This window comes from Mycolicibacter engbaekii (assembly GCF_002101585.1).
Lineage (GTDB): Bacteria > Actinomycetota > Actinomycetes > Mycobacteriales > Mycobacteriaceae > Mycobacterium > Mycobacterium engbaekii.
Map to the genome: position 1 here is coordinate 56856 of NZ_LQOT01000021.1, position 57194 is coordinate 114049.

A 57194-nucleotide genomic window follows, 5' to 3' on the forward strand; every position below is an offset into this window, starting at 1 on the left:
CAACCTGTGGGGGGACCCCGGCCGGTGCCTCCACGGCGACACCGCCGACGATCTGCGCGGCGGTCGGCGCCGCGGGTGCCTGGTGCCGGGTGGTCGGGGTGGTCAGAAGCCGGCGGACCTCTTCGTCGGTGACCTGGGTGAAGTCCCAGAACGATTCGCCGACGGCGAAGAAGGGGGTGGGCATCGTGGCGCAGACCACCTCGTCGACGAGGCCGGCGAACTCCCGGCAGGTCGATTCGGGGGCTGCCGGAACGGCGACGACCAGACGGGCCGGTTCGGCGTCCCGCAGCGCCTGCACCGCGGCGAACATGCTCGCGCCGGTGGCCAGCCCGTCGTCGACCAGGATGACGGTCCGGCCGGCCACGTCGCGGGGCGGGCGATCACCGCGATAGGCGGCCTCCCGGCGGGACAGCTCCCGGCCTTCCCGGTCGGCGATGTCGCGTAGCTGTTGCGGCGTGATCTTCAGGGCGCGCACCATGTCGTCGTTGACCACCACGCGGCCCCCGCTGGCCAGCGCGCCCACCGCGAATTCCTCGTGGCCGGGCGCTCCGAGTTTGCGCACGATGAACGCGTCCAGAGGGGCCCGGAGCGCCGCCGCGACTTCCCACGCGACCGGGATTCCGCCGCGCGCCAGGCCGAGGACGATCACGTCGTCACGGTCTCGGTAGGCCTCGAGCAGATCGGCCAGCACCTGGCCGGCTTCGGTGCGGTCACGGAATATGCGCCGCGGTTGCCGCCTTCGGACTTCGGCTGCGCTCGTCATCGCAGTTCACCGGTCATGGCGCCATCTCCGATTGGTCTAGGACTGACAACACTGATCTGACCCAGTGGGGGCCGGGTCGGGGAAGGGCATGAGGTCCCGATTCCAGGGGCCGTTGGTCGAAGGATCTCGGAACCGTTCTGGCCCGGTGGTGACGACCATGAATTTTGTCGCCGGCGCAGGACGCCGGATTCGTCTGGATGACGACGAATACCCCTACGGCGTGGGGACTTCCGGCCCTGCCCGCCGGAGCCACATGCGAGTCGAATCAAGAGATCGACCAGACCACAAAGATCCGAGGACCATCATGAAAAACCTCCCCGCCGCCAACGCTTCGCGCCGTTCCCTGCTTCCGGGACTCGTCGAGCTGTTCAGCGGATTTCCGTCCTGGGCCGGTCAATGGCCCGCGCCGGAAGAACACCTCATCCGCCTCGAAGACCAGGTGGAAGACGGGCACTACGTCGTTCGGGCCGAACTACCGGGTATGGATCCCGCCAAGGACATCGACATCACCGTTCGCGACGGCCGCCTGACCATCAAGGCCGAGCGCACCGAGAAGAACCAGGGCGAAGGGCGTTCGGAGTTCTCCTACGGCTCCTTCACCCGATCCGTCTCGCTGCCCCCCGGCGCCAACGAGGAAGACATCAGCGCCTCCTACGACAAGGGGATTCTGACGGTCTCGGTGGCGGTTCCCAAGCCGGCCGCACCAGCCGAGAAGCACATCAAGGTCAAAGCCGCCAGCTGACCCCGGCACGCAGCGCTGGACAGTGGCGCGGCGTGGCGTCCGCCCCGCGGACCGCCGCGCCACTGCGCAGTGCTTCCCGAAGCCACCCCAAGTCAGATCAAGCCCCGCGTCCTGCTGCCGCGTCGCCGAGCCGGCCATAGTTGTAGTAGGCCGCGCATGCCCCCTCCGGGGACACCATGCACGTCCCGATCGGGGTTTCGGGGGTACACGCCGTGCCGAATACCTTGCACTCCCATGGTTTGAGCACCCCCTTGAGCACCTCACCACACTGACATGCCTTCGGATCGGCGACGCGGACAGCGGGCATCGAGAACTGCTCTTCGGCGTCGAACTCAGCGAAATCGGGGCGTAGACGCAGGGCGCTTTGGGAGATGAAGCCCAATCCACGCCATTCGAAATACGAGCGAAGCGCGAACACCTGAGCCATCAACGCCAGCGCGGCCGGATTGCCGCCGCTGCGAACCACCCGGCAATACTGGTTCTCGATCTCGCAGCGGCCCTCCCGAAGCTGGGTGAGCAGCATGGCCACGGCCGCCAGGATGTCCAGCGGTTCGAAACCACTGATCACCAATGGCTTTCGATAGACCTCCGCGACGAACCGGTAGGGCTTGTCCCCCACCACGGTCGAAACGTGACCCGGTCCGATGAAGCCGGAAAGCCGAAGGTCGGCCGACTGCAGAATCGCCTTGATCGGGGGAATGATCAGTACGTGGTTGCAGAACACGGTGAAATTGGTCAGGCCCAGTTCACGGGCGCGAAGCAGCGTCACCGCTGTTGACGGCGCCGTGGTCTCGAAGCCGACCGCGAAAAACACCACCCGTTTGCCCGGGTGTCGCGCGGCGATCTCGAGTGAATCCAGGGGCGAGTAGACGAACCGGACATCGGCGCCTCGGGCCTTTGCGTCCAGCAGGCTTCCGTGCGATCCGGGCACCCGCATCATGTCGCCGAAGCAGGTGAAGATGACGTCGGGCTGCCCGGCCAGCCAGATGGCGTCGTCGATACGGCCCCACGACCCGGCTCCGGACCCGGTAGGGCACCGGGGCCATCGGCGATCGCGGCGGGATCTGCGGTTCACCACGGTCCCCGCTGTCAAGCATCGCCGTTCGCCCGGGCCATCTTGTTCATCTCTTCGGTGATGTCGATGCCGGTGGGACACCAGGCAATGCAGCGTCCGCAACCGACACAACCCGACATCCCGAACTGGTCGTGCCAGGTGCCCAGCTTGTGGGTCAGCCACTGCCGGTAGCGCGAAGCGCCGGATTGCCGGACGCTTCCGCCGTGCAGGTAGGAGAAGTCCATCTCGAAACACGATGCCCAGGTCTGCCACCGCTCGGCATGATCGCCACGCACGTCACTGACGTCTTCGGTACTCGTGCAGAAACACGTGGGACACACCATCGTGCAGTTTCCGCACGTCAAGCAGCGGCTTGCCACCTCCTCCCACTGCGGTGACTCGCGCGATCGGCCCAGCAGACTCCTCAGATCTGCCTCGGGCATGGATCGACCCATCTGATCCGCGGCGGCTTCGACGTGAGCGTGCGCCGTGTCGATCTCGGCGACGGTGGCTTCGCGGTGCGGCACCGCCGCCAAGACCTCGGCGCCTTCCGGGCTGCCGCTGTAGGCAACGTACGTCGCGGAGTCTCCCTCGCACAGTTCGCTGAGCACCAGGTCATATCCCGGCCCGACCGACGGTCCGGTGCCCATCGAGGCGCAGAAGCAAAGCCCGCCCGGCTCGGTGCAGTTCACCCCGACCACAAAGATCCGGCGGCGGCGTTGGGCATATGCGGTGTTGGGGTAGGCCGAACCACCGAGTACGCGGTCCAAAGTGGCGATCGCCGCCATGTCACAGCCCCGCACCCCGAGGAATGCGTACCGGGCAGGTGGCTCCTCGGGTGCACTGACCGCGGTGCCGTCCCGGCCGGCCGACCACAGCAGCTGCCTCGGCGGATGCAGGAACTGCTTCCACGACTGCGCTCCGGTGCAATGGCCGAAGGCGGCCTGGTCCGCACGGCGCCGTATCCGATAGCGGCCGGGAGCGACGTCGACGCCCCAGCCGCGGGGCAGATCGTCGGCCGAACCCAACTCGGCAAGCACGATGGCGCTGTCCCGCAGTGTCGGACCCACCACGCGGTAACCGCGCTCGATCAGCACATCGACGAGGTGGTGAAGTCCGGCCGTGTCGACCAACGCGGCGGGGTTGCTACCCCGGGAGTCCACCGGCTCATCATCCTCCGCCGCGGCACCGACGACAAGATCCCTCGACTTGTCCGCCATGGCCACGTCATCGCCCGTCATGGGGCCGAGGGCGGGCCGATCGGCGCTGCGCTGAGGACCAACGGCCCTAACACCGGCTCCGGGCGCCGCAGAACTATTGAGTCCAGGTGCAGATCGGAGGTCGAGATGCTCACCGTGCGGGTGGAAACCGAGGCCGTCAAGGATGCCGTGCGCGCGGCATGCCGCGCCCCGTCGCTGCACAACATCCAGCCGTGGCAGTGGGTCCTGGAAGCCGACCGCCTGCAACTGTTCCTCGACGAGAGCCGGGTCCTGCCGTCCGATCACGCCGGCCGGGAAGCGACGATCGGTTGCGGCGCGGCGCTGGATCATCTCCGGGTGGCGATGGCCGCAACCGGCCTGCATGCCAACGTCGATCGCTTTCCCAATCCCAACAATCCCAACCATCTCGCATCGATCCAGTTCGACAAGATGAGCTATGTCACCGAAGGGCATCGATGCCGGGCAGCGGCGATCTGGGTACGGCGCAGCGACAGGCTGCCGTTGTCGCCACCGCCCAACTGGGCGGCCTTCGAGCCGCTCCTACGGTCGCGCCTTGAGGAATACGCGGTCGACCTCGACGTCCTGCCCGAGAATTCCCGCCCCCGACTGGCCTACGCGTCGCAGTTCGCCGAATCGCTGCGGCTCTACGACGCGACCTACCACGCGGAGTTACACCGGTGGACAACGCCATTCGAAGCCTCCACCGGCGTCCCGTACAGCTCCCTGCCCTCGGACGCAGAAGGCGGCCGGGTCGATGTCGGTCGCGCCTTTCCCGGACTGCACCATGGTGATCGACGGGCGCAGATCCAGCGTGATCAGGCGACCATCGTGGTGCTGTCCACGCGCTCCGACCTGCGCGCCGACGCGTTGATCGTCGGCGAGGCCCTCTCGGCCGTCCTGCTGGAGTGCACCATGTCGGGCCTGGCCACCTGTCCGCTGACGCATCTCACCGAAGTTCAGGTGACCAGGGACATTGTCGAGACATTGGTGGGCCGCAACGCCTTTCCTCAGATCCTGGTCCGGATCGGACAGGCACCCGGCACCGAGGAACCCCTGCCCCGCACGCGGCGCCGGCCGCTGTCCGACGTGCTTTCCATCCACAGCGGGTAGCGCGGGCTTATGTTCGCGTCATCGACAGCCCCCCGCGTAGTCGTCGGTGTGGACGGATCACGCGCCGCTCTCAAAGCCGCCTACTGGGCTGTCGACGAAGCCCTCGACCGCGAACTTCCGCTGGGACTGCTGTGCGCAGTCGACTCCGGCTCCCCCGGCGCGAACGCGGCGGCTGCGGCCGAGACAGCGGTGCGCAGCGCCATGGCAGCGATCGAGGCACTCGACCGGCCGCCCAAGCTGGAAGCCGAGATCGTGCACCGGCGGCCGGTGACCGCGCTGCTGGAAGCCTCGCGATCCGCGGCGGTGATCTGCCTCGGCTCGATCGGGTTCCACCACGAGCCGGGCAGCCGGGTCGGGTCCACTGCCACCGCCGTGGCGACGTCGGCGCATTGCCCGGTCGCCATCGTGCCACGCACCTTCACCGCCCGGACGGGCCACGCCGGACTGGTCCTGGCGGTGGTGGACGGTTCCTCGGCCGGCGACGGCGTGTTGGAGCTCGGCGCTGCCGAGGCACGACTGCGCGGCCTGCCGCTGCGCGTGTTCGCACTGCCGCAGCACCGCCCGGCAGCACCGGGCGAGTCAGACGTGCCGTCCGACCCGCCGCTGCCGACCGCCGTCGACCGCTGGCTATCCCGCTGCCGGCAAGAGCACCCGGACCTCGACGTAGATTCGGTCGGCTATCACGAGGGGCTGCTGAATTGCTTTGAGCGCCTGCAACGCAGCGGCTCGGCGATCCAGCTGGCGGTGGTGGCACCGCGCCGGCCCGGCCCGTTGGACGTTCTGCTGGCTCCGGCGGGCCGGGCGGTCGTGGAATCCGCCGGCAGCGCCGTGCTGGTCTGCGATCGGACGTGGTGGTTGTGACCGCCGGCGACGGTGCTGCCGCTACCGGGGCAGACCAGCTGAAAGTCTTCCTGGTCGACGATCACGAGGTGGTCCGGCGCGGGCTGATCTCGCTGCTGAGCTCGGACCCCGACCTGACCGTGGTCGGCGAAGCCGAAACCGTACGGGAAGCCCTGGCCCGCATTCCCGCACTGCTGCCCGACGTCGCCGTGCTCGACGTGCGGCTGCCCGACGGCAACGGCATCGAACTGTGCCGTGAACTGCTCTCGCGGGTGCCCGCTCTGCGGTGTCTGATGCTGACCTCGGACAGCTCCGAGGAAGCAGCGTTGAACGCGATTCTGGCCGGCGCCAGCGGTTACGTCGTCAAGGACATCCGGGGCATGCAGCTGGCACAGTCGATCAAGGATGTCGGCGCCGGCTGCTCGCTGCTGGACAACCACGCGGCGGCGGCGCTGATGGTCCGGCTCCGCATGGGTGCCCAGGCGCCCGACCCCCTGGCCAAGCTCACCGAGCAGGAACGGGCCCTGCTGGCGCTGCTGGCCGAGGGGCTGACGAACAAACAGATCGCCGAGCGCATGTTCCTGGCCGAGAAGACCGTCAAGAACTACGTCTCGCGTCTGTTGGCCAAGCTGGATATGCAGCGGCGCACCCAGGCGGCCGTTTTCGGCTCGCGCCTGTCCGGCGGCTGACGCTGCTACCCGACGTGCAGCGGATCGATCTGGACTCGCACCGGGTGGCGCGACCCCCGCGCACTGAGCACGCCGACGCCGTGGCGCAGCGCTGCGGCCAGCGCCAAGCCGTGGTCGCGGCCCACCCGCACCAGCATGCGGATGATGCTCAGCTCCTCGGGGACACCGGCCGGCCGGCGCACGCCCGGCGGTAGCGGCACGGGCCCGAGCAGGTCGGCGCCGTCGGGCAGGCGGGTCTGCTCCAACAGCGCCGTCACCGAGGCCGGATCGCCGTCGAGTGCCGCGAGGTGCACGGCGGGCGGCAGGCCCACCTCGGCCCGGGTGGCCAGTTCGGCGTCGGCGTGGCCGACCGGGTCCCACCGGATGAGGGCCTGCACGGTCGGGATCGCGGAGTCGGCGACCACCGTCACCTGCCCGCCCGAAGCCTGGTCGCGCACCAGGGCAGACGCAGCCATCCAGCGCCGCAGCGTGTCTTCGGCGGCACGCAGATCCTGACGGCCCAGCAATGCCCAGCAGTCCAGCAGCAAGGCCGCCCCGTAGCCGCGCGGGGCGCGGGGTTCGGCGCCGGGTGTGGCGATCACCAGGGCTGCGCCGTCCTCGATGGCGTCGACGATGGTGTCACCGGCGGAGGTGACGACCGGGGTGCCCGGGAAGGCTCGGCCGAGTTCTTCGGCGGTTCGCCGGGCACCGATGACGACCGCCCGCACGGCATCCGACCCGCAGCGTGCACAGCGCAGCGCCGGGTCCTGGCGACCACACCAGCGGCAGACGGCCGCACCACCACGCTCCGGCAGCGACAACGGTCCGGTGCAGTGCCGGCAGCGGGCGATCGTGCGGCAGCGGGCACAGGCCAACGACGGCAGGTAGCCGCGGCGCGGCACCTGCACCAGCACCGGTGCCCCGGCGGCCAGGGCGCTGCGCGCGCTCGTCATCCCCACCGCCGGAAGCCGCGCGCTGCGAGCCGCCGGGTCGCGCTGCTCGGCGTAGCCGGTGTCATCCAGAGCCACCACCCGCGGCCGCGCTGCCCGCAGCGCCGCTCGCGGCGCCACCACGTCGTGCGCCCAGCCACTGGTCACCAGCGCGTGCGCCTCTGCGGTACGGGCGAATCCACCGATCAGGGCGGCACAGCCCGCCAGATGGGCCCGCAGCATCGCGACCTCGCGCGCATGCGGATAGGGCGCCCGCGGCTCGGCCAGGGAATCGTCGCCGTCATCCCAGACCATCACCAGGCCCAGATCGGCCAGCGGCGCGAACACCGAACTGCGCGTGCCGATCACCAGCCGTGCATGGCCCCGCAGCACCGACAGCCACCGGCGGTAGCGGGTGGCCGGGCCCAGGCCCGAGGACAGCGCCGCGACCGCCGACTCCTCGATTCGTGCGGTCACGGCCCGGTGCAGCGCATCGACATCGCGCTGATCGGGCACGATCGCCAGCGCGGTGCGCCCGGCCCGCATGGTCTGGGCGGCGGCGTCGACGAAGCGCTCGGTCCACGATTCGCCCGGCAGCGCCTGCCACACCGCGCGCGCGGCCCGGCCCTCCCCCAGCGCGGCCAGCCAGGACGCGCCCGCTCCGTAGCGTTGCCAGCCGGCCGGGTCGACCGGGGCGAGCACGGGCGGCTCGGGCGGCGTCGTCGCTTCGCGTTCCACCCGGGCGTGTCGCGGCGGTACCGCCAGGCGCAGCACGTCGGCCCGGCTGCCGGCATAGCGCGCGGCGACGGCCTCCACCAGTCGACGGACTTCGCCGGTGAGCACCGGCTCGGCCGAGACCACCCGCTCCAGCCGGCCCAGCCGGCCCACGTGGTCGGTGTCGGCGCGGCGTTCCCAGATGAAGCCGTCGACCAACCTGCCATGAAAGCGAACCCGCACCCGCGCCCCGGGCCGGGCCTCCGCGGACTGCTCGGGCGTGACCAGATAGTCGAACTCGCGGTCCAGATGCGGAACCGAAAGCATCGGCAGCACCCGCGCCACCGGCTCGCCGGTGGCGCCGGTTTCGCGGCCTTCGCTGTCGACGCTCACCACGCAGGTCTAGCAGACGCCGCCGACCCCGGCCGCCGGTGGATCGCCGGTGGAACGGGTTGTGCATCGGCGTACACAGCACCGGCGGCGCCCCATTACTTTGCTGCGGTATGCCCGACCAGTGTGGCGCCCATACCCGCGCCGCGCGCGGCGCAGAATCCGGCCTCGCCGCGCGGTTGCGCATCGCCGCGGTGGCCGATCAGTTGCTGGTCGCGACGGTGGCCGACGCCGCCGGGCGCGCCCACAGCGGGCTGGGGCACCTCGATGCCATCGGCGCGCAGATCCGCGCCGCGCTGGCCGACCCCCCGGGGCCGGCCTGGGACTGCCCGGCCGGCCGCCGCGAGTTCCAGCTCGTGCTGGCCGCCAAGGCCCGCGACATCGGCCGGGTGATCGCCGACGCCGCGACGCACAACCGGCTGCAGGCGGCCCTGATTCGCCCGGCCGGTGCCGGCTACGGGATACCGGCCCGCGTGCGTGACCGGAGCAACCGGCAGGCACTGGCCGAGGACATCCGGCGCGCGGACGGCGAGCCGCGCCCGGTCGGCGCTCGGTACGAGAACGCGCTGCGGGTCCGTGAGGCCCTCGCGGCCAACGGCGACGCCGGCGCCGAATCGGTGCTGCTGCTCACCTATGAACCGGCGGCGTTCGACGGCCGGGGACGGGCCGTGATCGCGATCGGCGATCCCGACACCGCCGACAACACCACCGTGTTGATCCCCGGGGCACAAAGCAGCGTCCGGACCGGCTACCTGTCGCGCCCGGACGGCCGAAACGTCTACCGCGAGGCGACCCGGGCCGATCCCGAGCGCACCAACTCGGTCATCCTGTGGATGGGTTACCGCGCTCCAGACAGTCTGCTGGATCCGGCTGTGGCGCAACCGTTTGCCGCCCGGGCCGGCGGCCGGCTGCTGGCCGCCGACCTCAACGCCCTGGCGGCGTCGCACATCGGCACCGCCCACGTCACGGTGGTGGGACACTCCTACGGCTCCACGACGGTGGCCGATGCCGCAGCCGGCGCGGGGCTGCGCGCCGACGACGTGGTGCTCGTCGGATCGCCGGGAACCGACCTGGCGCGCAGCGCCAACGACTTTCACCTACCGGCATCAGGACATGTGTACGTGGGGGCGGCGTCGTCGGATCCGATCGCCGGACTGGGCGGTCAGCCACAACTGAGCCTGCCGGGCACGTCGGCGACGGTGGGGCTGGGCGCCGACCCGGCGGCCGACGGTTACGGGTCCACCCGCTTCAAGGCCGAAGTCCGCGGTGTCGCGTTACCCGCGACCGGCCACAGCAGCTACTTCGATCCCGACGGCGAGTCGCTGTTCAGTATCGGCGACATCGCCTCCGGGCACGGCGACGCGCTGGCTGGCCACCACATGACCGCGCTGCACCGGCGCCGCCTGCCGGCCTTCGATCCGGAACGGTTTCGACTGGGCACCGGCGGCCACCGGCATTGACCGCCAGCCGATTTCAGCTCGCGGACGACCTTGCGTCACCACCCGACCGGCCGAAGAAGAACCCGGCGGTGATGAGCAGTTGGGCTGCGGCATAGGCCCACCAGATCGGCACCGCCAGCAGTTCATTGCCCAGCACGAACTTACTGGCGCCGATCATGGCGTCCGACGCCGCAAAACACACCGCTCCGATCGCGGTCCAGGGGGTGGGCAGCTTCGCCAGCAGGGCGACGCACACCATGGCGCCGAGCACCCCGACGTAGACCACCACCGGCACGGTCATACCCTCGCGCGCCAACCCCGGCCAGAACCAGACCAGCAGCACCAGGCAGCTCGCAATGACCAGCCCCGGCCCGATCAGCCGTTGCCGCGACACCACCGCCAGCGGCAACAGCGCGCCGAGATAGCACAGGTGCGCCACCAGAAACGCGGTCAGGCCCGCCACGAACGACGGTTCCCACCAAGGGATCGCCAGCAGCCAGTCACCGGTCGCCGAGAAGACGAGCGCCGGAATCAGCCACCGTGCCTCCCGCAGGATCGGGTGAGCCGCCGCGGCGACGGCCAGCAGCACCGCCATGGACGCCTTGAAAGCCGGCTGGCCGATCCATTGCCCGGTCAGCTCCTCACCGGGCCCCGACCGCAACGCCACCACCGTCAGGAAGATGCCGTAACCCACGCCAAGCCATCCGGCCGCGGCCCAGCCGGTGAAGACCCGGCGGGTTGCGTACGGTGTTTCCATGCCAGCAATCGACCCCATAATGCTGAAGGTACTGGACGCCGTCCCTTTCCGACTAACCCTCGACGACGGTGTCGTCGCGGCGCGCCGCGCGATGCGCGACCTGCCGCGCCGCCCGGTGCATCCGGACCTGCCTGCCGAGGACCGGGTGATCGAAGGCCCGGGCGGTGACCTGCCGATCCGCATCTACCGGCCCGCGGGCAGCGAATCCGGAGACGCGCCGGTGGTGGTGTTCTTCCACGGCGGCGGTTTCGTCGCCGGAGACCTCGAGACCCACGACGGCACGGCCCGCATGCATGCCGCCGGCGCCGAGGCGGTGGTGGTGTCGGTGGACTACCGGCTGGCCCCCGAGCACCCGTTTCCGGCCGCGGTGCACGACGCGCTGGCGGCGGTCGAGTGGGTGGCGGCACACGCCGGCGAACTGGGCGTGGATCCGGCCCGGCTGGCGGTGGCCGGCGACTCGGCCGGCGGCAACCTGGCCGCGGTGGTCGCACAACTGGCCCGCGATGCCGGCGGACCGGCGATCGCCTTCCAGCTGCTGTGGTACCCGGCGACCACCTACGACGGCAGCCTGCCGTCGTTCAGCGAGAACGCCCAGGCCCCGATCATCGACAGCAAGGCGATCGCGGCCCTGACGCTGGCCTACGCCGGGCACGTCGATCTGACCGACCCGCCGCCCACCCTGGCTCCGGCGCGCGCCGCGAATCTGGCCGGCCTGCCGCCGGCCTACATCGCGGTGGCCGGCCACGATCCGCTGCGCGACGACGGCATCCGTTACGGCGAGCTGCTGGCCGCCGCCGGGGTCCCGGTGCAGGTACACAACGCCGAGACGATGATTCACGGCTACCTGGGTTACGCCGGGGTCATTCCGGCGGCAACCGAGGCCGCCGATCGCGGGCTGGCCGCGCTGAAGGCGGCCCTGACCGAAACGGCGTGATGGTCCGATGCGGCTGAACCAGGTCACCGTCGGCAGCACCGACCTGGACCGCGCCGAGCGGTTCTACCGGCTCCTGGGTTTGCAGCTGATCGTCAAGACAGCGGACTATCTGCGCTTCGAATGCCCGTCGGGGGACAGCACCTTTTCGGTGGCGCGCGTCGGTGCAGTTCCGGCCGCCGAACAGGTGACGATCTATTTCGAGGTCGACGACGTCGACGAGCAGTACCAGCGGTTGCGCGCATCGATCGAGTTCGCCCAGGAGCCGGCCGACATGCCGTGGCTGTGGCGGGAAGCCCGGTTGCGCGACCCCGACGGCCACCGGCTGTGCCTGTTCCACGGCGGCGCCGCCAGGCGTGATCCGCCGTGGCGCCTGCCACCGGAGGATTTGACCTAACACCGCCCCGGCCCCGCGGCATGCGCGCTACCGTCGACCTCGATCGACATCGGCGATGAGGAGCATCAGGCGTGACCGAGCAGCCCGACCACGAGGTTGTGATCGTCGGCGCCGGATTCTCCGGCATCGGGGCGGCGATCAACCTCGACCGCGCCGGAATGGCGGACTATGCGATTCTCGAGGCCGGCGACGGCGTGGGCGGAACCTGGCACTGGAACACCTATCCCGGTATCGCCGTGGACATCCCGTCGTTTTCCTACCAGTTCTCCTTCGAACAGAGCGCGCACTGGTCGCGCACGTATGCCCCCGGCCGGGAACTGAAGGCCTACGCCGAGCACTGCGTCGACAAATACGGTCTGCGCTCCCGAATCCGATTCGCCACCAACGTGCTGGGGGCGACCTTCGACGAAGACCGCGGCTGCTGGCGGGTCCAGACCGAAGCGCGCGGAGCCCGCGGCGAGGTCAGCGCCCGGTTCCTGATCAACGCCAGCGGAGTGCTGACCACTCCGAAGATGCCCGACATCGCCGGTGTCGACACCTTCGCCGGGGTGCGCATCCACACCGCACGCTGGGACCACTCGCAAGACCTGACCGGCAAGCGCGTGGCGGTGATCGGCACGGGTGCCTCTGCGGTACAGGTGATTCCGGAGATCGCACCGGTCGTCTCCTCGCTCACGGTGTTTCAGCGGACCCCGATCTGGTGTTTTCCGAAGTTCGATATGCCGCTGCCCGGCCCGGCCCGCTGGGCGATGCACCTTCCCGGCGGCAAGGCGCTGCAGCGGCTGGCCAGTCAGGCCTACGTCGAGGCGACCTTCCCCATCGCAGCGCAGTACTTCACGGTGTTTCCCCTGGCCAAGCGGATGGAGGCTGCCGGGCGGGCGTTTCTGCGCCGGCAGGTGCACGATCCGCAGCTGCGTGAGCAGCTCACCCCGCGCTACGCCCCCGGGTGCAAACGGCCCGGCTTCCACAACAGTTACCTGTCGACCTTCAACCGCGACAACGTGACGCTGGTGGTCGACCCCATCGACCGGATCACCCCCACCGGGGTCGTGACCGCAGACGGAACCGCGCACGAAGTCGATGTCCTGATCCTGGCCACCGGGTTCAAGGTGATGGACAGCGACACCGTTTCCACCTTCGCCGTCACCGGGGCGGGCGGGCAGACCTTGAGCCGGTACTTCGAGGAGAATCGGCTGCAGGCCTACGAAGGGGTCAGCATCCCGGGGTTCCCCAACATGTTCAGCGTGTTCGGCCCCTACGGCTACGTCGGCTCATCGTATTTCGCGCTCATCGAGGCCCAGACCCACCACATCGTGCGATGCCTGAAAAGCGCGCGCAGCCGCGGGGCGCGGCGCATCGAGATCTCCGAGGCGGCCAACGCCCGCTACTTCGCCGAGATGATGCGCAAACGGCACCGGCAGATCTTCTGGCAGGACAGCTGCCAGTTGGCCAACAGCTACTACTTCGACAAGAACGGCGACGTTCCGCTGCGTCCCGCCACCACGGTCGAGGCCTACTGGCGCAGTAGGCACTTCGACCTCGACGACTACCGATTCAGCGCCTGACTTTACGGCGAGCAGACGCAAAAGCCCCCAATTTCGGTCCGAAATGGGGGCGTTTGCATCTGCTCGGCGAGGGAACCGGATCAGATGGCGCGCTTGAGGTCGTCGACCTTGTCGAGCTGCTCCCACGGCAGTTCGATGTCGGTGCGGCCGAAGTGGCCGTATGCGGCGGTCGGGGCGTAGATCGGCCGCAGCAGGTCCAGGTCACGCACGATCGCGCCGGGGCGCAGGTCGAAGACCTCGGGCACGATCTTCTCGATCTTGACCGGGTCGACGGTGGCGGTGCCGAAGGTCTCGATGAACAGGCCGACCGGTGCGGCCTTGCCGATGGCGTAGGCGACCTGCACCTCGACGCGCTGCGCCAAGCCCGCGGCGACGATGTTCTTGGCCACCCAGCGCATCGCGTACGCGGCCGAGCGGTCCACCTTCGACGGGTCCTTACCGGAGAAGGCGCCGCCGCCGTGGCGAGCCCAGCCGCCGTAGGTGTCGACAATGATCTTGCGGCCGGTCAGACCGGCGTCACCCATCGGCCCGCCGACGACGAAGTTGCCGGTCGGATTGATCAGCACGCGGGTCGACGAGGAGTCCAGCGTCTCGTGGGCCAACTCGGCAAGCACGGTGGAGATGACGTGCTCCCGCAGGTCGGGGTCCAGGGTCTTGACCAGGTCGATGCCCTCGGCGTGCTGGGTGGAGATCACCACGGTGTCCAGCCGGGTCGGGACGTCATCTTCGTACTCGATGGTGACCTGGGTCTTGCCGTCCGGACGCAGGTAGTCCAGCGTGCCGTTCTTGCGAACCTCGGTCAGCCGCCGCGAGAGTCGGTGGGCCAGCGCGATGGGCAAGGGCATCAGTTCCGGGGTGTCGGCGATCGCGTAGCCGAACATCAGGCCCTGGTCGCCGGCGCCCTGAGAGTCCAGCGGGTCGGCCGCGCCCTCGACGCGGGCTTCGTGCGCGGTGTCGACGCCCTGGGCGATGTCGGGCGACTGTGCGCCGATGCCGATGTTGACGCCGCAGCTCGCGCCGTCGAAGCCCTTCTCCGACGAGTCGTAGCCGATCTCCAGGATGCGCTCACGCACGGTGTTGGTGATGTTGGCAAACGCCTCGCGGGCGTTGGTCGTGACCTCACCGACGACGTGGACCTGGCCGGTGGTGACCAGGGTCTCCACGGCGACACGCGAGCGGGGGTCATCGGCGAGCAGCGCGTCGAGCACCGAATCGCTGATGGCGTCACAGATCTTGTCGGGGTGGCCTTCTGTCACCGACTCGCTGGTGAACAGCCGTCCCTTTTCGCTCACAATGTCGCCTTCCGGGTTATCGATCACACGTTCGCTCGGGCAAATATAGCTATGTGGTCCTCGGGACAGCCTGGCAGCCCGGTGCCTCATCCCCCACGGCGAGAACCTGAACGAATCGCCCCTGCGAGCGCCCACTCTACCGCCCGCCGCGCACGCCGCCACTCGGGGTTGAGCCGCCGGGCACCGGGCCTGGCGCGCCGCCCGATCACGGCGCCGATGTCTCCACCCGCACCGCCCAGCCCACCAGTGACCGCAGATAGCGCAGCACCAGTTCGTCGGGATAGGCCTGCGGGTCGGTCAGATGCAGCAGAGCCAGCTCCTCCAGGGACGACAGCAACAGCCGCGCCGTCGCACCGCCGGCATCGACGGGGCGGCCCACCAGCCGCGACAGCCGTCCGGCGGCGAGGTTGCGGGCATAGCGGCGGCCCAGCTCCGTGCGGGCCTGCAACTGCGGCGGGGCGCCTGCGGGCGGGCTCAGGATGATGCGCCAGCTGGTGGGCGCGGCATGCAGATAGGCCAGGATGCCGCGCCCGAGCGTGTCCGGGTCGTCGGCCAGCGCGCCCTCCACACTTTGCATCCCGGCGAACGCAACCCCGGACTCACGGTCCAGCAGGGCCGACATCAGCCCGGCCAGGTCGCCGAAATTCTGGTACACCACGGTGCGGGTGACCTCGGCGGCACGGGCCACCCGTTCGATGCTCACCGCGGCGAAACCCTCGGCGGCGACGATGTCACGGGCGTGGTCGAGCAGTTGCGATCGCCGGGCCTGCGCCGACATCCGCCGCCGCGGCTGCGGCCGGGCGTTCATCTGGGGTCCGGCAGCTCGAGCAGCAGGTCCACGGCGCGGGCCGCGCTCTGTACGGCGCTCTCCATGGTCGCCGACCAGTCGGCGCGGGTCCAATCCCCGGCGAGCACCAACCCGGGAACCGACGTGCGCTGGTCCGGGCGCAGCCCGTCGGTGCCCACCACCTGCGAGAAGGTGGCTTTGGGCATCTTGACCACCTGCGCGGCAACCACATTCGCCTCCGCGGCGGCGGGATAGTAACGACGCAGCAGGTCCATCTGCTCGGCCACGATCTGCTCGTTGGACCGGTGGATCTGTTCGTAGGCGCCGCTGGTGGTCAGGCAGTACAACCAGGCGCCGTCCGGCTCGCGGCGGTGCATCCGCTGGCGGTCGAACACCTCGTCGATGACACCGGTGCCGCCGATGATCGACTCCATGGCCGCTTCGGTTCCCAGCGGCCGGTCCAGGTAGAGGTTGGTGCTCACGATCGGCGTGTAGTGCAGCTTCTCCGCCGCGGCGTAGATCTCGGCGTGCTCGGGCAGATCGTCGAGCAGCCCGGCGATATTGGAGTTGGGCACCGCGCACACCACCGCATCGGCCGGCACTTCGGTGCCGTCCGCCAGCACGACGGCGCGCACCGCGTTGTCAGCCACCACGATCCGGCGGGCCACGGCCCGATAGCGCACCTCGACGCCGTGCCGGTCGAAAACGTCGAGCGCTCCCGAGATGTAGAGCGTGTCCAGGTCGGTGGTCGGGTAGCCGATGGTCACCGCCCGGCGATGGCGCAGTCCGAGCCGGATGCCGGTGGCGAGCACGTCGGCGAAGACCTTGGCCGAACCCCGATCGACCGGCTCTGCGGCGATCCCCAGCGCCAGCCAGTCCCACACCGCCTCCCGTGCGCGGGCGGGCATCCCGACCCGCCGAAGCCACTTGTCGGTGCTGAGATTGGGCAGGTCTGCGGGCTGAAACAGTGCCTCACCCGCCAGGCGCACGGTCGCCACGGCGGTGCGCAGCCGGTCGACGAGGCTGGCCTCGGGGTGCGGCCCGAACAGCGACCGCACCGCACCGATCCCCCGGGTCACCATGGTGGTGCTGGCCCCGCCGGGCCAGCGCAGCGTGCCGCCGGTCGGAAACTCCACCATCGAGCGGGTGCCGACGCTGGTCAGGTAGCGGAACAGGTGCTCATAGCCGCTGGCGATCACATGCTGACCGTTGTCGGCGGGGTCGACGATTCCCGGCACGCTCATCGCCTGGGTGCGTCCGCCGAGCCGCCCGCGGCGCTCGAGCAGCGTCACCTTCTTGCCCGCCTCGGCCAGCCACACCGCCGAGGCCAGGCCCGCCAGGCCGCCCCCGATCACCACATAGCGTCGATCGTCCACACCCAGCTCCTCTCGAATAACTTACGAATCGAAAGTTAGCCCACCGGGGCTGGGTGATCAATGGTTGTGCGCTGGGCCGGTGGCGCTGCCGCCCCGGGCGTCACTCGCGATGGCCGCCCAGGAACGCCACGACGGCGTCCACGATGCGGCTGGCCATCAGGGTTTTGGACCCCGGCTCCAGCGCGGACTCGGCGCCGTCGGCGGCCAGCAGCCACCCGTCGTTGTGGTCTACCTCGAAGGCGCGGCCGTCCCCGACCGCGTTCACCACCAGCAGGTCGCAGCCCTTGCGGTGCAGCTTGGCGCGGGCGTGGAACAGCACGTCGCCGTTCTCGTCGCCGGTCTCGGCGGCGAACCCGACAATGGCCCGCATGTGGGGCAACTGGCCCTCGGCGCGCGCCCGGACCGCGCCGGCCAGCACGTCGTCGTTGCGCACCAGCTCGATGGTCGGCTCTCCGGCGCTGTCGGGCCCCTTCTTGATCTTGGCCTGGGCCATACGGGCCGGCCGGAAGTCGGCCACCGCCGCCGCCATCACCAGCACGTGCGCCTCGGGGGCGTGCTTAGCCACCGCGTCCTGCAACTGCTGGGCGGAGCTGACGTGTACGACATGAACGCCGGCCGGATCGATCAGCCCGGCGGTGTGCGCGGCGATCAAGGTGACCTCGGCGCCGCGCTGGGCTGCCACCCGGGCCACGGCGTAGCCCTGCTTGCCCGAGCTGCGGTTGCCGATGAACCGGACCGGGTCGATGGGCTCGCGGGTGCCGCCGGCGGTCACCAGCACCCTCTGGCCGGCCAGGTCATAGGGCAGCGCGTCGGCCCGCTCCAGCAGCAACGAGGCCAGCGTCGTGATCTCCTCGGCCTCGGGCAGCCGGCCCGGGCCGGTGTCGGCGCCGGTCAACCGGCCCGACGCGGGCTCAAGGACGACCGCGCCACGCTGCCGCAGCGTCGACACGTTGCTGGCGGTGGCCGGATGCTGCCACATCTCGGTGTGCATGGCCGGGGCGAACAGCACCGGACAACGGGCGGTGAGCAAGGTGGCGGTCAGCAGGTCGTCGGCGCGGCCGGCGACCGCGCGGGCCAGCAGGTCCGCGGTGGCGGGCGCCACCACCACCAGGTCGGCCTGCTGGCCGATGGCGACATGGGGGACGCCGGGGACGTCGTCGAAGACCCCGGTGTGGACCGGCTGGCCCGAGAGCGCCTCGAAGGTGGCCGCCCCGACGAACCGCAGCGCGGACTGCGTCGGTACGACCCGTACGGAGTGGCCCGCCTCGGTCAGCTGCCGGACCACGGTGCACGCCTTGTAGGCGGCGATGCCCCCGGAGACACCGACGACGACCCGCTTCTGGCCCATCGGCACGATCCGCCCTGCCCGGCTCGGACTACTCGCCTTCGGTGTATTCGAGCAGGTCGCTGTGGATCTCGCGCAGCGCGATCGACAGCGGCTTCTCCTGCAGGCCGGGCTCGACCAGCGGCCCGACGTACTCGAGGATGCCCTCGCCGAGCTGGTTGTAGTAGTCGTTGATCTGCCGCGCCCGCTTAGCGGCGTAGATCACCAGGGCGTACTTGCTCGACGCACGCTGGAGCAGCTCGTCGATGGGCGGGTTGGTGATGCCGAGCGGCGTGTCGTAACCGCCGATCAACGCCGGGTCGAACGTGTCGGCGTCAGTCGCCACGGCCGAGTCGGTCTGCGAAGTACTCACGTAAGAAAATCTCCTGAAGCTCGTTGGCGAAGGGGCGGGTCACGCCTGCTGGGTGTCGTCCGGGTAGCTCAAACCGCGCCCGGGGCGGAATCCACCAGCAAGGATACCAATTCTGAGCAGGCGGTTTCCAATCGACTGTTGACAACCACCGTGTCGAAGTCGCCCTGCGCCGCCAACTCGGTGCGTGCGGTGGCCAGCCGGCGTTGCATGACGTCGGCGGACTCGGTGCCGCGGCCCACCAGCCGGGCCTCCAACGTCTGCCAGTCCGGCGGGGCCAAAAACACCGTCACAGCCTCCGGCAGGGCCCTTTTGATGGCCCGGGCCCCAGCCAGGTCGACCTCGATCAGCACGGGCCGGCCACAGCGGGTGGCCTCGGCGACGGGGGCGGCGGGCGTACCCGACCGCTGCAGGCCGCCGTGGATGTCGGCCCATTCCAGCAGCGCGTTTTCCTCGATAAGCCGGTCGAACTGCGCCGGCGTGACAAATCGGTAATCGACGCCGTCCACCTCGCCGGGCCGGGGAGCCCGGGTAGTGGCCGACACACTGAAAAACAGGTCCGGTACCCGCTCGCGCAGGCACCGGACCACGCTCGACTTACCGACCGCGGATGGACCGGACAGCACCACTACGCGTCCCGCGCGCGTGCTGCCCGGCCCTCCACCGGTATTCACTGCCGGGTCAGGAGAAGTCGAACTTCTCCAGCAGCGCCTTGCGCTGCCGGTCGCCCAGGCCGCGCAGCCGGCGGGTGGGGGCGATCTCCAGCTCGGTCATGATCTCCTGCGCCTTGACCTTGCCGACCTTCGGCAATGCCTCCAGCAGCGCAGACACCTTCATCTTGCCCAGGACCTCGTCGGTCTCGGCGTCCTTGAGCACCTGCTTGAGGTTGGTGCCGCCACGCTTGAGCCGGTCCTTGAGCTCCGCTCGGGCCCGACGTGCGGCCGCCGCCTTCTCCAACGCAGCGGCGCGCTGCTCGTCGGTCAACTGGGGAAGGGCCACGATTCCTCCGTCTCGTCATCATCGACACCGTCGATGTTTTCCTTGTCCCGGCCAGGTACTCCGGCCAGAGACGACGACCGTACCCACGCCGTCTGACGAAATCTAACCCCACCCCCCGATTACGGCTACAAATGCGCAGCGTATGGCGGCTGAACCCGACCCTCGTCCCGTCCTCGGCAGCGGCCTCACCGACCGGCCGCCGACTGCTGACGGGCCCCGAAACCGGACCGCAAAAAGGGCCTCTAGCTGGGGTTTCCCATAGGCTCGGGGAGGCCGTCGCGGTGGGCTGCACACACCTGCGCGGGGCGCCGGGCGGACCTGCCGAACCCGGGCGTCATCGAATTGGTGCCGCACGGCGTGTCGCGCGTGTCGCAGCGGGTCCAACTACGCCCCGTAGTTGCCCCCGCGGCGCGGGCGCCACCGGCCCAGGGCCCGCCCCGGCCCGGCCGCCCCGCGGTCGCGTCAGCCGGCCGCCAGGTACGCCACGGCGTCGCGCAGCCGCTCGGCCGCGGCGCGCAGCTGCCCGACGTCGGGCCCGGCGCGCAGCACCTCGCGCGACACCGCCGGCAACAGGGTGCCCGGGGCGGCCCCTCCCAGCCCCGCAAGCGCCTCAGGACGGCCACCCTGGGCCCCGACGCCCGGAACCAGCACCGGCCCGCCCAGGGCACTCAGATCGGGCACCTCGGGCAGCGTGGCGCCCACCACGACCCCGATCGAGCCCAGGGTGGCCGCACCCTGCGCCCTGTTCGCCTCCGCGGCCGCGTCGACGATCGCCTGCGCCACGGTGCGCCCGTCGGCGCCCTGGGCGCGCTGCACACTCGCCCCCTCCGGGTTGGAGGTGGCCGCCAGCACGAATACCCCGCGCCGGTGCTCGGCGGCGGTCTCCAGCAGCGGCCGCAACGAGCCGAAGCCCAGGTACGGCGAGGCCGTCACCGCATCGGCGGCCAACGGCGACTCCCCCGCCCAGGCGGCCGCGTAGGCGGCCATCGTGGTACCGATGTCACCGCGCTTGGCGTCGGCCAGCACCAGCACACCGGCCTCGCGCAGCGCCGCCATGGTGCGTTCGAGCACGGCGAATCCGGCCGAGCCGTACGCCTCGAAGAAGGCCACCTGCGGCTTGACGACGGCAAAACCGGCGAAGGCGCTCACGCAGGTCTGGCTGAACGCCTCCAGGCCCTCCGGCGAGGCGGGCAGGCCCCACGCGGCCAGCAGTTCGGGGTGCGGGTCGATGCCCAGGCACAGCGGTCCGCGTTGCGCCGTCGCCGCGGCCAGCCGCGCCCCGAATCCCCCGGACCCCGCCGCCACTAGTGCCCGCCGAGCGTGCTGTGCAGCTCCTGCAGCGAACGCACCCCGATATCGCCCCGGATGCCGGCCTCGATGCCCTGCACCGCCGCGGCCGCACCCTGCACGGTGGTGATGCACGGGATGTTCACGCTGACCGCCGCCGCGCGGATCTCGTAGCCGTCCACCCGCGGGCCGGAATTTCCGTACGGGGTGTTGATCACCAGGTCCACCTCACCGGCCCGGATGGCGTCCACAGCGGACAGGGCCGGACGCGACGGGCTGGGCTCCTCGAAGTTCTTGCGCACCACATCACAGGGAATACCGTTGCGACGCAGCATTTCCGCGGTCCCCTCGGTAGCCAGGACCCGAAAGCCCAGGTCGGCGAGACGCTTGACCGGAAAGACCAGGGATCGCTTGTCGTGGTTGGCCACCGAGACGAAAACCGTGCCCTGGGCCGGCAACGAACCGTAGGCCGCGGTCTGACTCTTGGCGAACGCGGTGCCGAAGTCGCGGTCGATGCCCATCACCTCGCCGGTGGATTTCATCTCCGGACCGAGCAGGGAGTCGATGCCCGAGCCGTCCGCGCGGCGGAAGCGGTGGAACGGCAGCACGGCCTCCTTGACCGCGATCGGGGCGTCCGGGCCGACGGTGGCCCCGTCCCCGGTCGCCGGCAGCAGTCCTTCGGACCGCAGCCCGGCGATGGTGGCGCCCAGCATCACTCGGGAGCAGGCCTTGGCCAGCGGCACCGCGGTCGCCTTGGACACGAACGGGACGGTGCGACTGGCCCGCGGGTTGGCCTCCAAGACATAGAGCACGTCGTCTTTGAGCGCGAACTGCACGTTGAGCAGCCCCACCACGCCGACGCCGTGCGCAATGGCCTCCGTCGCGCGCCGCACCTTCTCGATGTCGCTGCGCCCCAGTGTCACCGGTGGTAGCGCGCAGGCCGAGTCGCCGGAGTGGATTCCGGCTTCCTCGATGTGTTCCATGATGCCGCCGATGTAGACCTCGGTGCCGTCGCACAGCGCGTCCACGTCGATCTCGATGGCGTCTTCCAAGAAGCGATCGACCAGCACCGGGTGCTCCGGGGACAGCTGGGTGGCGCGGGTGATGTAGCCGCGCAGGGTCTCCTCGTCGTAGACGATCTCCATGCCCCGTCCACCGAGCACATAGGAGGGGCGCACCAGGACGGGATAGCCGATGTCGGCGGCAATCCTGCGGGCCTGCTCGAAGGTGGTCGCGGTGCCGTACCGCGGCGCCGGCAGACCGGCCGACGTCAGCACGTCGCCGAAGGCGCCGCGGTCCTCGGCCAGATCGATGGCCTCCGGGCTGGTTCCGACGATGGGAACCCCGGCGTCGGCCAGCCGCTGGGCCAGCCGCAGCGGGGTCTGCCCGCCCAGCTGCACGATCACGCCGACCACCCCCGGGCCGCCCTGACCGGACAGCTGCTCGGCGTAGTAGACCTCGAGTACGTCCTCGAAGGTCAGCGGCTCGAAGTACAGCCGGTCGGCGGTGTCGTAGTCGGTGGACACCGTCTCGGGGTTGCAGTTGATCATCACGGTCTCGAACCCGGCCTGGCTCAAGGTGATCGCGGCGTGCACGCAGCTGTAGTCGAACTCGATCCCCTGGCCGATCCGGTTGGGACCGGATCCCAGGATCAGCACCTTGGGCCGTTGGTTCTGCGGCGCCACCTCGGTCTCGGCGGCAGGGTCGAGCTCGAAAGTGCTGTAGTGATACGGCGTCTTGGAATCGAACTCCGCGGCGCAGGTGTCGACCGTCTTGAACACCGGGTGGATGCCCAGTCGGGACCGCAGCAGCCGCACCCCGTCCTCGCCGGCCAGTTCCGGGCGCAACACCGCGATCTGGTGATCGGACAGACCGTTGTATTTACAGCGGCGCAGCAGGTCGGCGTCGAGCACCGGGGTGTCGACCACCTCGGCGCGCAGCGCGACCAGACCGTTGATCTGTTCGACGAACCAGGGGTCCACCCCGGAGGCCTCGGCGACCTGTTCCACCGACGCTCCCAGGCGCAGCGCCAGCTCGATGTCGTAGAGCCGGCCCTCGGTGGGGACCCGCAGGCGCGCCAGCGCGTCGTCGGCGCCGCCCTCGGGGTCGGGTTTGGTCCAGAATCCGGCACGGTCGGACTCCAGCGACCGCATCACCTTGCCCAGCGACTCGATGAAGTTGCGTCCCAGCGACATCGCCTCGCCGACCGATTTCATGGTGGTGGTCAGCCGCGGATCGGCGCCCGGGAACTTCTCGAACGCAAACCGCGGCGCCTTGACCACGACATAGTCCAGCGCCGGCTCGAAACAGGCCGGGGTCTCCTTGGTGATGTCGTTGACGATCTCGTCGAGGGTGTAGCCGATCGCGAGCTTGGCGGCGATCTTGGCGATCGGGAAACCGGTCGCCTTCGAGGCCAGCGCGCTCGACCGCGACACCCGTGGGTTCATCTCGATCACGATGAGCCGGCCGTCTTGGGGGTTGACCGCGAACTGGATGTTGCAGCCACCGGTGTCCACGCCGACTTCGCGCAGGATGGCGATGCCCAGATCGCGCATGCGCTGGTATTCGCGGTCGGTCAGGGTCATCGCCGGTGCGACCGTCACCGAGTCTCCGGTGTGCACGCCCATCGGGTCGACGTTCTCGATAGAGCAGACCACGACGACGTTGTCGTTGCCGTCGCGCATCAGCTCGAGCTCGAACTCCTTCCACCCGTAGATGGACTCTTCGATCAGCACGTTGGCCGTCGGGGAGGCGGCCAGGCCGTCGCCGGCCATCCGGGCCACCTCGTCGAGGCTGGCCGCCAGGCCCGATCCCAGACCGCCCATGGTGAAGGAGGGCCGGACGACGACGGGCAGCCCGAGTTCGGCGACGGTCTCCTCGACCTCGGCCATGGTGTAGCAGACCCGGGAACGGGCCGACTCGCCACCGACCTTGGCGACGATGTCCTTGAACTGCTGACGGTCCTCCCCGCGCTGGATCGCCTCGAAGTCGGCGCCGATCAACTCGACGCCGTAGCGCTCCAGCACCCCGTGCTCGTGCAGAGCCACCGCGGTGTTCAGGGCGGTCTGCCCGCCCAGCGTGGCCAGCAGCGCATCGACCTTGTTGCCGCGCTCGGCCTGCTGGGCGAGCACCTTCTCGACGAACTCCCAGGTGATGGGCTCGACGTAGGTGTTGTCGGCGTACTCGGGGTCGGTCATGATGGTGGCCGGATTGGAGTTGACCAGGCTCACCTGCAGGCCCTCGGCCTTGAGCACCCGGCAGGCCTGGGTCCCGGAGTAGTCGAACTCGCAGGCCTGGCCGATCACGATCGGCCCGGAGCCGATCACCAGAACGTGCTGCAGATCGGTACGGCGCGGCATTACTTCTCCCCTGCCATCAGGTCGACGAACTGGTCGAACAGGTACTCCGCGTCGTGCGGTCCGGCGGCGGCCTCGGGGTGGTACTGCACCGAGAAGGCCCGCCCGTCGACGAGCTTGACGCCTTCCACGACGCCGTCGTTGGCGCAGGTGTGGCTGACCACCGCCGGCCCGAACTCGGTGTCGAAGCGCTGGCCCGCTTCGCCCTCCAGGGCGAATCCGTGATTCTGCGCGGTCACCGCCACCCGGCCGGTGGCATGGTCCATCACCGGGATATTGATGCCGCGATGCCCGAACGTCATCTTGTAGGTGTTGAGCCCCAGCGCCCGGCCCAGGATCTGGTTGCCGAAACAGATTCCGAAGAGCGGGATTCCGGCTCCGAGCACCTCACGGGTCAACGCCACCGCTGCCTGCGCGGTGGCCGGATCCCCCGGCCCGTTGGACAGAAAGACGCCGTCGGGCCGCAGCTCGGCGATCTGCGCGAAGTCCACCGACGACGGAAGCACATGGGTGCGGATTCCCCGTCGGGAGAAGTTGCGCGGCGTATTGGTCTTGATGCCCAGATCGATCGCGGCGATGGTGAATCGGCACTCGCCGTCGGGTTGCACCACGTAGGGCGCGTCCGTGCTGACCTGCGCGGCCAGATCGGCGCCCAGCATCGACGGCTGCTCGCGAACCCGGTTCACCAGGTCATCCGGCGATGCCAGCGCGTCGCCGGAGAACACCCCGGCCTTCATGGAGCCGAAATTGCGCAGGTGGCGCACCACGGTGCGGGTGTCCACGCCGGCGATACCGACGATGCCCTGGCGTTCCAGCTCGTCTTCCAGCGTGCCGGTGGCCCGCCAGTTCGACGCCCGCGGCGACGGATCGCGCACCACGTAGCCCGCCACCCAGATCTTGTCGTCGCGGCTCTCGCCGTCCTCGTGGTTCCAGCCGGTGTTGCCGATCTGCGGCGCGGTGGCCACCACGATCTGCCGGTGGTAGCTGGGGTCGGTCAGCGTCTCCTGGTACCCCGACATCCCGGTGGAGAACACCGCCTCGCCCAGGGTCTGTCCGACGGCCCCGAACGGTATGCCGGTGAAGGTCCGTCCGTCCTCGAGAACCAGCACCGCACGCGCGTTAGCCAATTGCGCCACTCCTGTTCATCACTACGTCCCCGTCGCCGGCTCCCAGCCGGGGGTGCCCCCATCTCAGCGGCGCACGCATCACTCGTCTTCTTCTGTCCAGCGGCGGTGTTCGGCGCGGTCGTCCGCGCGGAATCCGGTGTCGATCTCGGTGCCCGACGGCAGCCGCCAGCGGATCGCCAGCACGCCGTCGTCAGGCCGGTGGGGCAACGCCGGTATGGCGCGCCCGGCGATGCCGCGCTCGGTCCGCACCGCGATCACCGCGTCCTGGGGGATCCAGATGGGCCGGGCACCGCTGCGCTGCACCATGATCCCCTCGGGGTAGCGGGTCAGCACCGCCTTGGTGCGGTAGCCGAGGTCGCCGGCCACCACCCGGTCGTTCCACTTCGGGGCCAGGGTGCAGCCCAGGTACTGCCCGCGCGTGGCCTCCACGGTGGGCGAACCCACCGTGTCGGGCACCGACGGCAGCGTGCCGATCAAGGCGTCCTGCAGCTGGCCGCGGTGACGCCAACCGCGCATCATCAGCCGGATCACCACGCCGATCAGCACCACCAGCACAAATGCGAAGACCAGCGAACCGATCAACGTGGGGGTGTTCATGCCGGGCTCTTCCCGTCCCGGGCGGTGATCCGGCCGCGCAGCAAGGTGGCGGTGACGGTCGCGGGCAGGGCCATCTCCTCATAAGGAGTGTTGGCCGAGCGGCTGGCCAGCGCTGCGCCGGCGACCACCCAGGTGCTGTCGGGATCGACCACCGTGAGGTTGGCCGGCTCGCCCACTTCCAGGGGGCGGCCCTGATCGGGCAGACCGACGATCTGCGCCGGCCGCTCGCTCATCACCCGGGCGACGTCGCGCCAGGTCATCAGGCCGGTCTGCACCATCGTGGCCACCACCACCGACAGGGCGGTCTGCAGGCCCAGCATGCCGGGCCGGGCCACCGCGAACTCACAGTTCTTCTCGTGTTCGGCGTGCGGCGCGTGGTCGGTGGCCACGCAGTCGATGACACCGTCGGCCAGCGCCTGCCGCAGCGCGAGAGCATCCGATGCCTCCCGCAGCGGCGGGTTGACCCGGTTGCGGCCGTCGTAGTCGGCCAGCCGGCTGTCGTCAAGCATCAGATGATGGGGGGTGACCTCGGCGGTCACCGAGATGCCCTGCGCCTTAGCCCATTTGAGCAGCTCGACCGTGCCGGCCGTGGAAGCGTGGCAGATGTGCAGGCGGGCACCGGCGTCGCGGGCCAACAAGGCGTCCCGGGCCACGATCGACTCCTCGGCGACACGCGGCCAGCCGGCCAGCCCCAGCCGTGCGGCGTTGGGCCCCTCGTGGGCGACCGAGCCGACGGTCAGCCGCGGCTCCTCGGCGTGCTGGGCGATCAGCACCCCCAGGCCGGTCGCGTACTCCAGCGCGCGGCGCATCACCAACGGGTCGGCTACGCAGAGCCCGTCGTCGGAGAACATCCGCACCCCCGCGACGCCGGCGGCCATCATGCCCATCTCGGTCAGCTGCGTGCCGCCGAGGCCGACGGTGACCGCACCCACCGGATGCACATCGACCAGGCCGACCTGTTGTCCGCGCTGCCAGACGTGGTCGGTGACCACCGGCGAATCGGCGACGGGATCGGTGTTGGCCATCGCGAACACCGCGGTGTAACCACCCAGAGCCGCTGCCGCCGAGCCGGTTTCAATGTCTTCGGCGTACTCGCGGCCCGGTTCGCGCAGGTGGGTGTGCAAGTCGACGAAACCGGGCAGCAACACCTGCCCCGGCGCATCGATGACCTCGCAGTCGTCCGGCGCCGGCAGACCCGCACCGATCGCGGCGATCTGGCCGCCCTGCACCAAGACGTCCACCTGGTCGCCTTCGCCGTAACACCGCACTCCGCGGATCAGCACGCTCACGGCGCCCCCTCCCCTGCCGAGCCGGCTTGCACTGCGGGCCCCACCGTCTCGTTACCCACCAACAGGTGGAACAACACCGCCATCCGCACATGTACCCCGTTGGACACCTGTTGCAGCACCGCCGATTGCGAGGAGTCCGCCACCGAGGAGGAGATCTCCATGCCGCGCAGCATCGGGCCGGGGTGCAGGACCGCGGCGTGGTCGGCGAGCAGCGCGCGGCGCTTCTCGCTCAATCCGTAGCGCACCGAGTACTCCCGAGCCGAGGGGAAGAATCCGCCGGTCATCCGCTCGGCCTGCACCCGCAGCATCAGTACCGCGTCGGCGGCGGGCAGCTCCGCGTCCAGGTCGTGACTGACCGTCACCGGCCAGTCGGCCACCCCCACCGGCAGCAGCGTGGGCGGCGCCACCAACACCACCTCGGCGCCCAGGGTGGACAGCAGGCGCACGTTGGAACGGGCCACCCGGCTGTGCACGATGTCACCGACGATGACGATGCGGCGTCCGTCGATTGTGCCGAGGCGCTGCCGCAGGGTCAGCGCATCCAGCAACGCCTGGGTGGGATGCTCGTGGGTGCCGTCACCGGCGTTGATCACAGCGGGGCCGGTCTCACCGGTGCCCGGGGCGCCGGCGGTCCACTCCGAGAGCAGGTGCGCCGCCCCCGAGGACGGGTGGCGGATGATCAGCGCGTCGGCACCGGCTGCCCGCAACGTCAACGCGGTGTCGCGCAGCGACTCCCCCTTGTTGACCGAGGATCCCGACGCCGAGACGTTGATCACGTCGGCGCTCATCCACTTGCCGGCCACCTCGAAGGAGACCCGGGTCCGGGTGGAGTTCTCGTAGAACATGGTGATCACGGTGCGCCCGCGCAGGGTGGGCAGCTTCTTGACTTCGCGGCCGACAAGCGCCTGGGCGAAGCGGTCCGCGTCGTCGAGGATGGCGGTGGCCTCGTCGCGGCTCAGGTCGGCGGCGGCCAGCAGGTGCCGGGCACTCATCGGCTGATCACCACCTGGTCGCGGCCGTCGTGTTCGGCCAGCAGCACATGCACGCTTTCGCCGCGCGCGGTCGGCACGTTCTTGCCCACGTAGTCGGCGCGCACCGGCAGTTCGCGGTGCCCCCGGTCCACCAGCACGGCCAACTGCACGAGGCGGGGGCGCCCCACGTCGCGCAGCGCGTCCAGCGCGGCCCGCACCGAGCGGCCGGCGAACAGCACGTCATCGACCAGAATCACGCAGGCGTCGTCGATGCCGCCCGCCGGGATCGAGGTGGGCTCCAGTGCCCGCGGGGGCTGTCGCATCAGGTCGTCGCGGTACAAGGTGATGTCCAGCGCGCCGTAGCCGACCTCTACCCCGCAGAACTCGTTGATCTTCCCGGCCAGCCGCTGGGCCAGGATCACGCCACGGGTGGGAATGCCCAACAGCACCACCCGCGGGGCATCGGGCCTGTCGGGGTCGTCGAGAGCGGTCTTCTCGATGATCTGATGTGCGATACGAGAAATGGTGCGACCCACATCCGCCGAGGACATCAATTCCCGGTCGGTGCTGGAATTACCGGCAGCGCCCATGCGAAACCGCAGGACCTCCTTCTCCGCCTCGCAGGACGGATCATTAAAGGGGCTTTGTCGAGACTACGTCTCCGCAATCTCGGGTTCCGAGGGTAACAGCCCGGCCGCTTTGAACGTAACCGCACACCACCGAGGCAGAACACAACCATGATCGAAACAGCACCCGGCCTGAAACTGGTCTGCACCGAGACCGAGAGGACCATCTGATGGTTAGAGCAATCACCGCCCTGGTGCTGACCGCCGGGGGGCTGGCTCTGTCTCCGGCCCCGCAGGCCGAGGCTGTGCCTTGTGTGCACCGAGGCAGGCAGCACGTCGTCCAACACGCCAACGGAAACGTGGACGCCGACTCCCGCTGGCACGTCCTACGGGGCGAGGCTGCGACCTGCGATACCGGCGGAGGCGCCGCGAGCACCGAGGACACCTGGGAGCGTCGCCAGGAGGACATCGACCGGGAGCGCCACGGCTGGTGACGCAAACTGCGGCCGGCTACGCCGCTAACCTGACCGGGTGAATCTCGATCCGAACCAGGCATCCCTGCGCGAAGCGTGCGACACCGGCCTGCTCGCCGGTGTGGTGACCCTCGTCTGGCAGCGCGGCTCGGTGCTGCAGGTCAACGAGATCGGGTATCGCGACGTCCGGGCCGGACTGCCGATGACCCGCGACACCGTCTTCCGGATCGCCTCCATGACCAAGCCGGTCACCGTCGCCGCCGTGATGACCCTGGTGGACGAGGGCCGACTGGCGCTCACCGACCCCATCGCCCACTGGCTGCCGGAGTATTCCGCGCCGCGGGTGCTGACTGACCCTTCCGGTTCGCTCGAGGCGACCACCGCGGCGCGTCGGGCGCTCACCGTCGAAGATCTGATGACGCACCGCTGCGGCATCGGCTACGGCTTCTCGGTGCCCGGACCCATCGCACGGGAGTACCAGCGGTTGCCCTTCGGCCGCGGCCCGGAGGCCTGGCTGGCGGCGCTGGCCGCGCTGCCCCTGGTGGATCAGCCCGGCGAACGGGTGACCTACGGGCACGGCACCGACGTGCTGGGCGTGCTGCTGTCACGCATCGAGGGCAAGCCGCTGCCGCAGGTGCTCGAGGAGCGGATTCTGGGACCGCTGGGCATGACCGACACCGGTTTCTGCGTGACGCCGCAGGCGCGCGGCCGCGGCGCCACCATGTACCGCCTGGACGGCGATGTGCTGCGCGACGACGCGATGGGGCCGATGCCCATCCGCATGCCGGCTTTTCCCAACGCCGGCGGCGGTTTGATGTCCACCGCCGACGACTACCTGGCGTTCGCCCGGATGCTGTTGGCCGACGGCGTGTTCGACGGCACCCGGGTGCTGTCGGCGAAATCGGCGCAGGCGATGCGCGCCGACCGACTCACCCCCGAGCAGAAGCGACACTCGTTTCTGGGTGCGCCGTTCTGGGTCGGCCGCGGGTTCGGGCTGAACCTGTCGGTGGTCTCCGACCCGGCGAAGTCGCAGCCGCTGTTCGGACCCGGCGGCGCGGGGGCGTTCGGCTGGCCGGGCGCCTACGGCACCTGGTGGCAGGCCGATCCGTCCGCCGATCTGATCCTGATCTACCTGATCCAGAACTCGCCGACGTTGGCCCCGGATGCGGCGTCCGCCATCGCCGGCAACACGTCGGTCGCCAAACTGCGGGTTGCGCAGCCGAAATTCGTCCGCAGGACCTACGCGGCGCTGGGCTTGTGAAGCCGGCTCAACCAGCGCCGCCGGCAAGCCCGGCGCCGGCACGGCGGGCCGTTTCCAGGGCGGTTTCGCGCATCTGGGCGCGCTCCTCGGCGGTCCACCGCGTCGTCGGCTCGACCACCAGTGTCTCGACGGTGTAGCCGAGCATGGTGAACACGTACTCCAGGTAGGGCCGCTGAAAGTCCTGCAGGTCGGCCCGGTTGCCGTCGTAGGCGCTGGAGCGGGTCAAGATGAGTTGAACCGGCTTGCCGGCGCCCAGCGTCCCCACGTGCTCGCCGCGCTCGTTGACGGTGAAGCTGGCCATGGGCTGCACGATGATGTCGATCCATGCCTTGAGGGCGTGCGGCACATGCCAATTCCACATCGGCGAGGAGATCACCAGCCGGTCGAACTGGCGAACCCGGTCGATCTCGGCCAGCACCTGCGACCAGATCTGCTTCTGCTCCGGCGTCCGGCGTTCGCCGTAGAGGGGGGCGAACTTGGCGAACGCGGCCTCCCGCCCGAACACCAGCATCTCCTCGCTCCACACCGAGAACCGCTCGACGTCGCCGACCGCGGCGCTGGGTGCGGCCTGCAGGAAGGCCTCGGCCAGCGCCGAGGACAGCGAATGTTCTTCTTTGGGGCTTGCCCGCACCCACAGCGTCTTCATCGTCAGATCATCGAGATCGGCGAGATCTTCACGCCCGCCTCGAGCGCGCCGGCCAGCTCACGCGCCACGTCATAGTCGAACACCACGTGGCCGCAGATGACGTCGACGTCGCGTTTGGCGCGCTGCATCGGGTTGGTCACGAACTGCGCGCTGGCCCCGGAGGCTTCGAGCAGATCGGCGATCACGGCCCGGGATTCGTGGACGATGTGGGCGGCGGCCGCGCGCGCGTCGGCACGCGCGGAGCGGCTGATCCGCTCCCGGGCGTCCACGGCGTCCTGAATCCGGCCGACGGTGTCCTCGAGCAGCCCGCGCAGGGCGCGCAGCCGAACCCGGGCGTCGCCGAGGCGGATCTGGGCGGCCGGCTGGTTCTTCTGCGCGGCACCGGAATAGGCGAGCACGCGTTGTGTCAAACGCTCGGCGAACAGGTCCGTGACCCATTCGGCCGACCCGAGGGCGGGCATCGCCGCGGCCAGCGCCAGCGCCGGCACCATCGGCCATCGATACGCCGACGCGTCGTGCAGGTCGGCGCCCGGGGCGGTGCCGGAGTAGATGTCGACGACCTTGACCAGCCGGTGCGCAGGGACGAACACATCGTCGATCAGCACGTCGTTGGAGCCGGTGGCCCGCATGCCCGCGGTGTGCCAGACGTCCTCGACCCGGATGTCGTTGGCGGGCAACAACACCAGCGCCGGGTAAGGGGCGTCGTCGGGGCCGCAGATCGCCCCCACCATGATCCAGTCGCATTCCATCACCCCGGTGGCCCACGACCACCGCCCGGAAAGCCGGATGCCGTCGCCGTCGGGCACCCCGCGGCCGGTCGGCGCCAGCGGCGCCGGGCACAGCACCGGCCCGCCGGCGAACACCTCGTCCTGGGCCTGCTCGCCGAAGAGCGCCAGCATCCAGTTGTGCAGCATGTAGAACCCGAGCGTCCAGGCGCTCGACGCGCAACCGTGGGCCATGCGCCGAATCGGGTCCAGGATCTCGGGGAACTCGGCCTGCCGGCCGCCGTAGCGCGCCGGCAGGAGCAGACCGGCAAGCCCCGAGTTGCGGAAGTCCTCGACGGTCTCGTCCGGCAACCGGCGCAGTTCTTCGGCTGCCGCGGCGCGCTGCGCCAGGCGCGCGACGAATTCGTCGGTCAACTCGGGTGCGGTCGTGGTCGTCATGCCCGGACCGTACCATACCTTTTGGTATGGTCGTCAGTGCCGCAGCATCACATCCAGGAACTTCTCCCGGCGGCCCGCCGCGCGCGGGCTCGGCGCCGAACCGGACAGGTGCAGAAAGCCGATACCGGCGGCGAAGGTGGCGTTGGCCCGCATATCGGCCTCCTCGGGCGCGAAGCCCTCATCGAGGAACACCTGCCGGACCGCGTGCAGCACCCGACGGTCCGAGGCGGCCACCGCCGAGGCGACGGCCTCCTCCGAACGCGCCCATTCCCGCATCGCGCGTTCGAGGATCCAGTGGCCGGGGCTCACCAGCGCGGTCATCATGTGCGACAGGCGCTCGCGCGGCGGCAGCGACGAGAGCGCATCGAAGTCGCCGCGGTCTTCGTCGCGCACCGCCGCCCAGGTGTCCACCATCGCCTGCCGGTAGGACTTCATGTCGGCGAAGTGCCAGTAAAAGCTGCCCTTGGTGACCCCGAGCCGCCGGCACAGCCGGTCGATGGTCAGCGCCTTGACGCCGTCCTCGGCCAAAATCCGGAACCCGGCCTGCACCCAGTCCTGCGCGGACAGCCGATTGCCGCCGCGCGCACCGTCGGTCGTGGCCATGCCGAGTCAGCGTAGTGACCGCAGGCGCCTCCGGCGCGGCTGCCCGTGCGACGCCGCTGCCCTGCGGCCGGAACGGCCGTACTAAGCACCCGCCTGGACGGCCCGGGTGTAGCGGTCCAAGGCGTCCTGGGTGAACACCGCCAGTCCCAGTTCGGGGTTGTAGCCGTGGATCTCCTTGACGTCGAGCTCGGCCAGGAAGTACAGGATCTCCTTGGAGATCACCTGACCGGGAACCAGCACCGGGAAGCCGGGCGGGTACGGCACGACGAAGGTGGTCGACACCAGCGTCTTGCCGTCCGCGACCCGGCGACCGGCATCCCCGAGCAGCACATGCTCGCGGTCGGCCTCCTCGTAGCCGTCGTAGAACGCCGCGCGCATGTCGCCGATCGGGCTGCTGGTGCCCCCGGGGCGAAAGGCCGGGGCAAACGCGCTGAAGTCCGGCAGCGGCGGCAGGTCCTCGGTGATCTCGGTGACCCGCCGACGCTGCAGGGCACGGTCGTCGGCGCCGGCGGTGGTCCAGGCTCGATCGAGTTCGCCCGCGACCCGCCGCAGCGCGTCGAGCAGATAGTGCACGCTCGACCAGGTGACCCCGATGGTGAAGATCAACAACACCGAGTTGATCGACGTCTTGTTGATCTGAATGCCGAACCGCTGCATCAGGACCTTCTCGCGGAAGTCATAGCCGGTCATCCCGGTCTTGCCGACGTACAGCGTCACCCGCGTCGGGTCGAGGACGAACTCGTCGGACCGCCAGGCCTCGTTCCACGACCCCAGCGCCCCCTGGCGCACCTCCCGGTAGGAGCTGACCGCGGACTCCCGGAATCGATCGGGAACCAGGTCGCTCTCGTCGAGGATGTGGAACCACTTGCCGATCAGCCGGTCCTTGCGGACCCGGTGGCGAAACACCAGCGCCATGTCGTACACCCGCCGCACCATGTCGAAGCCCTCGATATCCACCTGGCGGCGGGCCAGGTCCAGGGATGCGAGCAGTTGCTGGTTGGGCGAGGTCGAGGTGTGGGTCAAAAACGCCTCGGCGAACGATTCCCGGGCCAGTGCGTTGAAGTCCTGGTCGCGGATATGGATCATCGACGCCTGGCGCAGTGCCGACAGCGATTTGTGCGTCGAATGGGTCGCATACACCCGCACCCGCGCCGACGGGTGCGGCAGCAGTCGATGCTCGCTCCACTGGTCGCGGTCGATGCCTTCCATGCGGTCGTGCCACGCCTGATACTCCCGGGCGTAGTGGGCCGAGCCCAGGGTGGCCTCCAGCCCTTCGGCGGCCACCATCGCGGTGCGCTGGCGAGCCCACGGCACCGCGGTGGCGAACGCGTACCACGCCTCGTCCCACAGGAAGCAGATGTCGGGCTTGATCGCCAGGATCTCTTCCATCACCCTGCGCGGGTTGTAGACGACGCCGTCGAAGGTGCAATTGGTCAGCAGCAGCATCCGGACGCGATGCAGCTGGCCGGCGGCCTCCAGGTCGAGCAAGGCGCGTTTGATGGTGCGCAGCGCCACCGCCCCGTAGATCGCGAACGGCGCCAGCGGATAGGCGTCCAGGTACAGCGGGTAGGCGCCGGCCAGCACCAGCCCGTAGTGGTGCGACTTGTGGCAGTTCCGGTCGATCAGGACGATGTCACCGGGCCGGGTCAGCGCCTGCACCACGATCTTGTTGGCCGTCGAGGTCCCGTTGGTGACGAAGTAGGTGTGGTCGGCGTTCCAGGTCTTGGCGGCCTTGTTCATCGCCACCCGGATAGTGCCGTGCGGGTCGAGCAACGAGTCGAGGCCGCCGGAGGTCGAGGAGGTCTCGGCCATAAAGATGTTGCGGCCGTAGAACTCTCCCATGTCCTGCAGCGTGCGCGAGTTGAAGATGCTGGCGCCACGCGCCACCGGAAGCGCGTGGAACTGGCCGACCGGCTCGGCCGCGTAGGCACGTAGGGCATCGAAAAACGGTGTGGCGTAGCGCTTTCGGATACCGGCAAGCACCGTGCTGTGCAGGTCGGTGACATCGTTGAGCCGATAGAAGCTGCGATCGTAGACGTCCGGCTCGTCTTCGGTGTCGGCGGCGATCGACTCGTCGGTCAGCAGGTACAGGTCGATGTGCGGGCGCAGCAGGCGCATCCACTCACCGCATTCGATGGCGTCGCGGCCGCCCCCGGCGCCGACCGCGTCGTCCTGTGCGCCGAGCAGCGTGGTCATCAGCGGCACGCGGTCGCGCGACCGCAACGGCAGGTCGTGGCGCACGATGGCGGCCTGGATCTCGCCGTTGAGCGCTACCGCGGTGACGGCGTCTTCGACGCTGGACACCACCAGCAGTTCGATCTGTACGTCGTCATCGGGGTTGCGCAGCCGGCGCAGGTTGTCGGCCAGGCTCTCCGGCGCATCCGGGGGCGAGTCGTCGGCCAGCAGCACCGTGTAGAACTGCTGCTGGCGGGCTTGGGCCACCAGTTCCTGCTCGGAGAGCGGCAGGCCGAGATCGAACAGCGCCGCCCGGTCGCCGTAGTCCGACAGCAGCCGCACCACCAGCGACACCCGCTCGGTCAGCGACACCGTCGCCAGCGACGCCAAGTGATCGCGGAAGACGGCCAGGTTCGCCGCGCCCGGAAACAGCCAGTACCGCTCGTAGGCGCCGAGCCGGTCGAGCAGGCGCTTGACCCGCGCGGCATGGTGGGCGGTGTCCAGGCCGGCCCGGTTGGCCTCGGCCAGTTGCCGGCAGGCGTCGTCGAGCAGGTTCCAGGTGTCGACCCGCGAATACGACGGGTTGGCCACCGCCGCCAGCGCCGATACCCGCAGTCTCCGATTCGGTGCGTCCCAGCCCTCGACCATAGGGCCAGTGTGCCTGCGCCACGGCCGCTGCTGGGCGCTTTCGCCCGACGTCCACGTCCGCCGGTGACGCAGCTTCAGTCCTGCGGGTCGGACTCCGCGGCGGGCTCAGCTTCGTGCGCCTGCGCTTCGGCCGGCTCGGGCGCGGTGGCCCCGCGGACCGCCAGCGACGCCGCCCGCAGTTGCGGCGTCACCAGCATCACCTGACCGAGCACGCCGTTGACGAAGCCCGGCGAGTCGTCGGTGGACAGCTCCTTGGCCAGCTTCACCGCCTCGTCCACGGCCACCGGCTCGGGCACGTCGTCGGCGTGCAGCAGCTCCCAGATCGCCACCCGCAGGATCGCGCGGTCCACGGCGGGCAGCCGCTCGAGCTTCCAGCCCTGCAGGTGCGAGGTGATCAGGTCGTCGATGTGCGCGCTGTGCTCGGTCACCCCGCGCGCCACCAGCACGGTGTAGGGGTGCAGCGGGGAGACGTCGGGCTGCTCAGTGGCCAGCTTCGACCGCAACTCGGCGCCCTCGGCCGGGGTCAGGCCCCGGGCCTCGGCCTCGAAGAGCAGATCGACCGCGCGCTTGCGGGCCTGGTGCCGGCCCTTTACCGGCTTGCCAGCGGGCATGGTCAGGAGTTGACCCGTCCCAGATAGCTGCCGTCGCGGGTGTCGATCTTCAGCTTGTCTCCTGTGTTGATGAACAGCGGCACGTTGATCTGGGCGCCGGTCTCCACGGTGGCCGGCTTGGTGCCCGCGCTGGACCGGTCTCCCTGCAGGCCGGGCTCGGTGTGGGTGACCACCAACTCGACGCTGACCGGCAGCTCCAGGTACAGCGGCACCCCGTTGTGGAAGGCGATCTGCACCAGCATGCTCTCCAGCAGGTAGTTGGCCGAGTCACCGACCAGCGACTCCGGCAGCGGGTGCTGCTCGTAGTCTTCGCTGTCCATGAACACGAAGTCGTTGCCGTCGCGGTACAGGTAGGTGGCATCGCGGCGGTCGACGGTGGCGGTCTCCACCTTCACGCCCGCGTTGTAGGTCTTGTCGACCACCTTGCCCGACACCACGTTCTTGAGCTTGGTGCGGACGAAGGCCGGGCCCTTGCCCGGCTTGACGTGCTGGAACTCGGTGATCTGCCAGAGCTGGCCGTCGATCACCAGTACCAGCCCGTTTTTGAAATCAGCAGTTGAAGCCACGGCTTTATGTCTCCTAGAGGATGGTCAGTTCCTTGGGGAACCGAGTCAGCAGGTCCGGGGGTGTCCCGGCGGGCGCTGAAGGTCCACCGCCTACCACCAGCGTGTCCTCGATGCGGACGCCGCCACGATCGGCCAGATAGACGCCGGGCTCTACGGTCACCACAGCACCGGCAAGCAGTGTACCGTCGGCCGTCGCATTGATTCCGGGCGCTTCGTGAATTCGCAGCCCCACCCCGTGCCCGAGGCCGTGCCCGAAGGTCTCGGCATAGCCGGCTTCGGCGATCACCGTCCGCGCGGCCGCGTCCACCTCGCGCAGTGGCGCACCCGGGCGCAGGGCCTCCCGGCCGGCCCGCTGCGCGGCCTCGACCACCGCATAGATCTCCCGTTGCCAATCGGCGGGCGGCCCCAGCACGAAAGTGCGGGTCATGTCCGAGTGGTAGCCGGCCACCAGCGCCCCGAAGTCGATCTTGACGAAGTCGCCGGCAGCCAGCACCGCGTCGGTGGGCCGGTGATGCGGGATCGCCGAATGCGGACCCGCCGCCACGATCGTCTCGAACGACGGCGCGTCGGCACCGTGGTCGAGCATCAGGGCTTCCAGTTCACGGGCGACGTGGCGCTCCGAACGCTCCGGACGCAGGCCGCCGCGCTCCACCAGATCTGTCAGGGCCGCGTCGGCGGCCTCGCAGGCGAGTCGCAGCAGGGCCACTTCCCCGGCGTCCTTGACCTCCCGCAACGCCTCCACCGTGTTCGAGGCCCGGACCAGCTCGACGGGCTTTTCGGTGGCTGGCGCCGGCAATGCCGCCGCCAGGGCGTCGAATTGGTCCACGGTCACCACGTGCGCCTCGAAGCCGACCCGGCGGGCGCCGGCCGCCGCGGCTTCGCCGATCAGGTGGCGCGCGCCGCTGCGTTCGATGGCGACGTGCAGGTCGGGTGCCTGCCGGGCGGCCTGGGTCCGGTAGCGGCCGTCGGTGGCCAGGACCGGTGCCCGATCATCGGCGTAGACCAGCAGCGCACCGGCCGAGCCGGTGAATCCGGACAGATAGCGCACGTTGATCAGGTCGGTGACCAGCATCGCGTCCAGGTCCAGGGCTGCGATTGCGGCACTGAGACTCGCCCTGCGGGAGGAATGTGTCACGCGGTGTGACGGTACTCGCTACGCTGTGGCCCCATGAGCAAGTGGTTTCGGCGTGGACTGGTCTTCGCCGCGGTGATGGTCGTGGTCCGCCTCATCCAGGGGGTGCTGATCAATGCCTTCGAAGCGCAGGCGGGTCTGATCAGCCTGGTGCTGATGATCTTGTTCGCGATCGCCGTGTTCGTCTGGGGTCGTTCCGACGGCCGCGAGGACGCCAAGGCCGAAGCCGACCCGGACCGGCGCAGCGACCTCGCGATGACCTGGCTGGGCGCCGGACTGGTGGCCGGGCTGCTCAGTGGATTCGTCTCGTGGGTTATCGGCCAGTTCCACAAGGGGCTCTACATCAGCTCGTTCTTCAACGAGCTGACCAGCTTCGCGGCCTTCACCGCACTGCTGGTGTTCGTGGTTGCGGTGGCCGGCGTTGCGCTCGGGCGTCGTGCCATCGACAAGGAGTACGAGAAGCACCCGGAGCGCCGCCCCATCCCGGCCGCCGCTGAGGCGCAGAGCCAGCCGACCGACGTGTTCGCCACCGTCGGGGCTCCGGTTGTCGCTGCCGAGGAGACCGGCGCCGTATCGGCTGACACCGCGCCCGAGGCGACACTGGCCGGCCCCTCAGCGGGCTTCACCACCGAGGAGTTCCCGGCCGACGCCGATGCCGAGGCCACCACCGAGTTCCCGGTGATCAAGGACGACGGCGCCGTCGCGGCTCAGTCCGACGACTCGGCGGCCGACGACTCGGCGGCCGACGACTCCGCCAAGTAGCGCAACGCCAGCAGATACCCGCGCACCCCGAGCCCGACGATCACCCCGTCGGCGACCGGGCTCAGGTAGGAGTGCCGCCGAAAGTCTTCGCGCGCATGCACGTTGGAGATGTGCAGTTCGATGAGCGGGGCGCGCAGCTCGGCGCAGGCATCGCGCAGCGCCACCGAGGTGTGCGTCAGTCCGCCGGCATTGAGGATCACCGGTTCGGCGGCGTCGGCCGCGGCGTGCACCCAGTCCAGCAGCTCGGCCTCGCTGTCGCTCTGGCGCACCACCACCTCGACCCCGAGCTCGGCCGCTTCGCGTTCGATCAGCGCCTGCAGGTCCGCATAGCTGGTGCTGCCGTACACCTCCGGCTCACGCCGGCCCAGCCGCTGCAGGTTGGGGCCGTTGATGACGTTGATTCGGCTCATCGTCGCTCCAATCGGAATCGCCGCCCCACCTCGTCGTAGGCGGCGGCCAGCAGCATCGGGTCCGGGCCTTCCAGCCGGCCCGGCTTGGCCAGTCCGTCGAGTACCACGAACCGCAGCACACCGGCTCGAGTCTTCTTGTCCCCCATCATGTATTCCAGCAGGGCCGGCAGCGCGTCCTCGTAGTAGCTGACCGGCAGTCCCAGCGACAGCAGGATCGAACGATGCCGATCGGCGGTCGCGTCGTCCAGGCGCCCGGTGATGCGGGCCAGTTCGGCGGCGAACACCAGCCCGACCGACACCGCGTCGCCGTGGCGCCATTGGTAGTGCTCCAAGGCTTCGATGGCGTGCGCCAACGTGTGCCCGTAGTTGAGGATTTCGCGTAGGTCCGACTCTTTCTCGTCGGCTGCGACCACCTCGGCCTTGACGGTGATCGCCCGCCGGATCAGCTCACCGAGCACCTCGCCCGCCGGATCCATCGCCGCGGCGGGATCGGCCTCGATCAGGTCCAGGATCACCGGGTCGGCGATGAAGCCGGCCTTGACGATCTCCGGCATGCCCGCGACGATCTCGCGCTTCGGCAACGTCTCCAGCGTGGCCAGGTCGACGACCACCGCGGCGGGCTGGTGAAAAGCCCCGACCAGGTTCTTGCCCGCTTCGGTGTTGATGCCGGTCTTGCCGCCCACCGCGGCGTCCACCATCGCCAGCAACGTGGTGGGCACATGCACGATCGAAATGCCGCGCAACCAGGTCGCCGCGGCGAATCCCGCGACATCGGTCGCCGCGCCGCCGCCCAGACTGACCAGTGCGTCGCGGCGGTCCAGGCCGATGCGCCCCAGCACGTCCCAGATGAATCCGAGCACCTGCAGGGACTTACCGTCCTCGGCGTCGGGAATCTCGATGCGGTGCGCCTCGATCCCCTTGTCGGCGAGGTAGGTTCGGATGCCCTCCGCGGTCGCCTCCAGCGTCGGCTGGTGCAGGATCGCGACCTTGTTTCGCCCGGCGAGCAGCTCGGCGAGATCACCGAGCAGGCCTTTGCCGATCACCACCGGGTACGGCGGGTTGGTCGCCACCGTCACGGTGACGGGCTCGGGTATGTCGGTCACTTGCGTCCTCCGGTCTGTCGGGCGGCCAGGGTGGCGGGGGTGGGCGGCGCCCCGGTGGGTGCCGCCGGCGGCGGGGTCGTTCGGCCGGTGGTCGCGCCGGCCTCCAGCCGAGACACGATATAGCGCACCACTGCACCGGGGTTGCGCCGGTTGGTGTTGACCCGGATCGTCGCGAGCCGCCGGTACAGCGGCACCCGCTGCGACATCAGTTCTCGGTACTTCTCCGCCCGGCCGGGACCGGCGAGCAGCGGCCGAACCGTGCTGCCCCCGGTGCGCCGGATGCCTTCGGCGGCGCTGATCTCCAGGAAGACCACCGGATGTCCGGCCAATGCGTCACGCACTCCGGGGGTGGTCACGGCTCCCCCGCCGAGTGACAGCACACCGGGGTGCTCGGCCAGCGCCTCCCGGATCACCTCTTCTTCGATACGGCGGAACTCCGGCTCGCCGTCGGTGGCGAAGATGTCGGCGATGGTCCGCCCGGTGCGGGCTTCGATGGCGGCATCGGTGTCGAGGAACTCCACATCGAGGGCCTTGGCCAGGCGCCGTCCGATGGTGGACTTGCCCGCCCCGGGCAACCCCACCAGAACCGCTCTGGGCGTCACCGCTGCCGCCGATGCAGAACGGAGTGATCAGAAGAGGGCGGCGTGAGCACGGCGGCTACCCCGATGCCAGATCCTGGTCGGCGACCGGCACCCGCTCGGCCACCGAACGGCGATAGCCCTCGATGTTGCGGCGGGTTTCGGCCAGCGAGTCGCCGCCGAACTTGGCCAACGCGGCACGTGCCACGACCAGCGCCACCATGGCTTCGGCCACCACACCGGCGGCCGGTACCGCGCACACGTCCGAGCGCTGGTGGATGGCGACGGCTTCCTCGCCGGTGGCCATGTCCACGGTGGCCAGGGCCCGCGGCACCGTGGAGATCGGCTTCATCGCCGCGCGCACCCGTAACGGCAGGCCGTTGGTCATCCCGCCTTCGAGGCCGCCGGCCCGGTTGGTGGAGCGCATCACGCCGTCCGGACCGGGGTACATCTCGTCGTGCGCTGCGCTGCCCCGGCGGCGAGCGGTGGTGAAGCCGTCGCCGATCTCGACGCCCTTGATCGCCTGGATGCCCATGATCGCCGCGGCCAGCTGGCTGTCCAGGCGGTCATCGCCGCTGGTGAAGGAGCCCAGTCCGATCGGCAGGCCGGACACCACCACCTCGACCACGCCGCCCAGGGTGTCGCCGTCGGCCTTGGCCGCCTCGATCTCGGCGATCATGGACGCTTCGGCCTGCCCGCAGAACGCGCGCACCGGGCTGGCGTCGATGGCCGCCAAGTCCGACGGTTGCGGCACCGGACCGTCGTAGGGTTCGGAGGCGCCGATCGAGATCACGTGGGAGATCACCTGCACCCCCAGTGCCTGATCCAAAAACGCCCGGGCAATGGTCCCGGCGGTGACGCGTGCGGCGGTCTCGCGGGCGCTGGCCCTTTCGAGCACCGGACGGGCGTCGTCGAAGCCGTACTTGAGCATGCCCGCGAAGTCCGCGTGGCCGGGCCGGGGCCGGGTGAGCGGCGCATTGCGGGCACCGCCCTCGCCGGCCAGCACGGCCGGGTCCACCGGATCGGTGGCCATCACCGTCTCCCACTTGGGCCATTCGGTGTTGCCGATCTCAACGGCGATCGGACCGCCCAGCGTGACCCCGTGGCGCACCCCGGACAGCACGGTGACCGCATCGGCCTCGAACTTCATCCGCGCCCCGCGGCCATAGCCCAGCCGACGGCGGGCAAGCTGCCCGGCGATGTCGGCCGAGGTGACGGTCACCCCGGCGACCATGCCCTCGACCATGGCGACCAGCGCGCGACCGTGTGACTCCCCGGCAGTTATCCAACGCAACACGTGTCTCATCTTCCCATGCCGGTCAGGCCCACCTGGGCTTGGAGGAGTTTACGGTTGCGGACAGGCACTACCGGGGCGGCACGAACCGAACAGGAGGTCCGGCCGGCACCCGCAGGGCGGCTCAGGAACCGTTTTTAAGGATCAGGTAGGTGACGGCATCCGGGCCGTTGCTCGGCGAGGTCACCGCTTTGAGCTGGCTGCCGGCATTGCCGACCACCCCATCGAGGATCTGGTCGAAATCCTCAGCGGACGCCTCGGGATCGATCAGCACCAGCGGAGAATCGCCTGGCGACACGGCGGTATTCGGATCCAGCAGATAGCCGCCGAACGCATCCGCGTTGGCCGACGAGGTCTGCGCAAACAGGTCCAACCACTGCACGGTGGCGTCGGTTCCCTCGGCGCTGGACAGCTGAACCGCCGGCACCTGCACGTCAGGCAGGGACGGCGAAGCCATGTTGCTGGCCAGAACGGTGCCGCCGACGACAACCGCACCAGCAGCGGCCACGGCCCCAATCACAGCTCGCTTCACGGTCACCCCCTCTTGGCTACACCCGGTAAACAGCAGGTCAATACGGTTGATATTAGCTAAAAATGGGCTGAGCGGCAAACATATCCTGGCAAGATCACATTCGCCGTTAATTTGCTTTCCCTCAGCTCAGCACCCGGATGCGCCCCGCGAACAGTCCGTATTCAGCGCATTCCCAAGCCGGTTGCCACCGCACTGGCCAGGCACATCGAGGGCCCGTGCGCGACGGTCCGGCCGCGCCGTGCCAGCGCCGTGCACAGCCCGCACAGCCCGGTCAGCAGCGGCGCCGACACCGCGGCCAGCAGCCAGACGTCGGCCCCGAAGGAGCCGGTGAGCGCCCCCAGCGCAACCGCCAGCTTCACGTCGCCGGCCCCCAATCCGTCCGGCGCGATCAGGTGCACCACCAGATACACCCCGGTCAGCGCTGCCGCACCGGCCAGCGCGGCCGGCCCACGGCCGGCCACGAAAGCCGCCGCGGGCACCGCCACGGCGGCGGGCAGCGTCAACCAGTTCGGCAGGCGGCGTTGCCGGAGGTCATAGCCGCTCAGCAGCGTCAGCCATACCACGACCAGGCCCGCCACCATGGCGTCATGCTCAGGCCGGCTCAGCGATCGCGCAAGTCATCTCCGCGCGGGGCGCAGGCCGGCCGGTGAACAACTCGACCTGGGTGAACGCTTGGTGCAGCAGCATCTGCAGGCCGCTGATCACGGTTCCCCCGGCGGCGCTGACGGCAGCCGCCAGCGGTGTGGGCCACGGGTCGTAGATCGCGTCCAGCAGCACCGGCACCCCGCCCAGCACCGGGGCGTATCGCGCCGCGACCTCGGCCGGCAGTGTGCTGACCAGCACCGAGGCGGCACCGGCCGCCTGGGCCAGGGCCGGGTCGTCGAGGGCACAGAAACGAGCCGACACGCCCATCTCGGTCGCCAGCGCGACCAGCCGAGCAGCCTTGTCAGGGTTTCGGGCGGCCACCGTGATGTGGCCGATTCCCAGTTCGGCCAGTCCCACCACCGCGGCCGGGGCGGTGCCGCCCGACCCCAGCACGACGGCCTCCCCGGAGACCGGCCCGGCCGTCCTCAGCGCCCCGGCCACCCCGTCGACGTCGGTGTTGTCGGCCAACCACCCGGTCGCGGTGCGTACCAGCGTGTTCGCCGAACCGATGCGCTCGGCGCGCCGGGTCCGCTCGTCGGCCACCGCCAGGGCCGCGAATTTGCCCGGCATGGTGACCGAGAGTCCGACCCATTCCGGCCCGAGGCCGGCGACCAGTGCGGGCAATTCCTGCGCGCCGCACTCGATGCGTTCGTAGGTCCAGTCCTGCAGGCCCAGGGCCCGGTAGGCCGCCAGGTGCAGCTGAGGTGAGCGGGAGTGGGCGATCGGCGAGCCCAGTACCGCGGCCCGGCGCGGCCCGGGCTCAGCGGGAACTGTCGAGGACACCGTTGTCCAGCGCCATCTCGATATTGCTCAGGTGCTGCTGATAGTTGTGGGTGAACAATGTGGTGCCGTCCTTGTCGATCGTCACGAAGTACAGCCAGTCTCCGGGTTCGGGATGCTCGGCGGCGTTGAGGGCGTCTCTGCCCGGCGAGCAGATCGGCGTGGCCGGCAGTCCCTCGGAGGCATAGGTGTTCCAGGGCGTCACCTTGGCGCGGTCGGCGTCGGTGGTGGCCACCTCCTGGCGGTCCAGCGGATAGTTGACCGTCGAGTCGAATTCCAGGCGCTGCGGCACCCCCAGCCGGTTGTCGATGACCCGGGCCACCTTGGCGAAGTCGTGCGGAAGCGCCTCCCGCTGCACCAGCGAGGCCACCACCAGCATTTCGTAGGGGGTCATGCCCAACTGTTCAGCGATGGCGGGCAGGCCGGAGCGGTCCAGCTCGGCGCTGCTCTGGCTGATCAGCTTCGCCAGCACGGTCGACGCCGTCGCGGTGGGATCCACGTTCCAGGTGCCGGCGGTGATCAACCCCTCGATGCGGCGGTGGTCGTGCCCGAGCCGGGTGACCGGCCCCAGCGCCCAGTCCGGGACCGCCAGGGCCTCGGGAGTCTCGGTCTCGGCGGCGCGCCGCAGCTCTTGGACGGTCAGGCAGTGCCGATCGCCGTTGAGTTCCAGACAGCTGGCCTCGGCGATCAGCGTGAACAGTCCAGCGGTCACCCGCTCGGTCTTCATGTCGGTGGTGTCGTCGAGCTGGCGCCCTTCGGGAATCACCAGCTTGCCCACCCGGTTCGCCGGGTCGGTGAGCTGGCGCACCGCACTGGCGGCCGGGATCTCGGTCCGCAGCCGGTAGAAGCCAGGCTGGATCGCCGCAATGGCGGAGTTGCCCTGCGCAGCACTGAGGAAGGTCGCGACGTCGGCGATCACCCCGGCACTGCGCAGCGTCTCGCCGACAGCGGTCGTGTAGTCGCCCTCGCGGACCTCGATCAGCACCTGGGGGCCGCCATCGCCGGTGAAGTCGACCACCGGACCGCGCGCGTGCCACAGCTTGGAGCCCACGAACACCGCGGCGATCAACACCAGGGCAACCGCCCCGGCGCCAAGACCGCGGACCAGGCGGCGCTGCCGGTTGCGCTGGCGCCGCGACCGTCTCTCACGGGCCCGCTCGGTCCGGCTCATCCGGCGCCGCGGCGGCCCGACCGCTGCCGGTTTGGCTCGCTTCCCCGACCTGGCGTCAGACATCGTCGTCCTCCGTCGGCAGGGCCGAGCCGGTCATCGCCCGGCGCTGGTCGAGCCAGCTCTGCAGGATCGTCACCGCGGCCGCTTGGTCGATCACCGACCGCTGCCGTTTGGAGCGGACACCGGCCGCGTGCAGGTCACGCGCCGCGCTGACGGTGCTCAGGCGTTCGTCGGCCAGCCGCACCGGGGCGCGCCGGCCGCGCTGCGCCAGCACCCGCGCCAGGCCGTCGGCCACGCTGAGGGCGTCCTGCGCGGCCGACCCGGCCCGGTCCGCCAGGGTCCGGGGCAGGCCCACCACCACTTCGACGACGTCGTATTCATCGGCCAGGTCGGCCAGCCGGCGCAGGTGCGATCCCGACGAGTGCCGTCGAACGGTCTCCACCGGGGTCGCCAGCAGGCCGTCGGGGTCGCAGCAGGACACGCCGATTCGCACGCTGCCCACATCCACCCCGAGCCGCCGGCCGCGGCCGGGATCGTCCGGTCCGCCGGGCCGGTCGGGGCTGCGATGGTGGGGTGAGGTCACGCCGGCGCGCTCCGGGCGACCGCCGCGCGGAGGGCCGCCAACGCGGCATCGATTCCGCCGGGGTCCTTGCCGGAGCCCTGCGCCAAGTCGGCCTTGCCGCCGCCGCGGCCCGAGACCGCCGCCGCCACATCCTTGACCAGATCGTCTGCGCGCAGCCCGAGTTCCTGCGCGGCGGCGTTGGCGGCCACCACGTAGGGCACGCTGTCTGCGCCGTCGGCGATCAGCGCCACCACCGCGGCCTCCTGCCCCAGCTTGCCGCGAATATCGCCGACCAGCGACCGCAGGTCGCCGGCACCGATGCCCGCGGGCATCCGCTGCGCCACGAGACGGACGTCACCGACCTTCTCGGCGCCGGCCGCGGCGGTCGAGGCCGCCGCCCGCGCATTGGCCAGCCGGACGCGGTCCAGTTCCTTCTCGGCCGCGCGCAGCCGTTCCACCAGCGTCGCCACCCGGGCGGGCACTTCCTCGGAGGGCACCTTCAGCGAGGAGGCCAGGCCGGCCATCAGTGCACGCTCCTTGGCCAGATGCCGGAAAGAGTCCAGCCCCACGTAGGCCTCGACGCGGCGCACCCCGGAGCCGACCGAGGATTCGCCCAGGATGGTCACCGGACCGATCTGCGCCGAGCTGCCCACATGCGTCCCGCCGCACAGCTCCAGGGAGAAGGGGCCGCCGATCTCGACGACCCGCACCTTCTCCGGGTAGCGCTCGCCGAACATCGCCATGGCCCCCATGGCCTTGGCCTTCTCGAGCTCTTCGGTGAAGGTGTGGACCTCGAAGTCAGCCTGTACGGCCTCGTTGGTGACCTCCTCGACCTGGCGGCGCTGCTCATCGGAGAGCGCCCCCTGCCAGTTGAAGTCGAACCGCAGATAGCCCGGCCGGTTCAGCGAGCCGGCCTGAACAGCGTTGGGCCCCAGCACTTGCCGCAACGCGGCGTGCACCATGTGGGTGCCCGAGTGGCCTTGGGTGGCACCCTTGCGCCAGGTGGGGTCGACGGCCGCGGTGACCGTGTCGCCCTCGACGAATTCGCCGGATTCGACGTTGACCCGGTGCACGAACAGCGTCTGAGCGATCTTCTGCACGTCGGTCACCATGGCCTTGGACGGCCCGGCGGTGATGGTCCCCACATCGGCGATCTGCCCACCGGCCTCGGCGTAGAGCGGGGTGCGGTCGAGCACCAGCTCGACGCGATCGGGGTGCCCCCCGACACCGGCCGTGTCGTGGGAGACCACGGGCACCCGCTTGCCGTCGACGAAGATGCCCAGAATGCGGGCGTCGGTGGTGAGCGTGTCGAACCCGGTGAACTCGGTGGGTCCGGCGTCGATCAGCTCCCGGTAGGCGGTCAAGTCGGCGTGCGCGTGCTTGCGGGCGGCCGCGTCGGCTTTGGCGCGCCGGCGCTGCTCGGCCATCAGGGCGCGGAAACCGGACTCGTCGACCTGCAGACCGGCCTCCGAGGCCATCTCCAAGGTGAGTTCGATCGGAAAACCGTAGGTGTCGTGCAGGGTGAAGGCATCGCTGCCGGACAGCACCGTGACCCCGGCGGCCTTGGTCGCCGCCGCCGCTTCGTCGAACAGCTTGGATCCCGACGCCAGGGTCCGGTTGAACGCGGTCTCCTCGGCCACGGCGATCCGGCTGATCCGGTCGAAGTCGGTGACCAATTCCGGATATGACGGCCCCATGGCGTCGCGCACGGTGGCCATCAGGTCGCCGACTATCGGACCCTCGATACCCAGCAGCTTGGCCGAGCGGATCACCCGGCGCAGCAGCCGGCGCAGCACATAGCCGCGGCCGTCATTGCCCGGGCTCACCCCGTCGCCGATCAGGATCGCCGCGGTGCGGGAGTGATCGGCGATGATCCGATAGCGCACGTCGTCGGCTTGGTTGCCGGTGTTGTAGCCGCGCGGCGCCCGGGTCGCGACCAGGTCGATGACCGGGCGGACCAGATCGGTCTCGTAGACGTTGGGCACGCCCTGGAGCAGGAAGGCGACCCGCTCGATCCCCATCCCGGTGTCGATGTTCTGGCGCGGCAGCGGTCCGAGGATCTCGAAGTCCTCCTTGGAGGTGCCCTCGCCCCGCTCGTTCTGCATGAAGACGAGGTTCCAGATCTCGATGTAGCGGTCCTCGTTGGCCACCGGCCCGCCGTCGACACCGAACTCCGGGCCGCGGTCGTAGTAGATCTCCGACGACGGTCCGCACGGTCCCGGGATACCCATCGACCAGTAGTTGTCGGCCATGCCGCGGCGCTGGATCCGCTCGAGCGGCAGTCCCGCGATCTCCTGCCACAACGCGATGGCCTCGTCGTCGTCGAGATAGACAGTGGCCCACAGCCGTTCCGGGTCCAGCCCGTATCCGCCGTTATCGACACTGTTGGTCAGCAGCGTCCAGGCCAGCTCGATGGCGCCGCGCTTGAAATAGTCGCCGAACGAGAAGTTGCCGGCCATCTGGAAGAAGGTGTTGTGCCGGGTGGTGATGCCCACCTCGTCGATGTCCGGGGTCCGGATGCACTTTTGGATGCTCGTGGCAGTGGCATACGGAGGGGTCTGTTGGCCCAGGAAATACGGCACGAACTGCACCATGCCCGCATTGATGAACAACAGGTTGGGGTCATCCAGGATGACCGAAGCGCTCGGCACTTCGGTGTGGCCCGCTTTCACGAAGTGATCGAGGAAGCGCTTCCTGATCTCGTGTGTCTGCACTTTCTATCGCTTCCCGCCGTCTCGCCCGTTTCGACGGCACTACAGTACCGGTCTGCCGATCGTCGCCTCGGCAGGCAAGGATCCTCAGGTGGCGTCGGCACCGACAAAGCTCAGTCGCACGCTGCGGCGAGGGTTGTCACGGTTGAGGTCGACCAGAACCACCGACTGCCAGATTCCCAGAAGTGGCTCGCCGTTCGCCACCGGAACGGTGATCGACGGCGCCACGATCGCCGGCAACACATGGTCGGCCCCGTGCCCCGGCGACCCGTGCGCGTGGCGATAGCGGTCGTCGCGCGGCAGGAGTCGCTCCAGCGTGGCGACCAGATCGGAGTCGGACCCGGCGCCCGTCTCGATGATCGCCACTCCCGCCGTCGCGTGCGGCACGAAGACGTTGCACAGCCCGTCACCGTGGCCGGCGCAGAACGAGCGCACCTGCGCGGTCAGGTCGACGGTTTGACGCCGGGAGGTGTCGACATCGAGCACTTCGGTGTTCACGCTGTCCAGCCTACGGACGTTCCGGCGGGCTCCGTCAGTCCACGTAACCGCGCTCGTCCGGGTCCAACCGTGCACGTTTTCCTGCGGCCGCGACGCAGCTCCGGATGAGCCGAATTGCCTATTGCCACACCCCCTTCGGCGGAGGAGGGTGGTACCTAGGCCGGTGGCGTCACCGGGGCGCTACCCCGTTCAAGGGAGCCCTATCGTGTACGCACGCTCCACCACTGTGATCGCGCAATCCTTACCGCTTGACGAGGGGATTGCACATATTCGTGATGAGGTCATGCCCGCACTCCAACAGATCGATGGGTGTGTGGGTGTGTCGCTGTTGGTCGATCGACAGACTGGCCGCTGCATCGCTACCACTTCGTGGGAGACCAAGGAGGCGATGCAATCCAGCACCGAGCATGTCCGGCCGATTCGGGACCGGGCCGCGATGACGTTCGGCGGATCGCCCACCGTCGAAGAGTGGGACATTGTGGCGCTGCACCGCGACCACCCCACGCACGCCGGCGCATGCGTCCGGGCCACCTGGGTGAAAGTGCCACCGGAGCGGATGGACGAAGGCATCGAGTACTACAAGTCATCGGTGCTACCGCAACTCGAGGGTCTCGACGGGTTCAGCAGCGCGAGCCTGATGGTCGACCGTGCATCGGGCCGCGGCGTCTCGTGTACCACGTTCGACAGCCAGGCAGCCATGGAGCGAAGCCGCGACCAGGCGGCTGAGATCAAAGCTCAATCGATGCGGGAGGCCGGCGCTGAAGAACTCGACGAGTGCGAGTTCGAACTGGCACTGGCTCACTTGAGAGTGCCCGAACTGGCGTAGCGGGCTGGTCGCCGTCACGGTCGACGGCGAATGATCGCGCGCAGCCGCGCCAGGCGCCCGCTGATCTCGCGTTCGGCTCCCCGGCTGGTGGGCTGGTAGTAGTCCACGCCCACCAGATCGTCGGGCGGATACTGCTGCGGCACCACCCCGTCGGGATGGTCGTGGGCGTAGCGGTAGCCCACCGCGTTGCCCAGTGACTGCGCTCCCGCGTAATGCCCGTCGCGCAGGTGCGCCGGAACCGCCCCGGCCTTGCCGGCCCGGATGTCGGCCATCGCCGCGCCCAGCGCTGTGGTCACGGCGTTGGACTTCGGAGCGGTCGCCAGGTGCACGGTGGCGTGCGCCAAGGTGAGCTGCGCCTCGGGCATGCCGATCAGCGCGACGGTCTGCGCGGCGGCCACCGCGGTCTGCAGCGCGGTCGGGTCGCCCATCCCGATGTCTTCGCTGGCCAGGATCATCAGCCGGCGCGCGATGAACCGCGGGTCCTCCCCCGCGACCAGCATCCGGGCCAGGTAGTGCAACGCGGCGTCGACGTCGGAGCCGCGCACCGATTTGATGAAGGCGCTGATGACGTCGTAGTGCTGGTCGCCGTCGCGGTCGTAGCGCACCGCAGCCTGGTCCAGGGAACCCTCGACGATCTCCACGGTCACCCGCTGGCCGGCCTCAGCAGCCACTTCCAGCGCGGTCAAGGCCCGGCGGGCGTCGCCGGCGGCCAACCGAACCAGCAGGTCGACGGCGTCGGGTGTCACCTCGATGCGCCCGCCCAGGCCGCGTTCGTCATCGATGGCGCGCCGCACCACGGTGGCGATGTCCTCGGGCCCCAGCGGCCGCAGCTGCAGGATCAGCGACCGGCTCAGCAGCGGGGCGACCACCGAGAACGACGGGTTCTCGGTGGTGGCGGCCACCAGCAGCACCACCCGGTTCTCCACCGCGGCCAGCAACGCGTCCTGCTGGGTCTTGGAGAACCGGTGCACCTCATCGATGAACAACACGGTCTGCTCGCCGTAGGCGGCCGCGCGTCGCGCGGTGTCGATCACGGCGCGCACCTCTTTGACCCCGGCACTCAGCGCCGAGAGCGCCTCGAAGCGCCGGCCGGTAGCGCCGGAGATCAGCGAGGCCAGCGTGGTCTTTCCGGTGCCGGGCGGGCCGTAGAGAATGACCGAGGCAGCCCCGGAGCCGTCGACCAGCCGGCGCAGCGGAGACCCCTGCCCCAGCAGGTGATCCTGGCCGACCACCTCGTCGAGGGACGCCGGACGCATCCGCACCGCCAACGGCGTGGACGGGGCCGCGCCGGGTTCGGGCGCCGGCGCCCCGGTGAGGTCGAACAGTCCGTCGGACACGCCTTCAGGCATACCATTCCCGCCTGGACGCCGTGACGTCAGCGGTGCATGATCACGCCACGGATGTTCTTGCCGTCGCGCAGGTCCTGGTAACCCTCGTTGACCTGCTCCAGGGTGTACCGGCGGGTGATGAGCTCGTCGAGCTTGAGCTGGCCGGCGTCGTAGAGGCGCAGCAGCCGCACGATGTCGTACTGCGGGTTCGCCCCTCCGAACAGCGTGCCTTTGATCGTCTTTCCGAACAGCGCCAGCATCGTGCCCGACACCTGCACATCGAGGTCCTCCAAGCGGGCCATCGCCGCGATGACCACGGTGCCGCCCTTACCGACGGTGTTGATTGCGGCGGTCGTCACCGCCTCACCCAAGTCACCGACGGTGATCAGCGCCTGGTCGGCCATCTGCCCCCAGGTCAGTTCGGCGATCTTGTCCATCGCCTCATCAGCGGTGGCGAACGCATGCGTGGCACCCAGCTTCAAGGCGGTCTCGCGTTTGAACTCCACCGGGTCGACCGCCACCACATACTTTGCACCGGCGTGCGCGGCGCCCTGTACGGCGTTGATGCCGACCCCGCCGATGCCATAGACCACCACGGTGTCACCGGCGCGCACCCCACCGTCATAGTTGGCCGTCGCCCAGCCGGTGGGCACTCCGCAGCCGGCCAGTACCGCGGTTTCCAGGGGCAGCCAGTCGTCGACCTTGACCACCGAGTGCTGCGAGACCGTGGCCCGCTCCGCGAAGGTGCCCAACATGCAGAACCCGCCGTAATCGGTTCCACCCGAGTGGAAGCGGAAGGTGCCGTCGGGCATACAGCCCTCCAGGATGGTGGCTCCCATGTCGCACAGGTTCTGCCGCCCGGTCGAGCAGTACCGGCAGGCCCCGCAGCTGGGGATGAAACAGCACACCACGTGATCGCCGGGTTTGACCTTGGTGACCCCTGGACCGACGTCCTCGATGATCCCCGAGCCCTCGTGCCCGCCGACGATCGGGAACCGGGACGGCCAGTCGCCGTCGGCCAGGTGCAGGTCCGAATGGCACAGTCCGGCGGCGACGAACTTGATCAGCACCTCGCCCGGGCCGGGCCCGTCGAGGTCGAGCTCCACGATCTCGAATGGCTTGTTGGGCGCATGGGCCACGGCGGCAATTGTTTTCATGGGCACATCCAACCGGCTCGGCGCACTCCAGCGGCCCGGTTCAGCGGAAAAGCCGCCTCTCCTGCGTCGAGGCTCGCTAACCGCCGGGTTGCGTCACGAAGTCGATCAGTTCCTCGACCCGGCCGATCAGCTCGGGCTCCAGATCGGTCCAGTCCCGCACCCGGCCGCGGATGCGTTGCCAGGCGGCCGCGATGTCGGCCTGCCCGTTGTGCGGCCAGCCCAGGGCGTCGCAGATACCGTGCTTGAACTCCACATTGCGCGGGATCTTCGGCCACGCCCGCAGCCCCAGTCGCGCCGGCTTCACCGCCTGCCAGATGTCGACGTAGGGATGCCCCACGATCAGGGTGTGGGCGCCGCCCGGCCCCCGGCGCACCGTCTCGGCGATCCGGGTCTCTTTGGATCCCGCGACCAGGTGATCGACGAGCACGCCGAGCCGGCGGCCGGGTCCGGGCCGGAATTCGGCGACGATTGCCGCCAGATCGTCGATGCCACCGAGGTACTCGACCACCACTCCCTCGACGCGCAGGTCCTCACCCCAGACCTGTTCGACCAGTTCGGCGTCGTGGCGGCCCTCCACATAGATCCGGCTGGCCAGCGCGACCTTGGCCCGCGCTCCGGGCACCGCCACCGAGCCCGACGCCGTGCGGGCCGGCGGGCGGGCAGCGGCCGGCCGGGGCTCGGTCAGGATCACCGGCTTGCCGTCGATGAGATAACCGGGGCCGACGGGAAAACCGCGGGTACGCCCGTGCCGGTCCTCTAAGTCCATCCGTCCGTAGGCGACTCGCACGACGGCGCCGACGAAGCCGCTCTGGGCGTCTTCGACCACCATGCCGCGTTGCACGGGGACCTCGACCGAGCGGATCTTGCGGGCGGTGTGCGGGTTGTCGGCGAGGATGTCGGATCCATAGCGGTCTGCCACCCGAGGCAGCCTAGGGGCGCACGGGCGCGCTGCGAGTGAACCGGACGCGCGATTCCAGCGATTTTTTCCGGGCGGCGGCGCGGCCAGCGTTCAGACGCCTCAGTTGTCACTCTTGACACAACAGCCACTTGAGTAACACCAGTCACTCAATAACTTCTTAATTTCTAAGAGATCTCTCGCAACATACGTAACAGTAACAACTCAGTTAACTAGAACATCTATTTTCACTTTTGCCCCAATAAGAACAATAAACTCATTTGCATCATTAGGTGACCGAAATGTGTTTTTTTATCATTCATCGCGTTATGCTCTGAAACCTCATTGATATACACCTATCACGGAGGTTGTGATATGTACCGGAACACGACACGGCGTGTCGTGCGGTTCGGACGCCAACGGCTGAGATGGGCCACGTCCGGGCTGATCACCGGGGGGATCATGGGCACCATGCTGTCCTCGGCGGGGGTAGCCCACGCCGACAATATGGCGATCGGCTGGGACGCGGTCGCACAATGCGAATCGGGCGGTAATTGGGCCGCCGACACCGGGAACGGCTTTTACGGCGGACTGCAGTTCAAACCGTCGACGTGGCGCGCATTCGGCGGGGTGGGGTCACCGGCGAAGGCGACTCGCGAGCAACAGATCGCCGTAGCCAACCGGGTCCTCGACGAGCAGGGCCCCTACGCCTGGCCGAAATGCGGACCGGGCCGGGTATTTCCGTCATCGGTCAAAGGCTGGGTGCCGCCGGCCATGCGCCAGCTGCTCAAGCCGTTCTGGTGAGCGCGCCTACCGCGCCTTAGCCGCCAGCACCGCCTGGGTCTGGGTGACCCGGGCCACCAGCCCGCCGTCGTCGTCGCCGAGATCGGTCTGCACCACGATGGTGCTCCGCCCGACATGCAGTGGAACGCTGGTTGCCGTCACCGTGCCGTCCCGCACCGCGCGGAAGAAATTCGTCTTCGACTCGATGGTCGAGGTGGCGGCGCCCCGCGGCAGGTTCATGACCGCGCAGACCGCGCCGGCCGTGTCGGCGAACGCCATCAGCGCTCCCCCGTGCAGCATGCCACCGGTGGTGCAGCGCTCCGGGGCCCACGCCATGGTCGCACGCACCAGTTGCGGTGCCAGTTCGGCGAATTGGATCTGCAGGACCGCCGCGAACGGCATGTTGGCGACAACCAGTCGGGCGTACTCAGCCGAATCCATGCCTGCCAGCTTCGACCACCGAGGTATCGGTGTCCAGCGGGTGCCTCAGCGCTGCTGAGGCACCGCGTCGATCCCGGCCTCCTTGCGCTGCGCCGCGGTGATGGGCGCCGGAGCGTCGGTCAGCGGATCGATTCCCCCGCCGGACTTGGGGAAGGCGATGACCTCCCGGATCGAGTCCACACCGGCCAGCAACGCCACCACCCGGTCCCAGCCGAACGCCAGCCCGCCGTGTGGCGGAGCGCCGAAGCTGAAGGCGTCCAGCAGGAATCCGAACTTCTCGTTGGCCGCCGCCTCGTCGATTCCCATCACCTTGAAGACCTGCTGCTGGACATCACGCCGATGGATACGGATAGAACCGCCACCGATCTCGTTGCCGTTGCAGACCACGTCGTAGGCGTCCGCGAGCACCGAGCCGGGGTCGGTCTCGATGCGATCGGCGTGTTCCGGCTTGGGCGAGGTGAAGGCGTGGTGCACCGCGGTCCAGGCTCCGGAGCCGACCGCCACGTCACCGGCGGCGGTGGCGTCGTCGGCCGGTTCGAACAGTGGCGGGTCCACCACCCACGTGAACGCCCAGGCGTTCGGGTCGATCAGGTCCAGACGCCGGGCGATCTCGCCCCTAGCCGCCCCCAGCAATGCCCGGGACGGCTTGGCCGGCCCGGCTGAGAAGAAGATGCAGTCCCCCGGCGCGGCACCGACGTGCCCGGCCAGCCCTGCCCGTTCGGCATCGGTGAGGTTCTTGGCCACCGGACCGGACAGTTCCCCGTCCTCGCCGACCAGCACATATGCCAGCCCCTTGTGGCCGCGCTGCTTGGCCCACTCCTGCCAGCCGTCCAGCGTGCGGCGCGGCTGCGATGCCCCGCCCGGCATGACCACCGCACCCACGTAGGGAGCCTGAAACACCCGAAAAGTGGTGTCGGAGAAGAACTCTGTGCACTCCACCAGTTCCAGTCCGAAACGCAGATCGGGCTTGTCGGACCCGAAGCGGCGCATCGCTTCGGCGTAGGTGATGCGGGGCAACGGCAGCGGCAGGTCGTAGCCGATCAGGGCCCACAGCGCCTTGAGCACCTGCTCGGCGACGGCGATCACATCCTCGGCGTCGACGAAGCTCATCTCGAGGTCCAGCTGGGTGAACTCCGGCTGGCGGTCGGCCCGAAAATCCTCGTCGCGGTAGCACCGGGCGATCTGGTAGTAGCGCTCCATGCCGGCCACCATCAGCAGCTGCTTGAACAGCTGCGGACTCTGCGGCAACGCATAGAAGGAACCGGGCTGCAGCCGCGCCGGGACCAGGAAATCGCGGGCGCCCTCGGGCGTGGAACGCGTCAGCGTGGGAGTTTCGATCTCGACGAAGTCGTGCTCAGCCAGAACCGCCCGGGCCGCCGCGTTGGCCCGGGAACGAAGCCGCAGCGCGGCGCCGGGACCGTCTTCACGACGCAGGTCCAGGTACCGGTGCTTGAGCCGGGCCTCCTCACCGGCCGACTCGTCGAGCTGAAACGGCAGTGGCGCGGCCTCGTTGAGCACAGTCAGCGCAGTGGCGTTCAGTTCGATGGCCCCGGTGGGCAGGTCCGGATTCTCATTGCCCTCGGGCCGGACCTCGACAACACCGGTCACCGCCACACAGAACTCGGCCCGCAGCCGGTGTGCCTGCTCGAGCACAGCGGGGTCCCGGAACACCACCTGTGCGACTCCCGAAGCGTCACGCAGGTCGATGAAGATGACCCCGCCGTGGTCGCGCCGGCGCGCCACCCAACCGGCAAGCGTGACGCTGCGCCCGGCGTCGGTGGCCCGCAGTGAGCCGGCGTCGTGGCTGCGCAGCACGAATACCCCCTTGGCGATGGATGGTTCGGTAACGGTTTGACCGCCGCCAAGTCTAGAGCCCTGTTGTCGCCCTGCCCCGCGCCGGTCGGTGCTTTAAGCTGGCTCACTGTGACTAACGGGACCGATGACCTCGACTTCGACTACGACGACGACGAGGACGAGGTCTATGACGACGAAGGCGCTGAGCCCAAACAGAACAAGAGCCTCAAGTGGGGGCTGGCCGCCGTTGTCGTGCTGGCCGTGGTCGCACTGGTCCTGGTCGGAGTCGTGCTGCTGGGCGGCGACCCCGGCAAGAGCACGCTCGACGGCTCAACCTCCAGCCGTAACGCGGCCGCTGCGGGCATCGCCAGCGCGGACGACACCGGGCCGGTCTCGATCATCATCAACGACCCCAGCTGCACCGCGTGGGTCTCGATCAGTGGCAATCTGTCCAGCACGTTGTCGATGTTGGGACACGGCCACTGGAATGAGCGCGACCAGTCCATCCCGGCATCGGCATGGAACGACGAGCAGAAGCGGGAGTACATGGCCGCCGGGCAGGTGGTGCGCAACGCTGCCGCCCAGGCCGTCGGTCTGGTGAAGCTGACCCCGCACCGGGTGATGCGGGAACTCTACGAGCAGTTCATCGCCTACGCGCGGACCTTCGTCGAGCACATTCCCAGCTACACCGAGCGCGATGCCGCCCTGGCCGGGACCGCGCACAGCGCGGCGTCGGCGCTGGCCGCGATCTGCGCGGCCGCCAACAACGGCTCGGCGGCTGCCCGC

The 57194-nt window shown here is 69.6% G+C and carries 55 protein-coding genes and 1 pseudogene (2 of these 56 cut by a window edge); 14 read left to right on the top strand and 42 right to left on the bottom strand.

The window, feature by feature from the left end:
- Positions 1-763 carry the 5' end (the start) of an erythromycin esterase family protein gene (locus tag AWC02_RS05705; RefSeq protein WP_085127809.1) on the bottom strand. The gene continues 1274 nt to the left of window position 1, outside the view, so 763 of the gene's 2037 nt are visible here — the first part of the coding sequence; the start codon lies at positions 761-763; its stop codon lies off the left edge, out of view.
- Between the two features lie 304 nt (positions 764-1067).
- Between AWC02_RS05705 and AWC02_RS05710 the strand changes: the two genes are divergently transcribed.
- Entirely contained in the window at positions 1068-1505 is a 438-nt protein-coding gene (locus tag AWC02_RS05710) for an Hsp20/alpha crystallin family protein (protein ID WP_085127810.1), read from the top strand.
- 97 nt (positions 1506-1602) lie between these two features.
- Here AWC02_RS05710 and hypD read toward each other — a convergent pair.
- Positions 1603-2511: pseudogene (gene hypD / locus AWC02_RS05715) on the bottom strand (hydrogenase formation protein HypD); the annotation flags it as partial.
- An 83-nt stretch (positions 2512-2594) separates the two neighbouring features.
- Positions 2595-3800: a 4Fe-4S dicluster domain-containing protein gene (locus AWC02_RS05720; RefSeq protein WP_419179205.1), complete on the bottom strand. Its 1206-nt coding sequence runs from the start codon at positions 3798-3800 to the stop codon at positions 2595-2597.
- A gap of 105 nt (positions 3801-3905) precedes the next feature.
- On the opposite strand from AWC02_RS05720, the gene AWC02_RS05725 reads away from it, so the two are divergent.
- Genes AWC02_RS05725 through AWC02_RS05735 form a run of 3 tightly spaced genes read left to right on the top strand, consistent with a single transcriptional unit; the run spans position 3906 to position 6418 of the window.
- Positions 3906-4889, top strand: a complete 984-nt coding sequence (locus AWC02_RS05725) for an Acg family FMN-binding oxidoreductase (protein ID WP_085127812.1) — start codon at positions 3906-3908, stop codon at positions 4887-4889.
- Between the two features lie 9 nt (positions 4890-4898).
- A complete protein-coding gene (locus AWC02_RS05730; RefSeq protein WP_085127813.1) occupies positions 4899-5750 on the top strand; it encodes a universal stress protein in 852 nt (283 codons plus the stop codon).
- Positions 5751-5788: 38 nt separating this feature from the next.
- A complete protein-coding gene (locus AWC02_RS05735) occupies positions 5789-6418 on the top strand; it encodes a response regulator transcription factor (RefSeq protein WP_085127863.1) in 630 nt (209 codons plus the stop codon).
- 5 nt (positions 6419-6423) lie between these two features.
- Here AWC02_RS05735 and AWC02_RS05740 read toward each other — a convergent pair whose 3' ends face one another.
- Positions 6424-8367: a primosomal protein N' gene (locus tag AWC02_RS05740; protein ID WP_085127864.1), complete on the bottom strand. Its 1944-nt coding sequence runs from the start codon at positions 8365-8367 to the stop codon at positions 6424-6426.
- A 176-nt stretch (positions 8368-8543) separates the two neighbouring features.
- Here AWC02_RS05740 and AWC02_RS05745 point away from each other — a divergent pair, with 176 nt between their 5' ends.
- Entirely contained in the window at positions 8544-9890 is a 1347-nt protein-coding gene (locus AWC02_RS05745) for an alpha/beta hydrolase (RefSeq protein ID WP_085127814.1), read from the top strand.
- A gap of 13 nt (positions 9891-9903) precedes the next feature.
- Here the strand turns inward: AWC02_RS05745 and AWC02_RS05750 are convergent, their stop codons facing one another.
- Positions 9904-10626, bottom strand: coding sequence for a lysoplasmalogenase (locus AWC02_RS05750; protein WP_109560886.1), 723 nt, complete (start codon positions 10624-10626; stop codon positions 9904-9906).
- On the opposite strand from AWC02_RS05750, the gene AWC02_RS05755 reads away from it, so the two are divergent.
- The 3 genes from AWC02_RS05755 to AWC02_RS05765 all read left to right on the top strand — a co-directional run bounded on the left by AWC02_RS05755 (position 10625) and on the right by AWC02_RS05765 (position 13519).
- Complete coding sequence (locus AWC02_RS05755) at positions 10625-11560, top strand: alpha/beta hydrolase (RefSeq protein WP_085127815.1); 936 nt, start codon at positions 10625-10627, stop codon at positions 11558-11560. The two genes, AWC02_RS05750 and AWC02_RS05755, sit on opposite strands and share 2 nt — an antisense overlap.
- Before the next feature lie 7 nt (positions 11561-11567).
- Entirely contained in the window at positions 11568-11954 is a 387-nt protein-coding gene (locus AWC02_RS05760) for a VOC family protein (protein ID WP_085127816.1), read from the top strand.
- A 71-nt stretch (positions 11955-12025) separates the two neighbouring features.
- Complete coding sequence (locus AWC02_RS05765) at positions 12026-13519, top strand: flavin-containing monooxygenase (protein WP_085127817.1); 1494 nt, start codon at positions 12026-12028, stop codon at positions 13517-13519.
- Positions 13520-13599: 80 nt separating this feature from the next.
- Here the strand turns inward: AWC02_RS05765 and metK are convergent, their stop codons facing one another.
- From metK to pyrR, 14 genes are all read right to left on the bottom strand, one after another.
- Positions 13600-14811 carry a methionine adenosyltransferase gene (gene metK, locus AWC02_RS05770; protein WP_085127818.1) on the bottom strand — a complete coding sequence of 404 codons (1212 nt, stop codon included), beginning with the start codon at positions 14809-14811 and terminating at the stop codon, positions 13600-13602.
- 205 nt (positions 14812-15016) lie between these two features.
- Positions 15017-15619, bottom strand: coding sequence for a TetR/AcrR family transcriptional regulator (locus tag AWC02_RS05775; protein WP_085127819.1), 603 nt, complete (start codon positions 15617-15619; stop codon positions 15017-15019).
- Positions 15616-16980: a hydroxysqualene dehydroxylase HpnE gene (gene hpnE, locus AWC02_RS05780; protein ID WP_085127820.1), complete on the bottom strand. Its 1365-nt coding sequence runs from the start codon at positions 16978-16980 to the stop codon at positions 15616-15618. The genes AWC02_RS05775 and hpnE overlap by 4 nt, the downstream gene beginning before the upstream one ends.
- A 94-nt stretch (positions 16981-17074) precedes the next feature.
- Positions 17075-18322: a bifunctional phosphopantothenoylcysteine decarboxylase/phosphopantothenate--cysteine ligase CoaBC gene (coaBC, locus tag AWC02_RS05785; RefSeq protein WP_085127866.1), complete on the bottom strand. Its 1248-nt coding sequence runs from the start codon at positions 18320-18322 to the stop codon at positions 17075-17077.
- A 28-nt stretch (positions 18323-18350) separates the two neighbouring features.
- Positions 18351-18671, bottom strand: a complete 321-nt coding sequence (gene rpoZ / locus AWC02_RS05790) for a DNA-directed RNA polymerase subunit omega (RefSeq protein ID WP_085127821.1) — start codon at positions 18669-18671, stop codon at positions 18351-18353.
- Positions 18672-18739: 68 nt separating this feature from the next.
- Positions 18740-19342 carry a guanylate kinase gene (gene gmk / locus AWC02_RS05795; RefSeq protein ID WP_085127822.1) on the bottom strand — a complete coding sequence of 201 codons (603 nt, stop codon included), beginning with the start codon at positions 19340-19342 and terminating at the stop codon, positions 18740-18742.
- 7 nt (positions 19343-19349) lie between these two features.
- Positions 19350-19667: an integration host factor, actinobacterial type gene (mihF, locus tag AWC02_RS05800; protein WP_003932123.1), complete on the bottom strand. Its 318-nt coding sequence runs from the start codon at positions 19665-19667 to the stop codon at positions 19350-19352.
- Positions 19668-20129: 462 nt separating this feature from the next.
- Complete coding sequence (gene pyrF, locus AWC02_RS05805) at positions 20130-20972, bottom strand: orotidine-5'-phosphate decarboxylase (RefSeq protein ID WP_085127823.1); 843 nt, start codon at positions 20970-20972, stop codon at positions 20130-20132.
- The gene (carB, locus tag AWC02_RS05810) at positions 20972-24313 is read right to left on the bottom strand and encodes a carbamoyl-phosphate synthase large subunit (RefSeq protein WP_085127824.1); all 3342 of its coding nucleotides are present in this window, start codon (positions 24311-24313) and stop codon (positions 20972-20974) included. Before carB ends, pyrF begins: the two co-directional genes overlap by 1 nt.
- The gene (gene carA, locus AWC02_RS05815) at positions 24313-25437 is read right to left on the bottom strand and encodes a glutamine-hydrolyzing carbamoyl-phosphate synthase small subunit (RefSeq protein WP_085127867.1); all 1125 of its coding nucleotides are present in this window, start codon (positions 25435-25437) and stop codon (positions 24313-24315) included. Before carA ends, carB begins: the two co-directional genes overlap by 1 nt.
- A 78-nt stretch (positions 25438-25515) precedes the next feature.
- The gene (locus AWC02_RS05820) at positions 25516-26034 is read right to left on the bottom strand and encodes a PH-like domain-containing protein (RefSeq protein WP_085127825.1); all 519 of its coding nucleotides are present in this window, start codon (positions 26032-26034) and stop codon (positions 25516-25518) included.
- Positions 26031-27323, bottom strand: coding sequence for a dihydroorotase (locus tag AWC02_RS05825; RefSeq protein ID WP_085127826.1), 1293 nt, complete (start codon positions 27321-27323; stop codon positions 26031-26033). The genes AWC02_RS05820 and AWC02_RS05825 overlap by 4 nt, the downstream gene beginning before the upstream one ends.
- On the bottom strand, positions 27320-28315 hold the full coding sequence (locus tag AWC02_RS05830) for an aspartate carbamoyltransferase catalytic subunit (protein ID WP_085127827.1): 996 nt from the start codon (positions 28313-28315) through the stop codon (positions 27320-27322). The genes AWC02_RS05825 and AWC02_RS05830 overlap by 4 nt, the downstream gene beginning before the upstream one ends.
- Positions 28312-28884, bottom strand: a complete 573-nt coding sequence (gene pyrR, locus AWC02_RS05835; RefSeq protein ID WP_085127828.1) for a bifunctional pyr operon transcriptional regulator/uracil phosphoribosyltransferase PyrR — start codon at positions 28882-28884, stop codon at positions 28312-28314. The genes AWC02_RS05830 and pyrR overlap by 4 nt, the downstream gene beginning before the upstream one ends.
- A gap of 206 nt (positions 28885-29090) precedes the next feature.
- Between pyrR and AWC02_RS05840 the strand changes: the two genes are divergently transcribed.
- Together AWC02_RS05840 and AWC02_RS05845 are read left to right on the top strand one after the other, a co-directional pair.
- The gene (locus AWC02_RS05840) at positions 29091-29354 is read left to right on the top strand and encodes a DUF7199 family protein (protein WP_085127829.1); all 264 of its coding nucleotides are present in this window, start codon (positions 29091-29093) and stop codon (positions 29352-29354) included.
- 37 nt (positions 29355-29391) lie between these two features.
- Complete coding sequence (locus tag AWC02_RS05845; protein WP_085127830.1) at positions 29392-30594, top strand: serine hydrolase domain-containing protein; 1203 nt, start codon at positions 29392-29394, stop codon at positions 30592-30594.
- Positions 30595-30601: 7 nt separating this feature from the next.
- Here AWC02_RS05845 and AWC02_RS05850 read toward each other — a convergent pair whose 3' ends face one another.
- From AWC02_RS05850 to AWC02_RS05880, 7 genes are all read right to left on the bottom strand, one after another.
- Positions 30602-31240, bottom strand: a complete 639-nt coding sequence (locus AWC02_RS05850; RefSeq protein WP_085127831.1) for an FMN-dependent NADH-azoreductase — start codon at positions 31238-31240, stop codon at positions 30602-30604.
- 2 nt (positions 31241-31242) lie between these two features.
- Complete coding sequence (locus tag AWC02_RS05855) at positions 31243-32403, bottom strand: acyl-CoA dehydrogenase family protein (protein WP_085127832.1); 1161 nt, start codon at positions 32401-32403, stop codon at positions 31243-31245.
- A gap of 33 nt (positions 32404-32436) precedes the next feature.
- Positions 32437-33006 (bottom strand): TetR/AcrR family transcriptional regulator, encoded by a 570-nt coding sequence (locus AWC02_RS05860; RefSeq protein WP_085127833.1) that lies wholly within the window; start codon positions 33004-33006, stop codon positions 32437-32439.
- Positions 33007-33087: 81 nt separating this feature from the next.
- Positions 33088-35829, bottom strand: a complete 2742-nt coding sequence (locus AWC02_RS05865) for an aminotransferase class I/II-fold pyridoxal phosphate-dependent enzyme (RefSeq protein WP_085127834.1) — start codon at positions 35827-35829, stop codon at positions 33088-33090.
- Between the two features lie 74 nt (positions 35830-35903).
- On the bottom strand, positions 35904-36440 hold the full coding sequence (gene nusB / locus AWC02_RS05870) for a transcription antitermination factor NusB (RefSeq protein ID WP_085127835.1): 537 nt from the start codon (positions 36438-36440) through the stop codon (positions 35904-35906).
- A gap of 2 nt (positions 36441-36442) precedes the next feature.
- Positions 36443-37006 carry an elongation factor P gene (gene efp / locus AWC02_RS05875; RefSeq protein WP_085127836.1) on the bottom strand — a complete coding sequence of 188 codons (564 nt, stop codon included), beginning with the start codon at positions 37004-37006 and terminating at the stop codon, positions 36443-36445.
- A 13-nt stretch (positions 37007-37019) separates the two neighbouring features.
- Complete coding sequence (locus AWC02_RS05880) at positions 37020-38141, bottom strand: aminopeptidase P family protein (RefSeq protein WP_085127837.1); 1122 nt, start codon at positions 38139-38141, stop codon at positions 37020-37022.
- 33 nt (positions 38142-38174) lie between these two features.
- Here AWC02_RS05880 and AWC02_RS05885 point away from each other — a divergent pair, with 33 nt between their 5' ends.
- Entirely contained in the window at positions 38175-38900 is a 726-nt protein-coding gene (locus tag AWC02_RS05885) for a B-4DMT family transporter (RefSeq protein ID WP_109560887.1), read from the top strand.
- Here the strand turns inward: AWC02_RS05885 and aroQ are convergent.
- The 11 genes from aroQ to AWC02_RS05940 all read right to left on the bottom strand — a co-directional run bounded on the left by aroQ (position 38846) and on the right by AWC02_RS05940 (position 49184).
- Positions 38846-39310, bottom strand: coding sequence for a type II 3-dehydroquinate dehydratase (aroQ, locus tag AWC02_RS05890; RefSeq protein ID WP_085127838.1), 465 nt, complete (start codon positions 39308-39310; stop codon positions 38846-38848). The two genes, AWC02_RS05885 and aroQ, sit on opposite strands and share 55 nt — an antisense overlap.
- Positions 39307-40404 carry a 3-dehydroquinate synthase gene (aroB, locus tag AWC02_RS05895; RefSeq protein WP_085127868.1) on the bottom strand — a complete coding sequence of 366 codons (1098 nt, stop codon included), beginning with the start codon at positions 40402-40404 and terminating at the stop codon, positions 39307-39309. Before aroB ends, aroQ begins: the two co-directional genes overlap by 4 nt.
- Before the next feature lie 5 nt (positions 40405-40409).
- Complete coding sequence (locus AWC02_RS05900; protein WP_109560888.1) at positions 40410-41015, bottom strand: shikimate kinase; 606 nt, start codon at positions 41013-41015, stop codon at positions 40410-40412.
- 55 nt (positions 41016-41070) lie between these two features.
- Complete coding sequence (gene aroC / locus AWC02_RS05905) at positions 41071-42297, bottom strand: chorismate synthase (RefSeq protein WP_085127839.1); 1227 nt, start codon at positions 42295-42297, stop codon at positions 41071-41073.
- A 112-nt stretch (positions 42298-42409) separates the two neighbouring features.
- Complete coding sequence (locus AWC02_RS05910) at positions 42410-42895, bottom strand: hypothetical protein (protein ID WP_237160336.1); 486 nt, start codon at positions 42893-42895, stop codon at positions 42410-42412.
- 83 nt (positions 42896-42978) lie between these two features.
- Entirely contained in the window at positions 42979-43398 is a 420-nt protein-coding gene (locus AWC02_RS05915; protein WP_085127840.1) for a prepilin peptidase, read from the bottom strand.
- Between the two features lie 10 nt (positions 43399-43408).
- Entirely contained in the window at positions 43409-44245 is an 837-nt protein-coding gene (locus AWC02_RS05920) for a shikimate dehydrogenase (RefSeq protein ID WP_085127841.1), read from the bottom strand.
- Positions 44223-45476 (bottom strand): endolytic transglycosylase MltG, encoded by a 1254-nt coding sequence (locus AWC02_RS05925; RefSeq protein ID WP_085127842.1) that lies wholly within the window; start codon positions 45474-45476, stop codon positions 44223-44225. Before AWC02_RS05925 ends, AWC02_RS05920 begins: the two co-directional genes overlap by 23 nt.
- Positions 45469-45996: a Holliday junction resolvase RuvX gene (gene ruvX, locus AWC02_RS05930; RefSeq protein WP_085127843.1), complete on the bottom strand. Its 528-nt coding sequence runs from the start codon at positions 45994-45996 to the stop codon at positions 45469-45471. The genes AWC02_RS05925 and ruvX overlap by 8 nt, the downstream gene beginning before the upstream one ends.
- Positions 45993-48689: an alanine--tRNA ligase gene (gene alaS / locus AWC02_RS05935; protein ID WP_085127844.1), complete on the bottom strand. Its 2697-nt coding sequence runs from the start codon at positions 48687-48689 to the stop codon at positions 45993-45995. Before alaS ends, ruvX begins: the two co-directional genes overlap by 4 nt.
- A gap of 84 nt (positions 48690-48773) precedes the next feature.
- On the bottom strand, positions 48774-49184 hold the full coding sequence (locus tag AWC02_RS05940) for a secondary thiamine-phosphate synthase enzyme YjbQ (protein ID WP_085127845.1): 411 nt from the start codon (positions 49182-49184) through the stop codon (positions 48774-48776).
- Positions 49185-49389: 205 nt separating this feature from the next.
- Between AWC02_RS05940 and AWC02_RS05945 the strand changes: the two genes are divergently transcribed.
- Positions 49390-50010, top strand: a complete 621-nt coding sequence (locus AWC02_RS05945; RefSeq protein WP_085127846.1) for a hypothetical protein — start codon at positions 49390-49392, stop codon at positions 50008-50010.
- Positions 50011-50024: 14 nt separating this feature from the next.
- Here the strand turns inward: AWC02_RS05945 and AWC02_RS05950 are convergent, their stop codons facing one another.
- The 3 genes from AWC02_RS05950 to AWC02_RS05960 form a co-directional block, all read right to left on the bottom strand.
- Positions 50025-51359, bottom strand: coding sequence for a replication-associated recombination protein A (locus tag AWC02_RS05950; RefSeq protein WP_207568001.1), 1335 nt, complete (start codon positions 51357-51359; stop codon positions 50025-50027).
- A 26-nt stretch (positions 51360-51385) separates the two neighbouring features.
- Positions 51386-52495, bottom strand: a complete 1110-nt coding sequence (locus tag AWC02_RS05955; RefSeq protein WP_085127847.1) for an NDMA-dependent alcohol dehydrogenase — start codon at positions 52493-52495, stop codon at positions 51386-51388.
- A 76-nt stretch (positions 52496-52571) separates the two neighbouring features.
- A complete protein-coding gene (locus AWC02_RS05960) occupies positions 52572-53414 on the bottom strand; it encodes a DUF3097 domain-containing protein (protein WP_085127848.1) in 843 nt (280 codons plus the stop codon).
- Positions 53415-53852: 438 nt separating this feature from the next.
- Between AWC02_RS05960 and AWC02_RS22470 the strand changes: the two genes are divergently transcribed.
- Positions 53853-54194, top strand: a complete 342-nt coding sequence (locus AWC02_RS22470; protein ID WP_046318788.1) for a transglycosylase family protein — start codon at positions 53853-53855, stop codon at positions 54192-54194.
- A 6-nt stretch (positions 54195-54200) separates the two neighbouring features.
- On the opposite strand, the gene AWC02_RS05970 is transcribed toward AWC02_RS22470, so the two are convergent.
- Positions 54201-54614, bottom strand: coding sequence for a PaaI family thioesterase (locus AWC02_RS05970; protein ID WP_085127850.1), 414 nt, complete (start codon positions 54612-54614; stop codon positions 54201-54203).
- Positions 54615-54659: 45 nt separating this feature from the next.
- A complete protein-coding gene (aspS, locus tag AWC02_RS05975) occupies positions 54660-56429 on the bottom strand; it encodes an aspartate--tRNA ligase (protein ID WP_085127851.1) in 1770 nt (589 codons plus the stop codon).
- Positions 56430-56537: 108 nt separating this feature from the next.
- Here aspS and AWC02_RS05980 point away from each other — a divergent pair, with 108 nt between their 5' ends.
- On the top strand, positions 56538-57194 hold the 5' portion of the coding sequence (locus AWC02_RS05980) for a hypothetical protein (protein WP_085127852.1). It continues 438 nt past the right edge of the window; 657 of the gene's 1095 nt are visible here — the first part of the coding sequence; its start codon is at positions 56538-56540; its stop codon lies off the right edge, out of view.

Excerpts from the sequence above, each read along its gene's own strand:
- AWC02_RS05730 (WP_085127813.1), top strand. The coding sequence starts at position 4,899 with ATGTTCGCGTCATCGACAGCCCCCCGCGTAGTCGTCGGTGTGGACGGA.
- AWC02_RS05760 (WP_085127816.1), top strand. The coding sequence starts at position 11,568 with ATGCGGCTGAACCAGGTCACCGTCGGCAGCACCGACCTGGACCGCGCC.
- AWC02_RS05750 (WP_109560886.1), bottom strand. The coding sequence starts at position 10,626 with ATGGAAACACCGTACGCAACCCGCCGGGTCTTCACCGGCTGGGCCGCG.
- AWC02_RS05740 (WP_085127864.1), bottom strand. The coding sequence starts at position 8,367 with ATGCTTTCGGTTCCGCATCTGGACCGCGAGTTCGACTATCTGGTCACG.
- coaBC (WP_085127866.1), bottom strand. The coding sequence starts at position 18,322 with ATGGGCCAGAAGCGGGTCGTCGTCGGTGTCTCCGGGGGCATCGCCGCC.
- AWC02_RS05820 (WP_085127825.1), bottom strand. The coding sequence starts at position 26,034 with ATGAACACCCCCACGTTGATCGGTTCGCTGGTCTTCGCATTTGTGCTG.
- AWC02_RS05860 (WP_085127833.1), bottom strand. The coding sequence starts at position 33,006 with ATGGCCACGACCGACGGTGCGCGCGGCGGCAATCGGCTGTCCGCGCAG.
- AWC02_RS05725 (WP_085127812.1), top strand. The coding sequence starts at position 3,906 with ATGCTCACCGTGCGGGTGGAAACCGAGGCCGTCAAGGATGCCGTGCGC.
- AWC02_RS05850 (WP_085127831.1), bottom strand. The coding sequence starts at position 31,240 with ATGAAGACGCTGTGGGTGCGGGCAAGCCCCAAAGAAGAACATTCGCTG.
- pyrR (WP_085127828.1), bottom strand. The coding sequence starts at position 28,884 with ATGGGCGCTGCCGGTAATTCCAGCACCGACCGGGAATTGATGTCCTCG.
- AWC02_RS05720 (WP_419179205.1), bottom strand. The coding sequence starts at position 3,800 with ATGACGGGCGATGACGTGGCCATGGCGGACAAGTCGAGGGATCTTGTC.
- AWC02_RS05955 (WP_085127847.1), bottom strand. The coding sequence starts at position 52,495 with ATGAAAACAATTGCCGCCGTGGCCCATGCGCCCAACAAGCCATTCGAG.
- AWC02_RS05970 (WP_085127850.1), bottom strand. The coding sequence starts at position 54,614 with ATGGATTCGGCTGAGTACGCCCGACTGGTTGTCGCCAACATGCCGTTC.
- carB (WP_085127824.1), bottom strand. The coding sequence starts at position 24,313 with ATGCCGCGCCGTACCGATCTGCAGCACGTTCTGGTGATCGGCTCCGGG.
- AWC02_RS05925 (WP_085127842.1), bottom strand. The coding sequence starts at position 45,476 with ATGTCTGACGCCAGGTCGGGGAAGCGAGCCAAACCGGCAGCGGTCGGG.
- aroC (WP_085127839.1), bottom strand. The coding sequence starts at position 42,297 with ATGAGACACGTGTTGCGTTGGATAACTGCCGGGGAGTCACACGGTCGC.
- AWC02_RS05915 (WP_085127840.1), bottom strand. The coding sequence starts at position 43,398 with ATGGTGGCGGGCCTGGTCGTGGTATGGCTGACGCTGCTGAGCGGCTAT.
- AWC02_RS05840 (WP_085127829.1), top strand. The coding sequence starts at position 29,091 with ATGGTTAGAGCAATCACCGCCCTGGTGCTGACCGCCGGGGGGCTGGCT.
- AWC02_RS05885 (WP_109560887.1), top strand. The coding sequence starts at position 38,175 with ATGAGCAAGTGGTTTCGGCGTGGACTGGTCTTCGCCGCGGTGATGGTC.
- aroQ (WP_085127838.1), bottom strand. The coding sequence starts at position 39,310 with ATGAGCCGAATCAACGTCATCAACGGCCCCAACCTGCAGCGGCTGGGC.
- AWC02_RS05755 (WP_085127815.1), top strand. The coding sequence starts at position 10,625 with ATGCCAGCAATCGACCCCATAATGCTGAAGGTACTGGACGCCGTCCCT.
- AWC02_RS05830 (WP_085127827.1), bottom strand. The coding sequence starts at position 28,315 with ATGAGTGCCCGGCACCTGCTGGCCGCCGCCGACCTGAGCCGCGACGAG.
- AWC02_RS05865 (WP_085127834.1), bottom strand. The coding sequence starts at position 35,829 with ATGGTCGAGGGCTGGGACGCACCGAATCGGAGACTGCGGGTATCGGCG.
- AWC02_RS05855 (WP_085127832.1), bottom strand. The coding sequence starts at position 32,403 with ATGACGACCACGACCGCACCCGAGTTGACCGACGAATTCGTCGCGCGC.
- AWC02_RS05775 (WP_085127819.1), bottom strand. The coding sequence starts at position 15,619 with ATGAACGCCCGGCCGCAGCCGCGGCGGCGGATGTCGGCGCAGGCCCGG.
- AWC02_RS22470 (WP_046318788.1), top strand. The coding sequence starts at position 53,853 with ATGGGCACCATGCTGTCCTCGGCGGGGGTAGCCCACGCCGACAATATG.
- nusB (WP_085127835.1), bottom strand. The coding sequence starts at position 36,440 with ATGCCCGCTGGCAAGCCGGTAAAGGGCCGGCACCAGGCCCGCAAGCGC.
- AWC02_RS05745 (WP_085127814.1), top strand. The coding sequence starts at position 8,544 with ATGCCCGACCAGTGTGGCGCCCATACCCGCGCCGCGCGCGGCGCAGAA.
- AWC02_RS05710 (WP_085127810.1), top strand. The coding sequence starts at position 1,068 with ATGAAAAACCTCCCCGCCGCCAACGCTTCGCGCCGTTCCCTGCTTCCG.
- AWC02_RS05950 (WP_207568001.1), bottom strand. The coding sequence starts at position 51,359 with ATGCCTGAAGGCGTGTCCGACGGACTGTTCGACCTCACCGGGGCGCCG.